The sequence below is a fragment of the Frankia sp. QA3 genome (assembly GCF_000262465.1).
GTDB lineage: Bacteria > Actinomycetota > Actinomycetes > Frankiales > Frankiaceae > Frankia.
In genome coordinates this window covers 4,927,862-4,970,619 of sequence record NZ_CM001489.1, presented here as the reverse complement: position 1 = coordinate 4,970,619, position 42,758 = coordinate 4,927,862, and the positions used below count along the sequence as shown (strand labels likewise).

The 42,758-nt window shown below is 71.0% G+C and carries 30 protein-coding genes, 1 tRNA gene, 1 other RNA gene and 1 pseudogene (1 of these 33 cut by a window edge); 18 read left to right on the top strand and 15 right to left on the bottom strand.

Annotated features, from left to right (window positions below):
* Both FRAQA3DRAFT_RS20385 and ffs read right to left on the bottom strand, forming a co-directional pair.
* On the bottom strand, nucleotides 1-1,883 hold a 1,883-nt coding region (locus FRAQA3DRAFT_RS20385), incomplete at its 3' end, for a DNA polymerase III subunit gamma and tau (protein ID WP_009740944.1).
* A gap of 38 nt (nucleotides 1,884-1,921) precedes the next feature.
* Nucleotides 1,922-2,018, bottom strand: an RNA gene (gene ffs / locus FRAQA3DRAFT_RS31985) — signal recognition particle sRNA small type.
* A gap of 385 nt (nucleotides 2,019-2,403) precedes the next feature.
* On the opposite strand from ffs, the gene FRAQA3DRAFT_RS20380 reads away from it, so the two are divergent.
* A tRNA-Ser gene (locus FRAQA3DRAFT_RS20380) sits at nucleotides 2,404-2,488 on the top strand.
* 90 nt (nucleotides 2,489-2,578) lie between these two features.
* Here FRAQA3DRAFT_RS20380 and FRAQA3DRAFT_RS37485 read toward each other — a convergent pair.
* The 3 genes from FRAQA3DRAFT_RS37485 to FRAQA3DRAFT_RS20365 form a co-directional block, all read right to left on the bottom strand.
* Entirely contained in the window at nucleotides 2,579-2,821 is a 243-nt protein-coding gene (locus FRAQA3DRAFT_RS37485; protein WP_035921255.1) for a tyrosine-type recombinase/integrase, read from the bottom strand.
* A 94-nt stretch (nucleotides 2,822-2,915) separates the two neighbouring features.
* A complete protein-coding gene (locus tag FRAQA3DRAFT_RS20370; protein WP_009740943.1) occupies nucleotides 2,916-3,482 on the bottom strand; it encodes a GNAT family N-acetyltransferase in 567 nt (188 codons plus the stop codon).
* A complete protein-coding gene (locus FRAQA3DRAFT_RS20365) occupies nucleotides 3,479-4,840 on the bottom strand; it encodes a hypothetical protein (protein ID WP_009740942.1) in 1,362 nt (453 codons plus the stop codon). Before FRAQA3DRAFT_RS20365 ends, FRAQA3DRAFT_RS20370 begins: the two co-directional genes overlap by 4 nt.
* Nucleotides 4,841-5,181: 341 nt before the next feature.
* Between FRAQA3DRAFT_RS20365 and FRAQA3DRAFT_RS20360 the strand changes: the two genes are divergently transcribed.
* The 4 genes from FRAQA3DRAFT_RS20360 to FRAQA3DRAFT_RS20345 all read left to right on the top strand — a co-directional run bounded on the left by FRAQA3DRAFT_RS20360 (nucleotide 5,182) and on the right by FRAQA3DRAFT_RS20345 (nucleotide 7,819).
* Nucleotides 5,182-5,712 carry a hypothetical protein gene (locus FRAQA3DRAFT_RS20360; RefSeq protein WP_009740941.1) on the top strand — a complete coding sequence of 177 codons (531 nt, stop codon included), beginning with the start codon at nucleotides 5,182-5,184 and terminating at the stop codon, nucleotides 5,710-5,712.
* Between the two features lie 13 nt (nucleotides 5,713-5,725).
* Nucleotides 5,726-6,580 (top strand): hypothetical protein, encoded by an 855-nt coding sequence (locus FRAQA3DRAFT_RS37480; protein ID WP_009740940.1) that lies wholly within the window; start codon nucleotides 5,726-5,728, stop codon nucleotides 6,578-6,580.
* Between the two features lie 91 nt (nucleotides 6,581-6,671).
* Nucleotides 6,672-7,388 (top strand): DUF433 domain-containing protein, encoded by a 717-nt coding sequence (locus tag FRAQA3DRAFT_RS20350; protein WP_232291681.1) that lies wholly within the window; start codon nucleotides 6,672-6,674, stop codon nucleotides 7,386-7,388.
* Between the two features lie 2 nt (nucleotides 7,389-7,390).
* Nucleotides 7,391-7,819: a hypothetical protein gene (locus FRAQA3DRAFT_RS20345; RefSeq protein WP_009740938.1), complete on the top strand. Its 429-nt coding sequence runs from the start codon at nucleotides 7,391-7,393 to the stop codon at nucleotides 7,817-7,819.
* 71 nt (nucleotides 7,820-7,890) lie between these two features.
* On the opposite strand, the gene FRAQA3DRAFT_RS20340 is transcribed toward FRAQA3DRAFT_RS20345, so the two are convergent.
* Complete coding sequence (locus FRAQA3DRAFT_RS20340; protein WP_009740937.1) at nucleotides 7,891-8,292, bottom strand: hypothetical protein; 402 nt, start codon at nucleotides 8,290-8,292, stop codon at nucleotides 7,891-7,893.
* Nucleotides 8,289-10,853, bottom strand: a complete 2,565-nt coding sequence (locus FRAQA3DRAFT_RS20335; RefSeq protein ID WP_009740936.1) for an AAA family ATPase — start codon at nucleotides 10,851-10,853, stop codon at nucleotides 8,289-8,291. The genes FRAQA3DRAFT_RS20340 and FRAQA3DRAFT_RS20335 overlap by 4 nt, the downstream gene beginning before the upstream one ends.
* Nucleotides 10,854-11,244: 391 nt before the next feature.
* Here FRAQA3DRAFT_RS20335 and FRAQA3DRAFT_RS20330 point away from each other — a divergent pair, with 391 nt between their 5' ends.
* From FRAQA3DRAFT_RS20330 to FRAQA3DRAFT_RS20320, 5 genes and pseudogenes are all read left to right on the top strand, one after another.
* On the top strand, nucleotides 11,245-13,407 hold the full coding sequence (locus FRAQA3DRAFT_RS20330; RefSeq protein WP_009740935.1) for a hypothetical protein: 2,163 nt from the start codon (nucleotides 11,245-11,247) through the stop codon (nucleotides 13,405-13,407).
* Between the two features lie 70 nt (nucleotides 13,408-13,477).
* Nucleotides 13,478-15,169, top strand: coding sequence for a class I SAM-dependent DNA methyltransferase (locus FRAQA3DRAFT_RS20325; protein ID WP_009740934.1), 1,692 nt, complete (start codon nucleotides 13,478-13,480; stop codon nucleotides 15,167-15,169).
* Nucleotides 15,162-15,719: pseudogene (locus FRAQA3DRAFT_RS38860) on the top strand (restriction endonuclease subunit S); the annotation flags it as partial. The gene FRAQA3DRAFT_RS20325 and the pseudogene FRAQA3DRAFT_RS38860, both read left to right, overlap by 8 nt.
* Nucleotides 15,720-15,734: 15 nt before the next feature.
* On the top strand, nucleotides 15,735-16,451 hold the full coding sequence (locus FRAQA3DRAFT_RS37475; RefSeq protein WP_232291680.1) for a restriction endonuclease subunit S: 717 nt from the start codon (nucleotides 15,735-15,737) through the stop codon (nucleotides 16,449-16,451).
* Nucleotides 16,452-16,468: 17 nt separating this feature from the next.
* The gene (locus FRAQA3DRAFT_RS20320) at nucleotides 16,469-19,693 is read left to right on the top strand and encodes a type I restriction endonuclease subunit R (RefSeq protein ID WP_035921252.1); all 3,225 of its coding nucleotides are present in this window, start codon (nucleotides 16,469-16,471) and stop codon (nucleotides 19,691-19,693) included.
* Nucleotides 19,694-19,788: 95 nt separating this feature from the next.
* On the opposite strand, the gene FRAQA3DRAFT_RS20315 is transcribed toward FRAQA3DRAFT_RS20320, so the two are convergent.
* Nucleotides 19,789-20,175 (bottom strand): hypothetical protein, encoded by a 387-nt coding sequence (locus tag FRAQA3DRAFT_RS20315; RefSeq protein ID WP_009740931.1) that lies wholly within the window; start codon nucleotides 20,173-20,175, stop codon nucleotides 19,789-19,791.
* A gap of 374 nt (nucleotides 20,176-20,549) precedes the next feature.
* Between FRAQA3DRAFT_RS20315 and FRAQA3DRAFT_RS20310 the strand changes: the two genes are divergently transcribed.
* Nucleotides 20,550-22,094, top strand: a complete 1,545-nt coding sequence (locus FRAQA3DRAFT_RS20310; protein ID WP_157467522.1) for a dolichyl-phosphate-mannose--protein mannosyltransferase — start codon at nucleotides 20,550-20,552, stop codon at nucleotides 22,092-22,094.
* Between the two features lie 8 nt (nucleotides 22,095-22,102).
* Here the strand turns inward: FRAQA3DRAFT_RS20310 and FRAQA3DRAFT_RS20305 are convergent, their stop codons facing one another.
* Complete coding sequence (locus tag FRAQA3DRAFT_RS20305; RefSeq protein ID WP_009740929.1) at nucleotides 22,103-22,588, bottom strand: MarR family winged helix-turn-helix transcriptional regulator; 486 nt, start codon at nucleotides 22,586-22,588, stop codon at nucleotides 22,103-22,105.
* Between the two features lie 194 nt (nucleotides 22,589-22,782).
* Between FRAQA3DRAFT_RS20305 and FRAQA3DRAFT_RS20300 the strand changes: the two genes are divergently transcribed.
* Nucleotides 22,783-24,636: a DEAD/DEAH box helicase gene (locus FRAQA3DRAFT_RS20300; protein ID WP_009740928.1), complete on the top strand. Its 1,854-nt coding sequence runs from the start codon at nucleotides 22,783-22,785 to the stop codon at nucleotides 24,634-24,636.
* On the top strand, nucleotides 24,636-25,196 hold the full coding sequence (locus FRAQA3DRAFT_RS20295) for a hypothetical protein (protein WP_009740927.1): 561 nt from the start codon (nucleotides 24,636-24,638) through the stop codon (nucleotides 25,194-25,196). Before FRAQA3DRAFT_RS20300 ends, FRAQA3DRAFT_RS20295 begins: the two co-directional genes overlap by 1 nt.
* Nucleotides 25,197-25,217: 21 nt before the next feature.
* Here FRAQA3DRAFT_RS20295 and FRAQA3DRAFT_RS20290 read toward each other — a convergent pair whose 3' ends face one another.
* The 3 genes from FRAQA3DRAFT_RS20290 to FRAQA3DRAFT_RS20280 all read right to left on the bottom strand — a co-directional run bounded on the left by FRAQA3DRAFT_RS20290 (nucleotide 25,218) and on the right by FRAQA3DRAFT_RS20280 (nucleotide 29,180).
* Nucleotides 25,218-26,234 carry an alpha/beta fold hydrolase gene (locus FRAQA3DRAFT_RS20290; RefSeq protein ID WP_157467519.1) on the bottom strand — a complete coding sequence of 339 codons (1,017 nt, stop codon included), beginning with the start codon at nucleotides 26,232-26,234 and terminating at the stop codon, nucleotides 25,218-25,220.
* Between the two features lie 291 nt (nucleotides 26,235-26,525).
* On the bottom strand, nucleotides 26,526-28,199 hold the full coding sequence (locus FRAQA3DRAFT_RS20285; protein WP_009740925.1) for an alpha-amylase family protein: 1,674 nt from the start codon (nucleotides 28,197-28,199) through the stop codon (nucleotides 26,526-26,528).
* Nucleotides 28,200-28,211: 12 nt separating this feature from the next.
* Nucleotides 28,212-29,180 carry a TIGR03885 family FMN-dependent LLM class oxidoreductase gene (locus FRAQA3DRAFT_RS20280; RefSeq protein WP_009740924.1) on the bottom strand — a complete coding sequence of 323 codons (969 nt, stop codon included), beginning with the start codon at nucleotides 29,178-29,180 and terminating at the stop codon, nucleotides 28,212-28,214.
* A 181-nt stretch (nucleotides 29,181-29,361) separates the two neighbouring features.
* Here FRAQA3DRAFT_RS20280 and FRAQA3DRAFT_RS20270 point away from each other — a divergent pair, with 181 nt between their 5' ends.
* Together FRAQA3DRAFT_RS20270 and FRAQA3DRAFT_RS20265 are read left to right on the top strand one after the other, a co-directional pair.
* Nucleotides 29,362-30,537, top strand: a complete 1,176-nt coding sequence (locus FRAQA3DRAFT_RS20270; protein WP_009740923.1) for a serine hydrolase — start codon at nucleotides 29,362-29,364, stop codon at nucleotides 30,535-30,537.
* Between the two features lie 548 nt (nucleotides 30,538-31,085).
* A complete protein-coding gene (locus FRAQA3DRAFT_RS20265; RefSeq protein WP_369809470.1) occupies nucleotides 31,086-32,417 on the top strand; it encodes a helix-turn-helix domain-containing protein in 1,332 nt (443 codons plus the stop codon).
* Here the strand turns inward: FRAQA3DRAFT_RS20265 and FRAQA3DRAFT_RS20260 are convergent.
* Complete coding sequence (locus FRAQA3DRAFT_RS20260) at nucleotides 32,414-33,046, bottom strand: GNAT family N-acetyltransferase (protein ID WP_009740921.1); 633 nt, start codon at nucleotides 33,044-33,046, stop codon at nucleotides 32,414-32,416. The two genes, FRAQA3DRAFT_RS20265 and FRAQA3DRAFT_RS20260, sit on opposite strands and share 4 nt — an antisense overlap.
* A 184-nt stretch (nucleotides 33,047-33,230) precedes the next feature.
* Nucleotides 33,231-36,215: a TIR domain-containing protein gene (locus FRAQA3DRAFT_RS20255; protein ID WP_035921246.1), complete on the bottom strand. Its 2,985-nt coding sequence runs from the start codon at nucleotides 36,213-36,215 to the stop codon at nucleotides 33,231-33,233.
* 450 nt (nucleotides 36,216-36,665) lie between these two features.
* Here FRAQA3DRAFT_RS20255 and FRAQA3DRAFT_RS31710 point away from each other — a divergent pair, with 450 nt between their 5' ends.
* Nucleotides 36,666-37,040, top strand: a complete 375-nt coding sequence (locus tag FRAQA3DRAFT_RS31710; protein ID WP_009740918.1) for a DUF4326 domain-containing protein — start codon at nucleotides 36,666-36,668, stop codon at nucleotides 37,038-37,040.
* A gap of 597 nt (nucleotides 37,041-37,637) precedes the next feature.
* Nucleotides 37,638-39,077 carry a pyridoxal-dependent decarboxylase gene (locus FRAQA3DRAFT_RS20240; RefSeq protein ID WP_009740917.1) on the top strand — a complete coding sequence of 480 codons (1,440 nt, stop codon included), beginning with the start codon at nucleotides 37,638-37,640 and terminating at the stop codon, nucleotides 39,075-39,077.
* Nucleotides 39,078-39,324: 247 nt separating this feature from the next.
* On the opposite strand, the gene FRAQA3DRAFT_RS20235 is transcribed toward FRAQA3DRAFT_RS20240, so the two are convergent.
* On the bottom strand, nucleotides 39,325-39,966 hold the full coding sequence (locus FRAQA3DRAFT_RS20235; protein ID WP_009740916.1) for an NAD(P)-dependent oxidoreductase: 642 nt from the start codon (nucleotides 39,964-39,966) through the stop codon (nucleotides 39,325-39,327).
* 360 nt (nucleotides 39,967-40,326) lie between these two features.
* Between FRAQA3DRAFT_RS20235 and fxsT the strand changes: the two genes are divergently transcribed.
* A protein-coding gene (fxsT, locus tag FRAQA3DRAFT_RS20230) for an FxSxx-COOH system tetratricopeptide repeat protein (protein ID WP_198286938.1) crosses the window boundary here: on the top strand, nucleotides 40,327-42,758 show its 5' portion. The gene runs 202 nt beyond the window's last position; the window shows 2,432 of its 2,634 coding nt (coding positions 1-2,432); its start codon is at nucleotides 40,327-40,329; its stop codon lies beyond the right edge, outside the window.

Here is a 42,758-nt window from a genome sequence, read left to right as displayed (position 1 = left end):
CCGCCCGCGGGCGCGACGCTCACCCGCCAGGTCCCGCCGATCTTCTCCGCCAGCGCGGCGCAGAACAGCTCGGCGTTGTTGCCCTGCCCGAACATCCGTCCCATCGTCGGGCTGGCGAAGGCGAGCACCACCTCGTCACCGCGCACGTCGGCGACGGCGGCGTGATCCTTCAGGATCGCGTGTGTCTTGCGGCTGAGGCGGCCGGCGAGCACGAGGACTTCGTCCCACAGCATCCGCAGGCCCGCGGCGTCGATCCGCCCGCCGCCCTGCCCAGCCACGCCGCCCTGCCCAGCCACGCCGCCCTGCCCAGCCACGCCGCCCTGCCTGGCTCCGGGGCCGCCGCCGGCTCCCTGCGATGGCCCGAAACCGGCGCCTCTCGACGGTGGGGGCCCGTAGCCGGCACCACCGGACGGGGCACCCGCGCCCATCCCGCCGGCCGCCGGGGCCGGACCCCACGAGCCGCCGGCCGGACCCTGGGACGCCGGGCCCTGGGAGGTGGGCGTCGCAGCGGCGCGCACCGGCCGAGCGGGCGCCGGCTCCCGCCCCGGACCCGCCGCATCACCCGGGCCACCCGGGCCACCCGGGCCACCCGGGCCACCCGGGCCACCCGGGCCATCCCGGCCATCCGAGTCACCAGCACCGCCGAACGGCGGATTGCCCGCCACCGCGCCCGGGACGAATCCCGGCACCGGCGCCGGGTGACCGGCGGCCGGCTCGGGACCGGCGAGCACGGAGCGGCGTTCCAGCCGTTCCAGCCGGGTCAGCAGCGCCGCCGGGTCCGCCGAGGCCGCGGGCAGCAGCGCGCGGGCCAGGATCAGTTCGAGCATCAGCCGCGGGCTCGTCGTGCCCCGCATCTCGACCAGGCCGCCGTGCAGCACGTCCGCCGTGCGGGACAGCTCCGCGGGCCCGACCGCGGCGGCCTGCGCGCGCATCCGGTCGATCTGGTCGGGGGAGAAGGACTCCAGCAGCCCGCGGGCGTCGGCGTCCGGGACGGCCGCCATCACGATCAGGTCGCGGAACCGGTCGAGCAGGTCGGTGGCGAACCGCCGCGGGTCGTGCCCGGCGGAGACGACCTTGTCGACGACGGTGAACAGGGCGGCGCCGTCGCGCTGCGCGAGCGCGTCGACGGTCTCGTCGAGCAGGACCCCGTCGGTCACGCCGAGAAGGGCCACCGCGCGGTCGTAGTGCAGGCCGTCGTCGTCCGCCCCGGCGAGCAGCTGGTCGAGGACGGACAGCGAGTCCCGGACCGATCCCGCCCCGGCCCGCACGATCAGCGGCAGCACCGCCGGGTCGACGGTGACGTTCTCCTGCTCGCAGATCGAGGCCAGGTGCGTGCGCAGCACGCCCGGCGGGACGAGCCGGAAGGCGTAGTGGTGGGTGCGGGACCGGATCGTCGGGATGACCTTGTCCGGCTCGGTGGTGGCGAAGACGAACTTCAGGTACGGCGGCGGCTCCTCGACGACCTTCAGCAGGGCGTTGAAGGCCGCGGCCGTCACCATGTGAGCCTCGTCGACCACGAAGACCTTGAAGCGGGCCGACGCGGGGGCGAAGAAGGCCCGCTCGCGCAGATCCCGGGCGTCGTCGACGAGTCCGTGCGAGGCCGCGTCGATCTCGGTGACGTCCATCGAGGCGCCGGTGCGGATGCCGACGCACTCGTCGCACACGCCGCAGGGCTCGGGGGTGGGCCCCTGCTCGCAGTTCAGCGAGGCGGCGAGGATCCGGGCCGAGGACGTCTTGCCGCAGCCCCGCGGCCCGCTGAACAGGTAGGCGTGGTGCAGCCGGCCGGTTCGCAGCGCCTTGCGCAGCGCGTCGGTCACGTGTTCCTGGCCGACGACCTGGGCGAACGTCGCGGGACGGTACCGGTTGTACAACGCTGCGCTCACTGGCCTGCTCCGCGTGCTCGACGAGACGATCGGCGAAACGAGAGGACCCCTCGCACACCCGTCAGAGCCCGCTTACCCTTGCTGCCTTCCGGCCCTGGGGGGGTTCACGAGGGTAACGCCGCACGAGGGGTCTGCCATGCAGTCTAGCCCGCCCGGAACGATCATGAATCCCGAGGTCACCCCTACCGGCCGACCCGACCGCCGCCCCCGCCCGACCACCCGCCTCGAGGCCCCTCCTCATGCTTATCCAGAGGGATGAAGCGGACACGAAACCCCTCTGGGCAAACATGGGGCCAGCCGAGCGGCGGACGGGCGTGGGTGGGCGTCTGCCGGGGGACGCGCGGGGTCTGGACGCCGGCGCGGGCGGCGCGGTCGCGGGAGGACCGGCGGCATCTCCGCGGACGGCTCGGCACGGCCGCGCCCCGAGGGGGCGAGGTGATCCGGGGGCGCGTGGGAGCAAGCCGTGCGCCCGGGCGACCCCGCGTCCACGGATCGGCGACGATCAGATAGTCTCATCGACGGAGGATTCGCCTAGTGGCCTAGGGCGCACGCTTGGAAAGCGTGTTGGGGGCAACCCCTCGCGAGTTCGAATCTCGCATCCTCCGCAGCCGATCTTGACGTCTGGCCAGGGTGTTCGTCGTGACCTGGTCCGGCGGCGCGGACCAGGTCACGATCTTGCGGTCTCAGTTCTGGTCTCACTCACCCTTCTGGGGGCGTTCCGCCGCTTCGGGCACCTTCTCCCAGAGCAGCCGGCCGAGCCTGGTGGCCACGTCCTTGAGGATCGGGTCAGTCAGGTGCTGGTAGCGGCTGCGCAGGTCCGATGACCACCCCATGATCCCCATGACGGCCCGGTCCGGCACGCCCAGTAACAGCAGAGCGGTGGCCGCGGTACGCCGCGCGTCGTGCAGCCGGGCGTCACGCAGGTCGGCGGCCTGCACGAGGGCCTGGCGACTGGATTCCGTGCCAAGGTTTGCGACCGGTCTCGAGACCGCCAACTTCCATGGCGGGAGGTGTGGGTCGCCTGTCGGAACTTCAAAGCCCGGCGGCGGACAAACGCTTCCACTCGGCACAGGTGATCGCGTAGATGTTTCGCGGCTCACCGTCCCGGTCGATGGGCCCCTCGGCGAGCGTGAGGCCAAGCTTCTCGGCGACGCGAATGGAGCCAATGTTCTCCGGATGGATGATCGATATCAGACGTTCGCGGCCTGCCTCGGTGAACGCGAACTCGACGGCGGCCGTCGCACCTTCCGAGGCGATGCCCTCGCCCCACCGGTCCCGCCGTACCGTCCAGGCCACTTCGCACCCCGGCCAGCCAGGTTCTTCGTACAGGCCGACCCGGCCGAGGAACTCTCCGGTTCGACGCTCTTCGATGATCCACATGCCGAAGCCCTGCAGCGCCCAGTGGCCGATCTGGAACGCCGTCATGCCCCACACACTGCTCTCGCGAGACGGAGAGCTCGTGTAGATCGACATGTCCGGGTGGAGCGCCATGGTGAGGTACGGCTCAACGTCATCGAGACGCCAGCCACGCAAGATCAGACGCTCCGTGAGAACCGTCGGGATGGTGACGACATCGGGAGGGCCGAACTTGAGGGTCATTCAAGGGCTCCTGCAGGGGCTACGCGGGAAGGGCCAACCGAGACCTGGTGGACCAGCGCGCCGAGTGCGGACACGTCCGGATCCGATGCCCACGGGTTGAGGTCTCTCATAACTTCGGTCATAGCGGACACGATCGTTGCGGAAAGATGCCCGTCGGGGACTGCTGCGGCGGCCCGGCTCGCCGCGACTGCCGCCGCCGGGTCCGGCCGGTCCTGCAGGAGAACACCGGTGGCCAGGCAGAGGTACGCGTGACCACGTTCCTCATGAGACCGAGGATCAAGGAGATCAACGGCTTGCTGTGCACGGTGTCGAACCTCAGCGCCGTCACCGAGCTCGATCGCGCACACAGCGGCGAACATCGCCGCCGAGCCAGCGGTGAACGGAGACGATCCCGGCCGGGGCGTTGTCGCCGCACCGGCTGCTTCCCTCATCGCCGTCAGTGCGCTCTCCGTCGCGTGGACCCGCCCAAGTCGGGCCTGGCCGCGAGCCTCATACGCCGCCAGCCGGGCCGCAAGGTACGGCGGTGCGGCGCGGCGGGCGCGGCCCGCGATGGTGGCAGCGTCATCCCAGCGATGGGTGTAGTAGGCGATGCTCGATCGCAGCGCGGCGAGAGAACCGATCAGTATGTCGTCATCGATCTGGGCCGCGTAGCGGTCGGACAGGTCAGCGAACCGGCGCGCGTCCCGATAGTGGCCACCGGTAAAGGCGAGCCGGCCCAGGTAGTAGGTGAGCTGGCCGCCGAGGCGCGTCGTGCGAAGGCTGTCGGTCACAGTCAACCGCTGATTGTCGCCGTCGAGCATCGCTTCGACCTGCTTCCACCGCCCCGCGACCTCGGCAATCAGCGTCAGGCGTGGCGTTGTGTCGAAGCTGGCGGCGATATCCGCCATGTCGTCCTCGAGCTCGCCGAGCGTCGGCGCCGCACCGGATGCGTCGATGCGACGGGTGGTCTCGAACGCCAGCGTTGAGAGTGCGGCGAGCTCGACGAACTGTCTGCGATCCGCGTCCGTCGGATTCTCCTCTCCCGCCGCCGGTCTCTCCACCACTGTGGAGTTCCCGGCCGGGAGATGTCCAACGCCTTTGCGCTTGATCTGCAGCGCGGTGTGTTCCATGACCGCGTCCTGCCACAACTGCACCAGCCGGCCGGCGGCGTGTAACTCCCGGTCCAGACCCTCGACCACCTGCCGCGACGGGAGCAGCCACGGACTTCCGTGCTGCTCGCCGCGGCAGGCCGCGGACACGACCATTCGATGCACCTTGATCTTTTCGCCAAGCTTGGTGAAGCTCGCCTTCCATTCGCCGCGCATGCGCGCGAGCTCGGAGACGAATGCCGCCTTCGCTGGCCGCGGCCGGTCCTGCACGACGGCCCCCTCCCGCCTTCGCGAGAGCCTCGCGGGCGAGAGAAACACCTCTCGCGTCCGCGAGCCTCTCGCGGTCTGTCGCCGGTCTGCTGCGCAGTGTGTCATAAGGCGTACCGGCGGATGTGCCGGTCGGCGCCCGGTCCGCGAAAAAAGGGGAACTCATGGCACCCGAGCAGCCCCTCACCGGGCCGCCGCCCGCCGCGGTGGGTGGCCGCCCACCCTCCGGTCCCCGGGGAGGAGCCGCGTGCGGCCGCGCGCAGCGGGGAGGGGGCCGGACCTCGTCTACCCCGCCCCCTCCCCCCCCGACCTGAGTTCCCTTGAACACCCACCAGGAGGACCCCATGCCCGCCACCCTTGCCCCGCCGCGTCTCGGCCGGGACCTGATCCCGCAGAAGCTCTACAAGCGGCTCGTTGCCCGCCTCGAAGTCGACCATCCGGAAGTCGCCGACGACGCCGGTCGGATCGTCGATCAGGCCTTGGCGTTCCTCGCCGCGTGCGGCCCGGCGCTTGATCGAGGTCTACGCCCGTCCCGCGCCGTCGACCTGGGCTGGCACACCTTCCTGCTGTTCACCAAGGACTACTCGCTGTTCTGCCGGAAGGTCGCCGGCACGTACATCCACCACGTCCCCGACGACAAGCCCGCCAGCGCCGGCAAGTGCGCCCCCGAACCGGACGGATGCCATGCCGGCGGGGATCCCGCCGGGCATCCCGGATCGGGGGGCATAGCTCGGACGGTGCGGGCGATCGAACGCCTTGGCTACCAGATTGAACCCGACCTGTGGGCGTCGGCGGCCGACTGCGCCGATGAGGGAAACTGCTCGGCGAGCGGCAAGGACGGCGACGAGAACCAGGGCAGCCGCATCCCCAAGTGACGGAGCTCTATCGATGATCGAATGGGACGATCTACCAGGCGAGGTGCAGGACGCAATCACCGGACAGGCCGGTCCGGTGGTCTCCGCCAGCACCGTGGACAGGGGAGACGGCTGCGACTTCGCCGCGGTCGTCAACACCCCGACAACCAAGATGTTCGTGAAAGGCGTCTACGGGGATGGGGTGCGCAGGAAACGTCTCCGCGCCGAGTACACGAACGGACGGCTCGCCCCGGGCATCGCCCCAACCCCGCGGTTCGTCGTCGACGCCGACGGCTGGCTGTTCGTCGGATTCGACCACGCGACCGGCAGGCCGGCCGACCTGAGCCCCGGGTCGGCCGATCTGCCGGCGGCTGCTGCAGCCGTGGACAGGATCGCTGCGCTTCCCGCATCAGAGCTGCGTCCGCTCGAGCTTCGGTGGTCCGGGGCGGACTGGTGGGATGCGGTCCGGTCGCTGCCCACGGATGTGGTTGACGGCTGGGACGTGGGCGCCGCGGCTACCCTCGCCGCTCCGGCACCCCAGATGGTCGCCGGGGACCGGCTTACCCACATGGACCTGCACGGGGGGCAGTTCCTCATCGACGGCCCGGTGGTGCGGGTTGTGGACTGGGCGCGGCCCGCCGCCGCCGCTCCCTGGGTTGACGCGGCGTTCATGGTGATCCGACTTGTCGGGGCCGGCCACGAACCGGCGGACGCCGAGCGGTGGGCGACCGGCCTCGCCTGCTGGACGGTCACCCCGGACGCCCTGACCGCGTTTGCCTGCTACGTGGCCGGCCTGTGGACGGTCCGGGCCGCCCAAGGGGGAGGCTCGGCGGCCGCGTGGCGGGCCCAGGTAGCCCGCCGGTATGCCGCCAACCGGCAGGGGTGCTGAACCAAGGTTGCCGAAGCCGGCAACGTCCAGGTCGAGGCGGGTGGTCCGATGCCGGCCCAGGAGGCGCGTGCGGATGCCTTCGATCTTGTCCATGAGCCATGATGTCGGGGTGGCCGTCAGGGTGCTGGACCGCGAGGTCTACTCGATGAGCGAGGCAGCTCGCCTGCTCGCGGTGAGCCCGGCACGCCTGAGAGGGTGGATCGACGGCTACACCCGTGGGGAGATCCACTATGACCCGGTGATCCGCCCCGAGCGGACCGGGAACGAGGCGGTCACCTGGGGCGAGTTCGTCGAAGCCGGCTACCTCCGGGAATATCGCGTCAAGGGGATCTCTCTGCAGAAGATGCGGATCGTCGTGCAGCGCCTACGCGAGCGGTTCGGGGTGTCCTACCCCCTCGCCCACGCCAAGCCCTACGTGTTCGGGATGGACGTCGTGCTCGCGGTCCAGGAAGAGGTCGGTCTCGGCAGTTCGCTGTCCATGGTTCGGATCAGCGACGGGCAGTTGGTGCTCGCGCCAAAGGCGCAGCACTTCTTCGAAATGGTCGAGTTCGCACCAGGTGCTGGCGTTGGCGAGGATGAGGCGTTGCGCCTGTTCCCGGACAGCACGTCCCGCCAGGTCGTCCTCGACCCGCTGCGGCAGTTCGGTTCCCCGGTGGTGCGCAGCACTCGCACGGCGAACCTGTACGAGCTGTGGGCTGCCGGCGAGTCCATCGCGGAGATCGCTGAGGCCTATGAGCTACCGGACGCGGACGTCGAGGCCGCGGTGCGCTACGAGAGCCGTCTTCGAGGGCAGGAGATCGCAGCCTGAACATGGACGACGGTGCCGTATTACGGCCGCGCTTCTTCGTGGACGAGAACACCCTCCCGCTGGGCAAGGCGCTTGCCGCGGTGAGGCCTGACGTTCTCCACCCGGGTCACCGGCGTTGCCCGATCAGTCTGGGAGCCCAGGACACCGAATGGCTACCGTACGTCGGCGACAGCGATTTGGTACTGCTCACCCGTGACATGAAGATCCGTCACCGGCTGGCCGAGAAGCGCTTGTTCCTCGCGCATGCCGTGAAAGGAATCTTTCTCACGAAGGCCGGGAGCACGACCAGGTGGGACATGCTGTCCATGGTTGTCCAGCATTGGGAGAAGTTCGAGCCTCTGGCTGACCTTCCCGGCCCGTGGGTCCGGTCCCTGACGCGGGCGGGCCTCGGCGAACTGAAGCTGCCCACGTTGCCGGCCGCCGAGGGCTGACCGACCCGGTCGATCGTCGATCTTCAAGGGGGGTCTCGTTGTTCCGTTCTCCTCGGGTCTGGACCGCTCGCTCAGGATGACTCCGGCTGCGCGGCGGGATCGGGTTCCGGCCGGCGCGAACCCAGAGTGAGGGCGAGTGCGTGCACGTCCTGGTGCCAGCGGCGCAGTTCGGTGGCGGTCGGTGAAAGCTCGTACGGGTGGTGGTGAACCGCGCGGGACAGGGATTCCCAGAGGTATTCCGCAGTGGCGGGAGGCTCGGGGCCCAGCGCGCGAAGGTAGTGGAGACTGAGTAGCTGCGCGCGCATCGGGGTCTGCGCGACGGCCGGGCGTTCACGGGCCCACAGGTCGTCCACGGCGGATTCGAGGGCGAGCCGCAGCAGCCAGGCACAGGCACGCGGCCACAGCCCGGCAATCTCGTCCGGGCGTTCCCGCAGGAGACTGTCGGCGACGTCCAGATAGCGGAAGGTGATCATCGGAGCTCGCTGAGCGTGTTGACGAGAACCCGGGCATCGCGGACCAGGGCTGTGGCATCGCCGTCGCGGGGACCGTGTCCACTGTCCTTGACGACGGCTTTGTAGATGTCCCCGGTCTGCCATTTCCACCTGTTGTTGATGTAGCCGAGAACCTCTGGCGCGCGCTTGGCGTCTTCGAAGATCGCGAGTGCTGCCTTCGAACCGGTGCCCTTCGTCGCCGTGATTGCGTCCTCGACTTCGTGGTGGCGATCTCCGGCGGCAAGGCGCTTTCGGCGGTAGATGTCGATGCACACGGCGTCCACGGCCGACCGGCAGAACCCGGAGACGAGCGCGGACCTGATGTCCTCGGGCAGGTTGGGGGTGTGGGCCAGCGCGCGGGCCTCATCCAGCCAGCGGCTCGCCGGGTCGAGCATCGACTTGATCTCGATGACGGACTGTTCCCCGCGGACGACCTCCAGTTGGCGGGCCGGGAACTCGGGGGTGCTGAACCGGCGGACCGCGTCGGCGAGCCGGTCGTCGTGGCTGAAGACGACGACCTGACGGGTCCTGGCGGTGCGTAGCAGGACGCGGGCGAGCCCGTCGACCTTCGCCGGATCCATGGACTGCACCGGGTCGTCGATGACGACGAACCGGAACGGGCTTTCCGGCACGGTGGCGCGGGGGAGGAAGAGCGCAAGCCCGAGCGCGTGCAGCTCGCCCTGGCTCATCACGCCCAGCGCCTTGCCGCCGGCTCCGTCGACGGTGACATCGAGTTCGGGTCGGCGCTGCGTACCAGTTCCCCGTAGCTTGAGTCGGCCGATCTCGATGTTGCTCTCCTGCCGAAGGTCGGCCCAGATCTCCGCGTGTTGCGTCGCGAACGGCTCGAGCCGTTCGTCCTGCATGTGCTCCAGGAGCCTCCTGATGAAGTCCTCGGCGTTCTTGAGTGCCTTGAGCAGTGGTTGCCGGGCCCGGCTGACGCGGGCGGCGTCGACCCATTCCAGGGTCCGGCGGGCGAGTGGAGACCAGGCGGTCTCGAGCGTCTCCAGCCGCGTCCGGGCCGCGGACCGCAGCGCGCCAAGGGTCGAGAGGAGATTCTGATGGTGGACGACGAGATCGTCGGCGAGTGTTCCGGAGTCGCTTTCGGCACGAAGCCGCTCCCAAGCATCCCAGGCGGCACGCGCCCGCGCGGCGCTGTCCGCCATAGATCCGGGCACCCGGTCCGCGGCGAGTGCCCGCGGTGATTCCTGGATCAGGGCGAGCGCTGAGCCGCGGGCGTGGCCTAGCCGATTGTTGGCGTCGTTGGCGTCCTCGGCGATGGCGTGCAGCCGCTCGGCCTCCTCGGTGGCGGAGGCGCGCCAGGCTTCGTCGAGCGTGCCGACGCGGCACAGCGGGCAGCTGCCGCCGCCGTGCTCCCGGTAGTGGTCGAGCCCGGTGCGCAGCAGACCGGCGACCCGGCGGGCATCAGCGGCGGGAGTTCCGGACGTGGCCTTGACGCGGGCAACGGCGGCCCGCAGGTTCGCTGCCCGTTCGGCGACCTCGGATGGCTCAGGTAGGTCCAGGGCGAGGAGGCGACCCAGTGCCGTCGCCTCATCGTCAAGCTCCATGGCGCCAACGGTGTCAATGGCGCCAACGGTGTTCGCGGTTCGGTCGTTCGCATCGGCGGCAGCCGCGCCACCCGCCGCCACGTATGCCGCGTCGAGATCCCAGAGCCTGGCCACCTTCGAGGCAAGCGAGGTTCGTATCACCGTTGCGCGCTCGTCGGTGGAGGCAGAGAGCTCGGCCAGTAGGTCGGCCATGCCGGCGGCCACCGCCTTCCTCGCCCGGTCGAGTTCGAGGCGCGTCTGTCGTAGCAGGTTGTGGATCTGGCCCAGGTCGCCGAGCTGGAGCATGCGATCGATCGCGTCGAAGTTCTTGGCGTTGCCGTCTGTGATCAGCCCGGTCAGTTCGGAGTAGGCGAGAATGGGCCGGTACTCGCTGAGGGCCTCCTGCCACGGCAACTCCGACAGCGGGCGGGCGGCTTCACCGGGCAGGCGCACGGTGGTCTTCGCGGCGAGCAGGTCCGTGTCGGCAGCCTGCCAGGCACGCGCCACCTTGATCGGCCGACGCGCGCCCTCCGCCGTCAGCTCCACCTCGATGCGGGGCGCTCCCTCACGGTGCAGGTTGAGCCAGCCGTCTTTCCAGATCTTGCCGCGGTCGAGGCGATCGTTCGTTTCGGTGAGGGCCAACTCGACGGCGTCGGCGAAACTCGACTTTCCGGAGCCGTTACGGCCGGTGATCAGGGTGAGGCCTGGGCCGGGGCTTAGGTTGAGCGTCGTCATCGGGCCGACGCCCCGGAAACCGCGGACCGAGATGGACTTCAAGTACATGCCTGGTATCTGTGCGTCGTGGGAACGAGGCCGCCGGGTTGGTTGCGGGCGCGGCGTGGTGATGCCGCCGAGCGCTTCGTTCAGCGCATCGGCGCCGTCGAAGGCCGCGAACACCAGGTCGGCGACCTGTGAGGACTCCTCCGCCTGGTCGAGCTCGTCGAACAGGCGCTCGTACAGGGCGTCTCGGATCGGATCCGTCTCCGTGTCGTCCGTCATTCCTGATTCCCTTCCCGACCGGCTCTGGTCGTTGGACAGGTACCGAAGGCCAGGCTCGGTCGACGCCTGAACAGATGCCGCCTGTTCGCTGCGTTCTGTTCGGGAGGGTCGAGGAACTGACCGATTCGTGACGAGTGCCGCCGCCGTCGAGGTCGCCCGCGGAGCGGGAAACGCGGTGTGCAGGGGCGTCGGCGTGGGTGTCCGGGCCACCCCCCGAGCGGCCCGGACGGAGATCACTGTGGCGGCGATCGATGTCTGAAATCAAACTGTCAGCTGATAACCCGGGTTATCGGTCAGAGTCGAGCGAATTCGTATGATCATCGCTATGCTTGCCTGACGCGACTACGGATCGGGCCGTGGGCTGCACGTTCGAGTGAACGGGGGTGAACACATGCCGGACCTGACCGATGGGGGCACGCTGCTCATCTCGATGCCGGAGATCGCAGACCTCGCCGACGTGCGGCGCGCGGTGGTGACCACCTGGCGGCGCCGGCACGCCGACTTCCCCGCTCGCGTGACGGGCCCAGGACTCGACGCGAGCATCCCGATGTTCCACGCGCCGGACGTCGTGCGCTGGCTCGCTGCGAACCCGCGGCGCGGCAACCGTCAGATCGAGAACGCGGATCTGCGCCTCTACCTGCTGCGCTGCCTGGGGCAGCGGCTGGAAACCCGGACCTTCGTCGCCGCGGCCAGCGCGCTGCTCTGTCTCCGCCACCTTGACGACGACGAACCACTCGTCACGATGGCTACTGCGGCTGCGCCGACCATCGGCGTGGAGAAGGACGATGACCTGCTCGCGTCGCTGCGTGTCCGGGCCGAGCGGGTCGATCCGGATGACCGACTGCTGCTTTCCGAGGTGACGGCGCTCGGACTGCACGCGGGCTGGCTGGCCCCCGCTGTCGACGAGCTGGTCGAGGCGGCCTACAACACCCGCGATGCGTTCGGACGGCTGCTGGGCGCCCGTCACCGCCTCAACGTTCCCGAGCTCTACACCGACTCGGTGGTACCGCGGCTGGCGCACCTGATGGCGGAGCTGTCGGGCGCTCGTGAACAAGCCCGGGAGACCGGAGTGGTGCACGTGGCCGATCCGGCGGCGGGTGCTGGTGACCTGCTGGCCGCCGTCCACGCGGTGATCGATGAGGCGGATGACGTGAAGCTCAGTGGGGTCGAGCCCGACCGGTTCCTCGCCCGGCTGGCCCGCCGCCGATTCACGGTCGCGGGCGTGGCCCGCCGTGACCTGGACATTCGTGCCTCCGCCGCGCGCCGCACGAGCTCCGACGTCGTCGTCACCTGCCTGCCGTTCCGGCCGGCGGAGGATCGCGACGCCGTGGAGGTGCTCGCCGCGGTGCGCCGGATCGCCGACGCGCTGCGCTCACGGCAGACCGCCGTCATCCTCGGGCCGGCCGAGGCGCTGGTGGACCCGCTGCCGGTGCACCGGCCGGCGGTGCGCCGCCGCGACGAGCTGCTGACCACCGGTCTGGTCGAGGCGGTGATCCACCTGCCCGGCGGAATGGTTCCGTTCCGACCGGCCTACCGGACGGCGCTGTGGGTGCTGCGTCGGGAGGAGGACGCGCCGGCGCACGGTCGGGTGCTACTGGCGGACATCTCCGACCGCGAGCTGACCGATGACATCGTCGAGACGCTCGTCCTGGACGTCGCGACCTGGCGCCGCGACGGATTCCGCCCGGATGAGCATCTGCGCACCCTCGCCTCCCAGGCGGCGATCAGCCAGTTGACGATGCGACCAGGGAAGGCGTCGGTGGCTCTGACGGCGCCGCGCCCCACCGGCGAGCCGACCCGGCGGGCCGCCCGGGCGGTCGTGCGCCTCCACGAGATCGATGGTCGGATCGCCTCTCACCGTGAAGCCGTGAGGACGGACGATGCCGTGCCCGGCTTTGGCGGCCTGGTGGCGGAGCGGGAGGACCCGCGCGCCCTCCCCACGGCTTCGATCGCACGGCTGGCCCGCACCACCGCCCCGGGTGGCCCGCTGCTGCGGATCCTGCCGGGTGCACGGGTCGCGCCGGGCGACGTCCGCCCGATGGGGAACCACCCCGTCATCGGCGCGCCGGAACTCACGGGCGCGGCGCGTGTCGGCGGCCGGCGGATCGACCGGATGGTGCTCGCTGACGCCTATCCGCGGGTCGCCCTCACTCAACCTGGCGACATCATCGTGACGACCGGTCCCCGGTTTGGCGCCCATCTCGACGAGAGCGGCTATTCGATCATCGAGTTTCCCGCGCGTGGCCTGCGGCTGACGGACGCCGGGCGCGCCGTGCTCACCCCGCGGGTGCTGGCCGCGTTGCTCGTCGCCGCGGCCCCCACCGGCCGCGCCCCCGGAGCCGTCCGTGGGCCACGCCGACTGGAGGAGCTGTGCATCGCCGCGTTACCCGAGCCGATCGTGCGCCGACTCGACGCCCTGCTCGCCGGCGCCGACGCCCGCCGGGCTCAGCTCCTGCGCGAGGTCGACCTGCTGGACGAACTGCGCCGTACCACCGTCGACGGGTTGGCCGACGGCACACTTACCCTGATCGCCGCGCTGGATGAGAGTCCCTGACCCGCCGGCCTTCGCGATCACCGAGCCACCACGACACCTCATAGATGGCGAACAGCACCCGAGGAGATACATGCCCCCGCGGAAGAAGGCCGCCCCGGCCGGACCCCCGACCATGGCCCAGTTGCGCGAAACGCTGTGGAAGGCGGCCGACAAGCTGCGCGGCTCGATGGACGCCGCCCAGTACAAGGACTTCGTCCTCGGTCTGATCTTCCTGAAGTACGTCTCGGACGCGTTCGTCGAGCGGCGCGAGCAGATCCGCCAGGACGTGCTCGCCGACGGGATTCCGCAATCGCGGGTCGACGAGTTCCTCGACGACCCCGACGAGTACTCCGGGCACGGCGTCTTCTGGGTGCCGAAGCAGGCCCGGTGGGAGTCCATCGCGGCGAACGCGAAGAGCGCCGGCATCGGCGAGCTGCTGAACGCCGCGATGGACGCGGTGATGAAGAAGAACCCCCCGCTCACCGGCGTCCTCCCGAGAATCTTCAACAGCGAGAGCGTCGACCAGCGTCGTCTCGGCGAACTCGTCGACCTGCTCGGCGATGCCCGCTTCACCGGCCACCGAGCGACCCCGCAGCCGGTGTCACCCTCGGCGGAAGAGGACGCGCTGTTCGCCGAGCCCGCACCGGCCGCCCCGGCGGAGGCGGCGACCCGGTCGGCCCGGGACGTGCTGGGGGAGGTGTACGAGTACTTCCTGGAGAAGTTCGCCCGCGCCGAGGGCAAGCGTGGCGGTGAGTTCTACACCCCGGCGAGCGTGGTGAAGCTGCTCGTCGAGGTGCTGGAGCCGTACGAGGGCCGGGTGTACGACCCGTGCTGCGGGTCGGGTGGCATGTTCGTCCAGGCGGAGAAGTTCATCGCCGAGCACCGCGGGCTCACGCACTCCGACGACATCGCCGTCTACGGGCAGGAGTCGAACGAGCGGACCTGGCGGCTGGCGAAGATGAACCTCGCCATCCACGGCATCACTGGCGACCTGAGCTCCCGCTGGGACGACACGTTCCACAACGACCGGCACCCCGACCTGCGGGCCGACTTCATCCTGGCGAACCCGCCGTTCAACATGTCCGACTGGGCGCGCACCGCCGACGACCAGCGCTGGCGTTACGGAACCCCGCCGGCCGGCAACGCGAACTTCGCCTGGATGCAGCACATCATCGCCAAGCTGGGCTCCCGCGGGAGCGCCGGGGTGGTGATGGCGAACGGCTCGATGTCGTCGAAGCAGTCCGGTGAGGGCGAGATCCGCGCCGCTCTCGTCGAGGCCGACCTGATTGCCTGCATGATCGCGCTGCCGCCGCAGTTGTTCCGCACCACCCAGATCCCCGCCTGCCTGTGGTTCTTCGCCAAGGACAAGGGCCCGATGGGCGCCCGCCGCCTCGCCGAACGCCGCGGCGAAACCCTGTTCATCGACGCCCGCAACATGGGCACGATGATCGACCGCACGGAGCGCATCCTCACCGAGGAAGACCTTGCAAAGATCGCCGGCACCTACCACGCCTGGCGAGGCACCGCGTCGGCCCGCGAGAAGAAGCTGACCTACGAGGACGTCCCCGGCTTCTGCTACTCGGCCACCACCGAGGAGATCCGCACCCACGACCACGTCCTCACCCCCGGCCGCTACGTCGGCGCTGCCGAGATCGACACCTCCGGCGACGAACCGATCAACGAGAAGATTGAGCGCCTCACCAAAGAACTCTTCTCCCATTTCGAGGAATCCGCCCGCCTGGAAAAGGAAATTCGCACTCAGATGGAGCGGCTAGATGTCTAAAGTTTCAACCAGAACTGGCGGTCGCGCCGCAACGATGGGCGTGATTCCAGGAAAGTACGCTCTGAGTGTTGGAGATCCGGGCCAAACCCCCCCACCAGGCTTCGTCTGGAGATCCCTTACAAGCTTGGCGCGCCTTGAGAGTGGCCATACACCGAGCCGCCGTGTCTCTGATTACTGGGGTGGAAATATCCCATGGATAGGTATTCGTGATGCGACGGCTAATCATGGAGCTACAATCTATGAAACAAATGAATCAACAAATAGCTTGGGGATTGCGAACTCTTCTGCTCGAGTTCTACCGGCAGGCACCGTGTGTCTTTCGCGTACGGCATCGGTTGGCTATGTCGTAACTATGGGCAAACCTATGGCTACCAGTCAAGATTTTGTGAACTGGGTGTGTGGTCCAGAGTTGAGATCTCGATATCTTAACTACATATTCCTGCTTGAGCAGGAGAGTGTTCGGAGATTTGCCCATGGGACGACCCATCAGACGGTCTACTACCCGGAAGCGAAAGCGTTCCATGTATGTATTCCCCCGGAGACTGAACAAGATCGGATACTTGGGGTGCTCGGGGCGCTGGACGACAAGATCGCGATTAATGGAAGAATTTGCTCGACTGTCCTGGATCTGGCGGACTCTCTGTTCTCTTCGGTCGTCCGGTCGATTTCTTTCGGGTCTGAAAACTTCGGATCTGTCGCCGAAGTGCTCGGCGGTGGAACCCCTGCCACTGGTGAGGCGAGTTACTGGGATGGAGAGATCTGCTGGGCGACACCCTCTGATATCACGGCTCTCGATGCTCCCTATCTTTTTGCAACGATGAGATCGATAACTGAAGATGGTTTGAGGGCGTGCGCTTCGCGTCTTCATGCGGCTGGCTCGATACTCATGACGTCCAGGGCGACTATCGGTGCTTTCGCTGTCAACCAGGTTCCTGTGGCGGTCAACCAGGGGTTTATTGTTGTGGTGCCGCCAAAGCCCGAGCTCCGTTGGTGGCTATTTCACGAAATGAAAAGTCGTGTCGACGAGATGATAGGTATCGCGAACGGATCAACTTTTCTTGAGTTGAGTAGAAAAAATTTCAAGGCGTTGCCGGTTCGACTTCCGGAGCGTCACGTGTACGAGAATTTTAATGCGCGAGTCGATTCGTTGCATCAAAGAGCGAGCGTTGCCAGTGCTGAGTCAACGAAGCTCGCCGAGCTGCGGGATGCGCTCCTGCCGAAGTTGATGTCGGGGGAGATTCGGGTGCGGGATGCGGAGAAGATTGTGGAGGATGTGACGTGACTTTGGGTCGGGGGGCCATGAGCGAGGACGACTGGGAGCAGGTGGCCGTCGAGACGCTGGGGGAGCTCGGGTGGCAGCCGATGAAGGGCGCGCAGCTCGGGCCGCGCAGCGGGGGTGGCGGTGAGCGGAAGGACTGGGCCGAGCCGATTCTCGTCGGGCGGCTTCGGGAGGCGATCAGTCAGATCAACCCGGACTTGCCGGCCAGCGCCGTCGACGAGGCCGTCGCCGTGGTGCTCGCGTCCGAATCGCGGGACGCGATCGCGGAGAACCGGCGGCTGCACGAGTTCATGGCGCGTGGGATGCGGTCTGTCACCGTTATCGACGAGTACGGCGCCGAGACCACCCCGACCATCTGGCTGATCGACTTCCGTGACCCGGAGGTAAACGACTACGTCGTCGCCAGCCAGGTGCGGATCGACGACCGTAACCGCAACGGCATCCGCTGCGACCTCGTCCTCTACCTCAACGGCCTGCCCGTCGCCGTCGTCGAGCTGAAGAACGCCGGCTCCGAGAAGGCCGATCTGCGGGTCGCGCACCAGAAGCTGATGAACTACGTGACCGAATGGCCGCTGGCGTTCCGGGCCACCGTGCTGTTCGCCGTCTCCGACGGCGTGACCGCCCGCTACGGCACCCCGTTCACCCCGTTCAACCACTTTGCGCCGTGGAACGTTGACGACGACGGCGTGCCGGTGCGGCCGGAGGGGAATCCCGGCGGGCAGCGGGAGCTGTCGCGCGAGGTCGATGACATCCGCTACGACGACGCGCAGTCCGTGCTGCTGCATGGCCTGTTCGACCAGCGCCGGTTCCTCGACCTGCTGCGCGGCTACGTCACGTTCGCCAGCGTGGGCGGCTCGGGCCTGCAGAAGCGGATCGCGAAGGCGCACCAGTACTTCGCGGTCAGCCGGGCGGTGGAGAAGACCGTCGAGGCGATCCGCAGCGACGGGAAGGCCGGCGTCGTCTGGCACACCCAGGGCTCCGGCAAGTCGATGGAGATGGAGCTCTACGCCTACCAGGCCAGCGTCGACCCGCGGCTGGCGAACCCGACGATCCTCGTGCTCACCGACCGGATCGACCTCAACGACCAGCTCTACGGGGTCTTCCAGTCCAGCCTGCTGCTCCCGGGCGAACCCGTGCAGATCGACAGCCGCGACCAGCTTCGCGCGGAACTGTCGAGCCGCGCTACCGGCGGCATCCTGTTCACCACCCTGCAGAAGTTCGGCCTGACCAAGGAGGAACGGGAGGCGGAGTCGACGCATCCGCTGCTCTCCAACCGGTTGAACATCATCGTGGTCGTGGACGAGGCGCACCGCAGCCACTACGGCGATCTCGACGGGTTTGCCCTTCGGCTGCGCGAGGCGCTGCCGAAGGCGACCTTCCTCGCGTTCACCGGCACCCCCCTGTCGGAGGCGGATCGCGACACCCGCAAGGTGTTCGGCGACTACATCGACGTCTACGACCTCACCCGGGCCGTCGAGGACGGGGCGACCGTCCGGGTGTTCCACGAAAGCCGGCTCATTCCCCTGGAACTACCGCCGGGCGTTGATCCCGAGGCGATCGACACCCAGGCCGACGAGATCACCGCTGGGTTGGACGAAGCTGAGCAGGAGCGCCTGCGGCGCAACGTCGCGGTGATGAACGCGCTCTACGGCGCGCCGGCCCGGGTGCGGACTCTGGCGAGTGACATCGTCAAACACTGGGAATCGCGCTCCGCCCAGATGCGTCCGTTCATCGACAGTCCCGGCAAGGGGATGATTGTCTGCGCCACCCGGCGGATCTGCGCGGAGCTGTACCGGGAAATCATCGAGCTGCGTCCCGACTGGCATGACGACGCGGTCGATCAGGGAAAGATCAAGGTCGTCTACACGGGGAACAGCGACGACAAGGGCGAGATTTTCAAGCACGTCCGGCGGCCGTCCCAGAACAAGACGATCCAGTCCCGGGTACGCAACGACGACGACCCGCTCGAACTGATCATCGTGCAGTCGATGCTGCTCACCGGGTTCGACGCGCCGCCGCTGCACACGATGTACCTCGACCGGCCGATGCGCGGCGCCGCGCTCATGCAGGCCATCGCCCGGGTCAACCGCACCCACCGCAACAAGCAGGACGGCCTGCTCGTCGCCTACGCCCCGGTCGCCGAACGGCTGCGGGAGGCCCTCGCCGAGTACACCTCCGCCGACCAGGCGCAGCAGCCGCTAGGCCGCGACCTCGACGAGATGATCGGCAAGGTTCGCGACCTGCACGATGTCATCGTCAAGCTCCTCGCCGACCACGACTGGGGGACGGTGCTCGCCGGCGGCAGCCGGACGGCCTACAAGCAGGCCCTGCTCGGCACCGTCGACTACCTGTGCGACCCGTCCCGGCCCGGAAACACGGCGCAGGACGGCCCGCTCCCGCGCCCCGCCCGGTTCCGCGACGCCGCCGCCCGCCTCGAACGGGCCTACGCGCTGTGCTCCGTCCGGGACGAGCTGGACGACCTGCGTCCCGACATCGCGTTCTTCCACGCCGTCCGGGTGTCGATGGCCAAGCTGGACGCCGAGCAGCGCCGCGCCGCCGGCCTGCCCATCCCCGACGAGGTCGAGATCCTGCTGCGCCAGCTCACCGCCGCGACGATCGAGGCCGGCGGCGTCACCGACCTCTACGAAGCGGCCGGCATCGAGCGGCCCGACCTCTCCCACCTGGACGAGGCGTACCTGGAGAGGCTGCGGGCGTCGAAGACCCCGAACCTCGCGATCGAGGCGCTGCGGCGCGCCATCGAGCAGACCATGCGCCAGGTCACCCGGCACAACCTGGTCCGCCAGCGCAGCTTCTCCGACCGGATTGTCGAGCTGATGAACGCCTACCGCAACCAGCATCTGACCGCCGCCGAGATCCTCGCCGAGCTGGCGAAGCTGGCCAAGGAGGTGAACACCGAAAGCGACCGCGGCCGACACTTCACGCCGCCGCTGTCCACCGACGAACTCGCGTTCTACGATGCCGTCGCGCAGAATGCCTCCGCTGTCCAGGAGCTGGGAGACGACAAGCTCGCCGCGATCGCGCGCGACCTGGTCGTCCAGGTCAGAAACTCGGTGGCGACCGACTGGACGAAGCGCGAGGACGTCCGCGCGCGGATTCGCACCATCATCAAGCGCCTGCTCGCCAGGCACGGCTACCCGCCCGACGCGGCGCGGGAGGCGATCGACCTCGTCATCGCCCAGACGGAGACGTTCGCCGAGGACTGGGCCTCCGGCACCGAGCGTTGACCCGCGTACGGATCATCCGACGGCATCCAACTGTCGGGGCGTTACGTCTACGCCGCGCTGGAAGGTGCCCTGTCCGATGGAGCCAGCGGGCCGCGTCAGCCCACGACATGGCCGTCGGTAACCGGCGTGCCGTCATCCTCGTGCACCCACCGCACCGATCCGCCGTCCTCCACCGCGCGCACCCGCCTCAGCGTCTCGGTCGGCGCGCTCGAGAGTGGCTCGGCGAGGACCAGGCGCAGCGCCTCGGCCGGGTCGCTGGTATCCCCGTGCACGACGAAGCCCTGAAACTCGGCCAGGTCGATCCGGGCGACACCCCAGCAGTACGTGCCGAGGTCGACGCGGACAGCCCGCCGGTAGAGCGCGGCCGGCTCGGCCTCGCCGGTGACGTCCTGGCCGTCGGCGTCGTACAGGCGGTAGACGGTGCCGTCCGGCTCGGTCTTCCACCCGGCCGCCGCAGCGACCAGCGCGTCTGTCGTGGCCATCAGAGTCCCCCGTCGGTGGGACAGCGTCGGGCAGTCGGCGCGGATCCCCTCCACCCCGACCGAATGCGTTGTTGGCGGGCACGCTATCCAACGGGCGCGCGGCTCGCCCACTCAACCCGGCTGATCGTGCAGAAGGAGTACTCGCCGCCGGCAAGCGGCATTAGGAACCACGGGTGGGATGGAGGCTCAGGGGAGGCCTGGGGAGGCCTCGCCGTCTGCTTCGTCGGCGAACTACCTACGCTGATCAGGTGACGGCGCCGACAACGGCTAATCCCTTCGCGTCAGGAATCAACCTGGTCAGGTCACGGCGGCAGCGTCCGTCCGGTTCCGGCGGCTCCGCCGCCGATGCGCTGCGGGCACGGCTGTGCCCGCCGATGCCCAACGACCGGGTGCTCGGCTGGGTGGCCGCGCTCGCGGTCACCGCCGTTGCCGCCGTCCTGCGGTTCTGGCAGCTGACCGAGCCGAAGGGCATGTATTTCGACGAGATCTACTACACCAAGGACGCCTGGGGTCTGATGACCGCAGGCTACGAGGTGGACAACAACACCTGCGTCGGTCCCGGCTTCGTGGCGCACCCACCCCTGGGCAAGTGGTTCATGGCGGCCTCCGAGAAGGTCTTCGGCTACACCGACTGCGCCGGCGTCGCCCACGGCAACCCCGAGCTCGGCTGGCGGTTCGCCTCCGCGTTGTTCGGCACCCTGGCCGTGCTGGTGCTCACCCGCACCGCGCGGCGGATGTTCCGGTCCACCCTGCTCGGCTGTTTCGCCGGCCTGGTGTTGACCATGGACGGGCTGGAGTTCGTCCAGAGCCGGATCGGCATCCTCGACATCTTCCTGATGACGGGGATCGTGCTGGCGCTGGCCTGCCTGGTGCTCGACCGCGACCACGGCCGGGCCAGGCTCGCCGCCCGCGTCGCCGCCGCGGGCCCGCCGCCCGGCGGGCCGGGGGACGGGCGCCGCGGCGGCGCGCCGCGACCGGCCGCGCCCCGGGCCGCCGAGATCACCGCCCGCTACGGGCCGAGAGTGGGGTTGCGGCCCTGGCGGATCGCCGCCGGCCTGTGCCTCGGCGCGTCCCTGGGCGTGAAATGGAGCGCGCTCTACACGCTGATCGGCTTCGCCGCGCTGGCCCTGGCCTGGGATGTCGGCGCCCGGCGCACCGCCGGTGTGCGGAGGCCGGTACGTGGCGCGCTGCGCCGCGACCTGCCGGCCTGGTCCGGCTGCTACGTCCTCCTGCCGATCGTGACGTTCCTGGCCACCTGGACGGGCTGGTTCGTCACCGACGGCGGCTACAACCGGCACAGGTACGGCGACGGACTCCTCGCCGCCTGGCACGGCTGGTGGGACTACCAGCAGGCCATCCTCGACTTCCACGAACATCTCGACGCCCACCACGTGGCGCAGTCCACCCCCCTGAGCTGGCTGGTGCTCGGCCGGCCGGTGGCCTACGACTACCAGGGCCTCAAGTTCGGCGAGCAGGGCTGCCGAGCCGCCGGCGGCTGCGCCCGCGAGGTGCTGGCCCTCGGCAATCCGGCGGTGTGGTGGGTCGGGACGGCCGCGCTGGTCGCGATGCTCGCGCTCTGGGTCAGCCGGCGCGACTGGCGGGCCGCCCTCGTGCTCGTCGGTTTCGGCTCGTCGTTCCTGCCATGGCTGGCGTTCCCCAACCGCACGATGTTCTTCTTCTACGCCCTGCCGCTGCTGCCGTTCCTGGTCCTCGGGATCACCGCGGCCGCCGGCCTGGCCCTCGGCCCCCGTGCGGCGTCGGATACCCGTCGCCTGGTGGGGGCGCTGTCCGTCGGCGTCTACCTGATCGTCGTCGTGCTGATGTTCGCCTACTTCTACCCGATCCTCGCCGCCCAGGTGATCCCGCTGGACGCCTGGCGCGCCCGCATGTGGTTCCCCGGCTGGGTCGTCGCCGGGTAGGACGCCGCTCAGGGCGTGGAGCGCAGCTGGCGGACCTCGGCGATCGCGCCGAGCCGGAACACCTCGATGAACCGCAGGAGGGTGCGCAGCTCGTCGTCGTCGAAGGCGGCCAGGTCCTCGCGGGTCCGGGCGGTCAACCCGGCGTAGTAGGCATTGATCCGGTCGAGGCCCTGGTCGGTCGGTTCGATGAGGATCCGTCGCCGACTCAGCGGGTCCGGAACCCGGCGCACACAGCCGGCTGCGGCGAGTCGGTCGATCATGCGCGACGCGGAGCCGGGCGTCAGGCCCACGCGCTCGGCCAGGGCGCCGGCCGTGGTCGGACCATCCTGCTGCAACGCGTGCAGGCAGTGGAAGTCCGTGACGACTACCCCCATCCGGGCGGCAATCAGGCTGTTGATCTGGATGAGGTGGGTGATCCAGTCCGGTAGAGCTTCGATGACCTGCGTCGCCAGCGACTGGCTGGTTTCGGAGGATCCCTGTTCGTTCACGGTCATTGACGTTGCCCGATCGGCTGAGTAGATTGCATCGCGCAACAGTTGTGTCACGCAACAGTTGTGTAGCGCAACGCTTGTGTAGCGCATCTTAATCGTACGAGTACGTACCGCTCCTGGCCGAGCGGCATCTCACGGCTGCACACGCACTCGGCCCAGAGCGCATCCGATGTCCTGACAACCGTCTGAGGTGCTCGATGACTGAGCTGTCGGGTCGGCTGCAAGCCACCTTCGTCCCCGCGGAGGACGCGATCGCCTGGTGGGGTGTGGCCGAGTTGGACGACGCCGTTCGTGAACACGGGCTGCCGATGGGCCGCCCCGGTGTCTGTCGCCTGGCCGTGGCCGACCGCGACGGGGTACGGCCGGCGAGCGTGCCCGTACGCTTCGCCGATCTGGACGCCGCCCGGCAGGGGCTGCTCATGCTCGACCCGCGTGCGCGGGTCGGCGCCTCCCTACGGGCATGGCGCGACGCCGCGCGCCTGCTGGACGCCGACGACGAGGCGTTCGGGTGGTTGGGGGCGCGGATGCCGCCGGCCGCCCATGCGGTGCTCAACGCCGACGGCACCGCCATCACCGCCGCACCCACGCTGCTGGCCCAGTTCCGTCAGGCGGTGGCCACCCGGATCGCGCTGCGCAGCACGGGCATCGCCACCGAGCTGCGGCCCTACCAGGTGCACGGGGTGGCCTGGCTCAGCGCGCGACCCGGGCTCGGGCACGGCGGAATCCTGGCCGACGAGATGGGCCTCGGCAAGACGGTGCAGGCGATCTGCATGCTGGCCACCCGCCGGTCGGCCGCGCCGCACCTGGTGATCTGCCCGACCTCACTGATCGGCAACTGGCGGCGCGAGCTGGCGCGGTTCGCGCCCGCCACCCCGGTCGTCGGTTATCACGGCGCGAGCCGGGCGTTGCCGCAGTCCTACTCGCCCGGCACCGTCGTTGTCACGAGCTACCCGGTGCTGCGTAAGGACGAGCCGCTGGCCAACACGGCTTGGGACGTCGTGATCCTGGACGAAGCACAGCAGATCAAGAACCCGGAGGCCCTCGCCAGCAGGGCCGCCGCACAGCTGTCCGCGGCCGTGCGGATCGCGATGACCGGCACACCGGTGGAGAACCGGCTCGAAGAGCTGTGGTCCGTCCTCAACGTGACCAACCCCGGCCTGCTTGGCACCCGTGGCCGGTTCCGGCAACGGTTCGTCGCGCCGATCGAGCAACGCCGTTCCGCGACCGCTGCGGCCGCGCTCAACCGGATGGTCGGACCGCACCTGCTGCGCCGCACCAAGGCCGAGGTCGCCGCCGATCTGCCGCCGAAGCAGTACTCCACGATCGTCTGCACGATGACCGACGAGCAGGCCCGGCTCTACCGTGAAGCCGTCGGCAAGGCGTTCGCCGCGGGCCTCGGCGACGGCATCGAGCGCAGCGGCCGGGTGCTCGCCCTGCTCACCGCGCTCAAGCAGATCTGCAACCACCCCGCCCAGTACCTGCACGAGGACACCGCTCAACCCGGCAGGTCCGGCAAGTTCGACCGGGCCACCGAGATGCTGACCGAGGTCGTCGAGCAGGACGACCGTGTGCTCGTGTTCACCCAGTACCGGGCGATGGGCGAGCTGCTGTCGAAGCACTTCGGTACGGCGCTCGGCGTCGGCCCGATCCCATTCCTGCACGGTGGCCTCTCCACGCAGCGCCGCGACCAGCTCGTCCACGCGTTCCAGGAGGACGACGACGCGCCACCCGTGCTGCTGTTGAGCCTTCGCGCCGCCGGCTTCGGGCTCAACCTGACCCGCGCCTCCCACGTCATGCACTACGACCGCTGGTGGAACCCGGCGGTGGAGGAGCAGGCCACCGACCGGGCGCACCGGATCGGTCAGCTGCGGACGCTCAACGTCCACACCCTCGTCACCGGCGGCACGATCGAGGACCACATCGCGCAGATGCACGAGAACAAGCGGGGCGTCGCCGAGATCGTCTCCGGGGACACCCAGGCCGCGCTGGCCAGACTGTCCGACGACGACCTCCACGCGGTGCTGGCGCTCGACCCGGGGGCCTTCGCGTGATGCCGGCGGAGTTCGGCGCCACGCCGTGGGGCAGGGCCTGGGTCCGCACGATCGAGTCGACGTCGACGGCCGGGCCCAACGCGCTGCTGCCCAGGGCGCGGACACTCGCGCGGAACACCACCACCGTGGTGGCTGCCGGCACCGGCCACGTCGAAGCCGACGTCGCCGTGTCCGGGGAGGTGTGCCGGGTGCGGATCGACCTGCCGGTCTGGCCCGACGAGACGCAGGCCGAGGCGGCGCGTCTGGTCGCCAAGGCCATGGCCGAGCATCGTGGGATGGCCGCCGGGGACCTGCCCGACATGCTCGAGGCGGACTTCAGACGCCACGCGATCAGCATCGCTGTACGCCTGGAAGAGCAGCACAGCGGCTGCACCTGTCGGGCGCGCCCACGACCATGCGTGCACATCCTCGCCACGATCTACGCGCTGGCTCAACTCGTCGACGAGCGTCCGGCGCTGGCGGTCGAGCTGCGATCCGCCACCGCGAAGGTCACCGTCGCCGCGGATCCGGACTGGGTCGTGCTGTCCGATCTCGATCCGGCCGGCTTCTACGGAGACTGACCGCCGCGGGTCGCCCGGGGATCAGGCAGCGCTGTCAGCACCCGGTCCGCGGCCGGCGGGCGGCGTAGGCGTCGAGGTCCGGTGCGTCCGGGCGCGCGCGCTCGCTCGTCCGGCCGTGGGGGTGCGCAGCGTCGGTTTCGTCCGGGGCCGGCATGCCCGCCGGGCCGGCCGGGCGCGGGCGATCAGCTCGCGGATGCGGGTGCTGACCTCGTGCGGACGTTCCAGGATGACCGCGTGTCCGGCGCCCTGCTCGACCGAGAGCTCGGCCTTGGGCAGGGCCTCGGCCAGCGTCCGGCTGTGCTCCAGCGGGGTCATGACGTCGGCGTCCCCGACGAGCAGCAGGGTGGGGACATCGCGCAGCACACCGGCGGCCGCCAGCCGATCGTGGTCGAGCAGGGTGGGCAGGAAGGCGCCGACCACGGGAATCGGGGTGCTCGCGATCATCTCCTCGAGGGAGTCGACCACCGGCTCCGGCACCTGGGTCGCGCCGAACCCGAGCCGCCGGGTCAGCGCCCGCGACAGGGTGCTGCCCCGCCATCGGATCCGTTCCAGCAGTGACGGGGCGTGCTGCATCCCGACGGCCACTCCGGGCAGGACCCTGCGCGCCGCCGCGGTGACGGTGGCCGGCAACCCGAATGCCAGGCGGGTCAGTTCGCCCGCGCTCGTGGACAGCAGGGCCACCGCGATGATCCGGTCGCCGAACAGCTCCGGGTGCGTCTCGGCCAGCCCGAGGATGGTCATCCCGCCCATTGAGTGACCGATCAGCACGACCGGGCCGGTCGGCACCCGGTCGTCGAGGACCCGGTGCAGGTCGTCGGCGAGCTGCGCGATGGTGCAGTGCTCGACGTCGGACGGGCCGGACCGGCCGTGCGCGCGCTGGTCGTAGCAGACCGTGCGCCCCAGATCGGCCAGGTCCCGGCGCTGGAAGCGCCAGGCGTCCGCGGTCATGCAGAAACCATGCACGAAGACCAGGGTCAGCGCGGCGTCGCGCGGCCCGGCCTCGGTGACGTGCAGCCGTACCCCGTCGGACGCGGTCACCGTCGTCTCCCGCGTGGCGGGCGGATCGGCCCGCGGGGGCCTCGTCGCCCGCCGCGCTCGCTCTGAACGCCGCGCCCCGGGGCGCTGTGGGCGCCGCTTCCCGGCCGGCTCGACGGCGCCCCGCTCGCTCCGAGCCACCAGACCCACCCTCGCCACCTCCTCGCCACCTGCTCATGACGTCCATGCCCTTTAAAAGGTGGATTAACGTGTCATCTCAGGTAGGTGAGGAAGCGAAGAAGCGAGCAAGCCGCCCGATCCGCGGGTCGGCCGCGGACCGGGCGGTGTCGGCGTTCAGCCCTCGGTGCGTAGCCAGTGGGCGGCGTAGGCGTCGAGGTCCAGGCGCAGGCTCCCGTCGTCGTCCACGGTCCGGACGGTGCCGGCCTGCTTGCCGAGCAGCTCGACGAACCGGGTGCCGGCGTCGACGTCCGACAGCTTGAGGGTGACGCTTGCCGGCGAGTCGGCGAAGTTGTGCAGGGTGAGGACGGCCCGTCCGTCGTGCTCCGCCCAGTGCGCCAGCACGGACGCGTTGTCGTGGTCGACGGTCGAGCAGGCGCCCCAGGCCAGTTCGGGGCACTGCCGGTAGCGGCGGATCAGCGCCGCCACCCAGGAGAACAGCGACGCGGGGTCGTGGCGCTGGGCCGCCACGTTGACCTTGGCCGGGCCGTACTCCCCCTGGACGACGGGGGCCGGCAGGCGGTCCGAGGCCGCGTCCGGGTCCACGGTCGAGAAGCCGCCGTTGCGGCCGTCGGACCACTGCATCGGGACCCGGACCGCCTCCCGGCCGGGGATGTCGAGGTTCTCGCCCATCCCGATCTCCTCGCCGTAGAACAGCGTCGGCGTGCCGGGCAGGGCGAACAGCAGGCTGTAGACCATGCGGAGGCGGGCGGGGTCGCCGTCGAGCATCGGGGGCAGGCGCCGGCGCAGACCTCGGCCGTAGAGCTGCATCTCCTCGCGCGGGCCGAAGGCGGCGAAGACCTCCTGGCGTTCGTCGTCGCCGAGTTTGTCGAGGGTGAGCTCGTCGTGGTTGCGGACGAAGGTCGCCCAGTGACCGTCCTTCGGCGCGGGCGGCCGGTCGCGCAGCGCCCCGAGCAGCGGCGTCGCGTCCTGGCGGGCCAGTGCCAGGTAGAGCTGCTGCATGCCGGGGAAGTCGAAGCACATCGTGAGCTCGTCGCCGTCCTCGTCGCCGAAGAACCGGCGGGTGGCGTCGTAGGGCAGGTTGACCTCGCCGAGCAGGATCACCTCCCCGTCGCGGCGGGAGACGAAGGCGCGCAGGTCGCGCAGGTACTCGTGCGGGTCGGGCAGCTCCGCCGCGTCGGCGGCGCCGTCGGTCTCCAGCAGGAACGGCACCGCGTCCACCCGGAAGCCGGACAGGCCGAGCTCGATCCAGAAGCCCATGATCCGCGCGATCTCGTCTCGCACCGCGGGGTTCGCCACGTCCAGGTCGGGCTGGTGCTTGTAGAAACGGTGCAGGTAGTACTGGCCGGCGGCATCGTCGTACTGCCAGACGCTGTCCTCCTGGTCGGGGAAGACGACGCCGGACGGGCCGTCGGGCGGGGGCTCGTCCCGCCAGACGTAGTAGCCGCGGTACGGGGACTCCCGGCTGCTGCGTGCGCTGACGAACCAGGGGTGCTGGTCGGAGGTGTGGTTGACGACCAGGTCGGCGATCACCCGGATGCCCCGGTCGCGGGCCACCCGGAGGAACTCCACCAGGTCGCCGTGGGTGCCCAGCCGGGGGTCGACGCCGTAGAAGTCGGTGATGTCGTAGCCGTCGTCACGGTCGGGTGTCGGGTAGAAGGGCATCAGCCAGATACAGGTGACCCCGAGTTCGTGCAGATAGTCGATCCGCTGGGTGAGGCCGCGGAAGTCGCCGCAGCCGTCGCCGTTGCCGTCGGCGAAGGTCTCCACGTCCAGGCAGTAGATGACGGCGTTCTTCCACCACAGGTCGGCGGTCCGGCTCAGTCGCATCGTCGCCCCGCCTCAGCCGGCGCTGGCCCGCAGCGCGGGGAGCACCCGGGTGCCGAAGACGTCGATGAACTCGTCCTGGCTCTGCCCGACGTGATGCAGGAAGATCTCGTCGAAGCCGAGCTCGGCGTACTCCGCCAGCCACGCCGCGTGCTGGTCCGGATCGGCCGACACCCGCACCGTCCGCGCGACCGCCTCGGGCGTGACGTGCTCGGACGCGCCGTCGAAGAGGTCGACGTGGTCGAAGTCCCAGCACAGCGGCGGTGGGAAGACGTTGCTGCGCCACTGGTCGTGGGCGATCTTGCGCGCCGTCCGCTCGTCGGCGGCGTAGCTCAGGTGCACCTGCAGCCGCGCCGGGCCCCGCCCACCGGCGTCGCGGTAGGCGGCGAGCACCGCGCGCAGCGTCTCGACGTCGGAGTTGACCGTGATCAGGCCGTCGGCCCAGCCCGCGCACCAGGCGGCGGTCCGCGGGGTCACCGCGGCTGCGACCAGCGGCGGCGGGGTGGCTGGCCGGGTCCACAGCCGGGCCCGGTCCACCCGCACCAGACCGTCGTGGCTGACCTCCTCCCCGGCCAGCAGCGCCCGGATGATGTCGACGCACTCCCGCAGGCGGGCGTTGCGGACGTCCTTGCGAGGCCACCCGTCCCCGGTGATGTGCTCGTTGCTCGCCTCACCGGAGCCGAGCGCGACGAAGAACCGGTCCGGGAACATGCTGGCGACGGTGGCGATCGCCTGTGCGCTGATCGCCGGGTGATATCGCTGGCCCGGTGCGTGGACGACGCCGAAGGGCAGCCTGGTCGCCTGCATCGCCGCGCCGAGCCAGGTCCAGGCGAAACCGGATTCACCCTGGCGGGAACTCCACGGCGAGAAGTGGTCGGACGACATGGCCGCGGCGAATCCGGCCTGCTCCGCCTTGGCGACGGCTTCGAGTAGCCCGCCCGGTGGGATCTGCTCATGTGACGCGTGGATGCCGTATACGGTCATTTCGCGGTGCTGCCCCGCGGCCGGCGGTCTATTCCGTTCGACGGAATCCTGTTGCCGTCGGCGGGCGAGCTGGTCTTCGGGTGCCTCGTGGCGGGCATCCCGTCCGCCTCGACCACGACCTCCCTCGCAAAGTTGTCGGACCCCCGCCGTAGCCTCGCGGCGAGCCTGGCGAGGAGGGCGGATGACACGGCATGAGGGTGGCGTGGCGGCAGAGGCTGCCGGCGCGGGCTTCGAGCGGGTCTGGCGGGTGCCGGACGGGCAGGTGGCGTCCGGGCGGATCCCGGGGTACGTCGGCGCGCTCCGCATCGGTGGGCGGGTCGAGGTGCGTGCGGGTGGGCGGATGGCGCTCGGGCCCGCGAGCGCGCCGATGGCGGCGGACACGCGGTTCCGGCTCGCCTCGCTGACCAAGCTGACGGCGGGGGTGCTCGCGCTCGGCCTCGAGCACGACGGTGTGCTCGGCCTCGACGACCCGGTCGCCCGCTGGCTGCCGGAGGCGGCGGCCCCGCGGGTGCTGGTGGCGCCGGACGCGCCGCTCGACCGCACCGTCGAGGTGCGCCGGCCGATCACCGTCCGGCACCTGCTGACCCTGACCTCCGGCTGGGGTGCGGTGCTGGCGCAGACCCCGCTACAGGCGGAGATGCGGCGGCGGGGAGTCTTCCCCGGTCCCCTGACGCCGGCGATGTCCGCGGACGAGTTCGTCGCCAGGGTCGCCGGGCTTCCGCTGGCGTTCCAGCCGGGCGAGGGCTGGCTGTACGACACGGGCATCGACCTGCTCGGCGTGCTGCTCGCCCGGTGCGCCGGGCGGCCGCTGTCCGAGCTGGTCGCCGAGCGGATCACCGACCCGCTCGGCATGGCGTCCACCGGGTTCTGGGAGCCGGACCCGGGTCGGCTCGCCACGGCCTACCGGCCCGGGCCCGACGGGCTGGAGGTGCTGGACGCGGCCGACGGCGAGTTCGCCCACCCGCCGGTCTTCGAGGAGCTCAGCTCCGGGCTGGTGTCCACCGCGCCCGACGTCCTGCGGTTCCTGTGCGCGCTCGCGGACGGCGGCGCTCCGGTGCTGCCGGCCGGCGCGGTGGCGCGGATGACCGCTGACGCGCTCACCGACGCCCAGCGCGACCAGGCGCGGCCGATCGTCGGCCCCGGCGGGTCGTGGGGCCTGGGGACCGGCGTGGAGGTCGAGGCCACCCAGCCGTGGATGGCGCCCGGGCGCTGGGGCTGGGACGGCGGGACGGGAACCACCGGTCATGTCGATCCGGCCCGTGGCGCCGTCGGCGTCCTGCTCACCCAGCGGGCGATGACCGGCCCGCTGGACGGCTTCGGTGCGTTCTGGACGGAGGTCGCCGCAGCCACCCGATGACGCCGCCGGGCGCGTCGCGTCGTACAGCAGGACGGTCGCCTCCAGCGCGGCCAGGATCAGCCTGACCGAGCCGGGGAGCGGGAGCAGCGGCAGCAGAAGCGTCAGGAGCCGGATGAGACGATGCACCCGCCGCCCGCGGGGCGGGTGGCCGCCCGCGTTCCGGATCCACGCGGTTCTTCTCGACAATGGCCTGGACATGGCACCTCCGGCGGTAATCTCCAGCCCTTTTCGCGGGCCCTTCGATTGCTATCACCGGGGGTGATCGGTCGAATGTGCGTTGCGTGGTCGTGCGCGCGCAGGCCGGTGCGCCGCAGATTTTTGCGCGCGTGGCGCACATTCCGATGGCGGCCCGATTCCCGAGTCGCCGCCGGCCCGGCTATCATCTGCCCCGGCCGGTGGGAAATGGGCGAGCGGGTCCGGCGGGAAACGCGGGGGTGGCCGTGGGCGGACAGCATCCGGCCAGGTGCGGGCGGGACATCCGGTCGCGGCTGGCAAAGGCCGGCGTCGGTGTGCCGGAGACGGCGGACGCCGTTCATCGTCACTGCGGGGTGAGCCGGTTGCGGGCATACCGGCTGGCATACGGCTGGACGCAGCAGGAACTCGTGCGGCGGATCCGCGAGCACGAGGCCGGGGCCGGGCGGGGCGAACCGCCGCTCGGGCATCAGCGGATATCGAGGTGGGAGCGCGGCGAACGGCCGTCCCCTCGATATCTCGACGCGCTGTGCGCCGTTCTGCGCACGCGTCCGGACCGGCTCGGTTTCGGGCTGGACGGCTCCGCCGCCGGCATCCTCCCCGCTCCGGAGGCGTTGTGGTCCGCCGTTCCGGTTCCCGACTCCGGCGGATCGGCCGCGGCCGTGCTGGCGCAGGCGGGGGAGCTTCGGGGTGCCCTCGACCGGACGCTGTGGGTCGAGGTGGCGGCCGAGCAGGTCGATCGTCTCGACGAGATCGTGCGTGATCACGGATTCCGGTATCGCACGGAGCCGACGATCGGGATGATCGGCGACCTGTCCGTCGACCTCGCCGAGGTCGGCCGGCTGCTGGGCCGGCGCCAGCCGCTGTACCAGCAGCGCAGGCTGCGGGGCGTTACCGCGAAGCTGGCCGGCATCATCGCCCTGTCGTTCTCCGACCTGGGCGACCGGGCCGAGATGCGCGGCTGGTTCGAGACGGCGCACCGCAACGCGAGCGAGCACGGCGCCGCGGAGCTGCTCGCCTGGGTGGTGGCGAAACGGGCCAAGGCCGAGCTGGAGAACGGCGCGTCCGCGCGGCTCGTGCTCACGATCGCCGCGCGGGCGGAGGCGCTTGCAGGCCGCAGTCCGAGCGCCGGGAAGCTGATCGCCGTCGCGATGCAGGCCCGAGCCTTCGGCGTGCAGAAGAAGCTGACCGACGTCCTACGGCGGGCCCGGGATGCGCTGGACCTGTTCGGCCGACTCGACCTGGAGGCCACCAGCAGCAGCGTGCTGGCGATGAGCGAGCAGCAGCTCCACCTCTACATCGCCGACGCGCTGCTCGCCGCCGGCGACTGGCGCCGCAGCCTGCCGCACTTCGACCGCGCGCTGCGCCTGTTCCCGCCGGGGGAGCCCCTCGACCCGGTGCTCACCCGGATCAACCAGGCCGGTGCGCTGATCCTCGGCGCCCAGATCGACACCGGCTGCGAGCAGATCGCCCGGGAACTGACCGGCATCGCCGAGCACTGGCGCAGCCCGCTCGTGCTGCGCTGGGCCGTCGACGCGCTGCGGCGCGTGCCCGAGCGGCACCGCGGCCAGTCCGCCGTGCGCGACCTGCGGGAGCTGATCGGAACCCTCGCGCCGACGGGGCCGATCGGGCCGATGGCGGCGATCGAGCCGGACCACCGCGGCGTCCTGCTGGATCCCGCCGGCTAGCCCACGGGACGGGCACTGACGGACCGGTGCGCGGCGGGGCTGTCGCGCTCCCTGGGTAAGGACCGGTCGGCGGTCGCGGTCCGCGCGTCCCACTCCTGCCGGCTGATCGCGTAGACGTTGCTGGCCCGCCACGGGCCGACGTCGGCGATCCCGCGAAAGGTCATCCCGAGCCGGCGGGCGATCGCGTTCATGCCGGCGTTGTCCCGGTGCGTCGCGGTGATCAGCTCGTCCACCTTGAGCCGTTCGAAGCCGAACTCCAGCGACGCCCGGACCGCCTCCGTGCCGAGCCCGTGCCCCCAGTGGTCCCGGCGGATGGACACGGCGACCTCGATCCCCGGCCAACCGTCCGCGAAATAGGCGCCGGCCCGGCCGAGGAACTCCCCGCTGCCCCGTTCCTCGACCGCCCACATTCCGTGACCGTGGATCGTCCACATGCCCATGAGATGGGTGACGAGGCGTTCCGTGCCGGCCAACCCGACCGGGCCGTCGAGATAACGCATCGTCTCCGGATCGGCGTTCATCGCGGCGTAGGGGTGCAGATCCTCGGGGCGCCAGCCGCGCAGGATCAACCGGGAGGTGATCACGGTTGGAATCTCGATGCGGGTGGGCACCCCGTACGTCAACGTCATGTAAATGATGGTCCGCTGACGGGCACCGGTCGGGAAGCACCCGGTGCGACCGATTCGCCGCGCCCCGTCGCCAAGTTTGTCCGGTATGTGATGGAACGGTGCCGGCGGGGAGCCGAAAGAGGGAGGTCTCGGTCCCGAGACCGGCCAGGTCCGTTGCCGGCGCGGGGGATCGCGAATCGGCGGGTCATTGCGCGCAGGTGGGGTGGTAGGGGACGCCGGGCAGGTAGAACTGCCAGGACGATGCGTCCAGCCCACCCCCGGCCTCAGCGCAGGCATCGGTGACCACCTGTTGCCGGGAGGCCTTCACGGTGGACAGTCGCCACAGCCGGAGCATCCCGTCGTTGCCGCCCGAGGCCAGCAGGCGCCCGTCCGGGGAGAAGGCCAGCGAGAACACCGGGTGGGTGTGCCCCATCAGCGGTTGCCCGACGGGGGGCAGGCTGGACGTCGGCAGGTCGTGGGCATCGCCGTCCCTTCCAGCGCTGTCTCTTTCTGCTTTTTCCCTCCGGACTGCGTACTTCTCGTCGTCGTTCGAACAGGCGTCGACATCCGGGCGGCCGATGAGGCCCACGGCGTCGCCGGTGGTGGGGCGGAGCCGGCCGGCGGTGCGGGTGTCCCACAGGCGCACGCCGCGGCCGGAGCCGACCGCGAGGATGCCGCCGTCGGGCGAGAACCTGACGGCCCGCGCCTCCCCGGGGCCGGCGGGCAGCCAGCCGAGCAGGCGACGGCCGCCGGACCCGCCGACCGCCCACAGGCTGACCCCGCCGATCTCCTCGCCGACCGCCTCGATCCGGACCGCGGGGGATCGGTCGACGCAGGTGTCGACCGCGCCGGGAGCGGGGCCGGGCCGGTCGGCTGGCCGCGGCCGCAGCGGATCGCCGACGTCCCAGGTCAGTCGGGTGCGGTCGAAGCCGGTCGCGATCAGCCGCCGCCCGTCCGCCGAGAACGTCACCTCGGTGACGAGGCTGCGCAGGCCCGCGAGCGGCGGCCCGACGCGGTGGGGCTGGCCGTCGTCCTTCGCCACCGACCACAGCAGCACCGAGGCATCCGCGCCGCCGGTGGCCAGCAGGCGCCCGTCCGGGGAGAACGCCACGGCGGTGACCGGGTTCCCGTTGGCCAGCGCCATCCGACTGCTGGCGAGGGTCTGGAGGCGTTCCTGGCTGGCGGCGTCCGGATGCACCGCCCAGGCGGCGATGGACAGCCGCAGCGCGCGGATCCGGTCCGTCGCGCGCACGTCGTCCGCCCTGGTCAGCAGGGCCTGGGCGATCACCGCCCGCTGGGCGCGCTCGGCGGCGTGCTGCGCCCGCCGGGCGGACGCGCCCTGCCAGCCGGCGGTCGCGGCGCCGGCGAGCGTCACCGCGAGCAGGGCGGCCAGCACCGCGATCGTCCGGCGCCGGCGCTTGCGTTCCCGGCGGCGCGTCGCCTCCACGCGACGGTTGCACTCGGTGAGGAACCGCCGGCCGGCGTTGTTGAGGTTCACGACCGGCCTGCCGCCCGCGCGGAAGCGGTCGTAGGACCCCCACAAGGTGGTCGTTGCGGCGGTGAGCCGGTCGACGTCCCACAGGGGGCCGCCACGGGCCCATTCGGCGGCGGCCCGTTCGACCTGCCCCTCGCTGAGCAGCGCAGCCTCCCGCTCGCGGATCGCCGAGTCCAGCGGCTGCCAGACGGTGAGCAGCGCCTCGTGGACGACGCCGACGCCGGGGCCGCCGAGGCTGTCGCTGGCCGTCGACAGCAGCCGCTGCTCGACGAAGACGCCGAACGCGGTGCGCATGGCCTCCGACGGCAGCTCCGCCACCTCGATGCGGCGCCGGGTGCGCCGGCCCCCCTCGTCCAGGGTGGCGAGCTCGGCCATGCCGGCGAGGATCTCCTCCCGGGGCAGGCCGGCGGCGGACATCGCCTCGTCGAGCACGGCGTCCGCACGGCGCGCGAGCGCCCCGCGCACCCCGCCGAGCTCCTCGTAGCGCTGCGCGGACAGGCGCCCGCCGCGGGTCTGGTTGCGGGCCAGCTCGTGCAGGGTGAAGGCAAGCAGCGGCAGCGCCTCGCCGCCGTCGGTGTCGGCGACCATCTGGCTGACCAACTCCGGCTCCACCGACAGCCCGGCGACCCGGGCCGGCTCGGTGATCACGATGCTGAGCATGTCGCGCGCGAGCGGCCGCAGCGGGAAGGCGTGCAGGTGGGCGCCGTGCAGCTCGCGCAGGGCAAACAACTGGTCCTGGAACTCCGAACGCACCGCGATGACGACCCGGATGGGGCCGTCGAGCCCGCGGGACAGCACCTCGGCGAACCGGGTCCGCTCGGCGGAGCCCGCGCGGGTGAAAAGCTCCTCGCCCTGATCGATGACGAGCAGCAGCCGGTCCCGCGGCGGGCGGTAGCCCGCGGTCAGCAGTTCCTCGGCGAGCCCGGTCAGGGCCAGGTCGTCGGAGGCAAGCCGCCGGTGGACCTCGGCCGGGTCCCAGCGCAGCCCGCTGCGGCTCGCCGTCTGCGTCAGGGCCAGCGCCAGCTTGCGGGTCGGGTCGCGGCCCGGCAGGAACGGGTCGGCGACCTCCCAGCCGGGCTCGCCGCCCAGCCGCGCCGTCAACCCCGCCGTGACCAGCGACGACTTGCCGCACCCGGACCCGCCGACGACGAGCAGCAGCCGCCGGTCGCTCAGCGCGCGCAGCCGGTGGGCCAGCCGTCGCAGCTCGTCGTCGCGCCCGTAGAAGACCCGGGCCATGTCCCGGGTGAACGGCCGCAGGCCCGGGAACGGCGAGCGGTCCCACGCCCAGCCCCGGCCACCGGCGGCGTCCACCCGCCGCAGCGGGCCGTCCAGGTCGCCGATCCAGCCGCCGTTGTCGACGACGGCGACGTGCTGGCGGTCGTCGAGCAGCGGCGAGGTCACCCCCGGCTGCGCCCGCAGCGGCAGCAGCAGGCTCCCGACCTCGTGGGCGATCCCGATTTCGTAGGCGCACCAGGGGGAGGTGTTGTAGGCCTCGGTCACGACACAGATGACGGCGTCCGCGGCCCGCAGCTCCTGGTGCAGGCGCTCCTTCCAGACGTCGCCCGGCCGGATTCCCGTTCGGATGTCGCGGGCCAGGAATGCCCGATGGCCGAGGTCGGCCAGCATGCGGTAGATCCGGTCGGCCAACTCCGCGTCGGAGCTGGCGTGGCTGACGAAGACGCGCGCCACTCTCATCCCCAGTAATCGCCGCGCACATTGCCGTGCAAACGCGGTAGGGCGTCGATACTACCGCCCCGGAGTACCGCGCCGCCGGTACAAATACGGGTTTTCGGCGGCGACCACCGACCCGTCCCGCGGAAAGCCCGAGGAATCAGGAGACCGCCGTGCGGCAGCTTTTATTTACGCCCCGATGAACAGTTGATGGATCGCAGGAAAAGAAAGGATGGCCAACTGTCGGAGTGGTGAGCTACCCGGCGCCGAGCCGGCCCCCGCCATCCCCGCCATCCCCGCCATGCCTGCCATGCCTGCCGGCCCCGCCATGCCTGCCGCCCCCGTCGCCCCGGCCATACCCGCCGCCCCGGCTAACGCCGCCGCGCGCATCCGGTTGCGCACGCCCTGCGGGGGGATGACGGCCTCGGTGCCGCCCGGGCGGCCCGGCGCCGCCCCGGTCGATCGGAGGGCGCGATGACCGTGGCCCGGACCCACATGCGGCTGTCTCGCGCGCCCGGGTGGCGCAAGCCCGAGGGCGTCGTCGTGGTCGCCCGGCCGACCCGGTGGGGGAACCCGTTCGACCAGCGGGCGCTCGGCCGGGCCGAGGCCGTCGCGCGGTACACCGAGTGGATCACCGGGAGCGGGCCCGACGTGTGCCACGACCGGGCGGGGCGGCGGTACTCGCGCTCAGAGCGGCTGGCCGAGCTGCCGACGCTCGCCGGGCGGCGGTTGGCCTGCTGGTGCCCGCAGGGTGAACCGTGTCACGCCGACGTTCTCGCGGCCCTGGTCGCCGAACGGGTGGGCCGCAGCGCGGCGGGTGCTGGCTGGGGCGGTTGCGGCGTGCGGTGAGCCGGCGGTCACGCGGCGGTGGCCGTTGCCTGATCTCACGACGTCACCGCACCTGGGCACGGCCCGGGCCACCCGCTGCCCACCCACGTCCGCGCGCGCCGCGAAATCGCCGCCGAGGCGGCACTTCGCACGAAGATTGCCCCGTCATAGGGCACCTGTCCATGCCCCGCACGGGGGACGCGGCCGGTAATCCGGCGGTCCGGCCGCACACCCGGGTGCCGTTCATGGCATGCTCTGAAACCGACGGCAGGAGCATGCGCCGACTGGTCCCGTTCAGGTCGATCGGCGAGGCTTCTCCCCGGTGACGGTCCGCAGTCGCGGATATCGCCGGTTTTGCCGTCGGTGTTGACTTGGGTCCTTATCGTGGAGGTTCGTTGTGAAGCGTGTCGGAGCGATTGTTCTGCTGGTTGCGCTCGTGGGTGGCGGCTTCCTCTTCCGTCGGCAGCGCGGCAAGCAGGACGCGTAGGGCCGCGCCACGTCGGCGCGGCCGGCGGGAATCCATCACCATCTCCGACGATGCGTGGCAATCGGTGCCGCCGGGGTTGGTTGTGAGCGGATCGCCGTTTCGGTGGTCGCCTGTCGAGGAACGGTCCGTACGTGCACCAGTTTGACGCCGAGACGGCCGATCTACTGCGGGCGATATTCGACTTCGCCGGGATCCGCCTCGGATTCGATCCGGTCCCCCTGGATGGTCCGGTGACACCGGCGGAACTGTCCGCCAGGGCTGGCCGGACGATCACGGTGGACGGGATCGGCGGTCGCCGGGCCCTGGAGACCTTCGACGAGGTGCTGTCGCGCGCCTGTGTCTCGGCGGACCATCCGCGCAACCTTGCCTTCATCCCCGCCGCCCCGACCCGGTCGTCGGTGCTGTTCGACCTGGTGGTCGGTGCGTCGTCCATCTACGCGGGAAGCTGGATGGAGGGGGCGGGCGCGGTCCACGCCGAGAACGAGGCGCTGCGCTGGCTGGCCGACCTCGCGGGTTTCCCCGCCGCGGCTGGCGGGGTGTTCGTGCCCGGTGGCACGGTCGGCAACCTGTCCGCGCTCGTCGCTGCGCGCCATGCCGTCCGGGCGAGGCTGGCCGCCGCCGGCCGGCCGATGCCGGCGCGCTGGCGCTTCGTCTGCGGTGCGGAGGCTCATTCGTCGCTGTACCAGGCGGCGACGGTGCTCGACGCGGACGTCGTGGCCGTACCGACGGGGGAGGAGGGCCGGCTCACCGGCCCGCTGCTCGCCGCCGCGCTCGACGACCTCGCCGGACAGCGCGACTCCGCCGGACAGCGCGACTCCGCCGGACAGAGTGACTCCGTCGGACAAGGCGACTCCGTCGGGCACGACGGGGTCTTCGCCGTCGTGGCGACCGCGGGGACGACCCAGTTCGGCATCGTCGACGACCTGCGGGGCGTGGTCGACGTCTGTCGCGACCGCGGCCTGTGGGTGCACGCGGACGGCGCCTACGGCCTGGCGGCGCTCGCCGCGCCCTCGGTCCGGCCGCTGTTCGACGGGATCGCCGACGTGGACTCGTTCATCGTCGATCCGCACAAGTGGCTGTTCGCTCCGTTCGACGCCTGCGCGCTGATCTACCGCGATCCCGCGCTGGCCCGGGCGGCGCACGGCCCGCAGCGGGCCGGCTACCTCGACGTGCTCGACTCGGCCGCCAACTGGAATCCGTCCGACTACGCCATCGGGCTGTCCCGGCGCGCCCGCGGCCTGCCGTTCTGGTTCTCCCTGGCGACGCACGGCACCCGGGCCTACGCCGAGGCCGTCGAGACCACGCTCGCCACGACGCGGGCGGCGGCGGCGCAGATCGCGGCGCGGCCCGAGCTGGAACTCGTCCGCCCGGCGGAGCTGTCCGTGGTCGTGTTCCGCCGGCTCGGCTGGGGGGGCGCCGACTACCACCGGTGGAGCGACCGCCTGCTCCGAGAGGGGCTCGCCTTCGTGCCGCCCACCCGGCACGACGGGGAGACCGTCGCCCGCTTCGCCATCGTCAATCCGCGTACCACCCCGGCCGACATCGAGGCCATCCTCGACACGATGACCTGACCGCGCCATCACGGTTTCGTCGCCGAAAACCGGGGCTCGTTCTCCGCGCTCCCCTGGTGCGCGCGCTCACCGGGGGAACTGGGCGGCGCGAGTCCTTTCGACCCGCGCCGCCCAGGCGCGGCGACCGACGGGCAGCCGTCGCCTCCAACCGCCCGGCATCGTCGGCGGTCCGGCGTCGGCGGCGGTGAGCCCGCCGGTGCCGCGCATTACCCGTGGCTTCGCCCGGGCTGCATTTCAGGCGGGATTATCAGTTGCCCACCGTGAAACGACGGTTGCGGTTACGCGGCTTCTCGACCTCGTCGATGACGGCGATCGCGAAGTCCTCATAGGAGATGCCGATCTCGCCCTGAGCGTCCACCACGGGCCGGTCGTTGCCGGTGCGGTAGGCGCCCCGACGCTGCCCCTGGCCCAGGTTGCGCGGCGGCGGGGCGATGGCTGCCCAGCGCACGTTGCGGGCACCCCGGTACACGTCGAGTGCGTCCGCCTGGTCGAGCGCGTCCTTGCGCTCGGCGGCGGGGAAGTCCGGGCTGTCCACGAGCCGCTGGCCGTTGTCGTTCTCCAGGGTCCCGCCGCTGGAGACGTGCAGGACGGCCGGAGCCTGCTCGCCGATACGGGGCAGGACGTCGACGAGGGTACGCGCGGCGTTCGCGTGCACCGGACGGTCGACACCACCCACCGCCACGACGATGGCGTCCGCCTCCTGCGCCAGGCGCTGGACGGAGTCGCGCGACGTGACGTCGCCCTCCACGCCGTTGGCCTTGCGCGGAAGCTTCTTCACGCGGGCCGCGTCCACCTCGACCGCGGTGACCTCGTGTCCCCGTCGAATTGCTTCGTCGGTGATGCGGCGCCCGATCTGACCACCGGCACCAAAAATGACGATCCTCGCCATGCCATTGCCTCCGACTCACCGGTCGTGCAACTGATGGATAGTCGTGCGTCTGCTGAATGACGTCCGCCGCCTCGTCGCGCCGGCGCCATGGTCAGTAAGTGAATTACTGTCCGCGCTGACTATTTCACGCTCCGCAGTGGCCGCAAGTTGACGTCGACCGGGGGAGCCCGGCGCTCGCCCGAAGCGGGTGGGTGAAAAGGGAACGCGCCGCGCCGCGCGCCCAGGGCGCCCCGACGGGGCGAACGGCGCCCTCGGGACGGGTGCCGCCAGAAGGGCCCGGGGGCTCAATGGTGAGTCCGGCCGGGTCTTCGGAGCGATTGTCTGATTCCGTACGGCGATGGCCTGGTGCGGTGGGTTGGGGTGGACACTGTCCGCGTGACCGGCGGGGGTGCCGCGCAGGGCGGCTGGGATTTCTTCGTGTCGTACACGCAGGCGGATCGGGCGTGGGCGGAATGGGTGGCGTGGGAGCTGGAGGCGGCCGGGTTCGCGGTGGTGCTCCAGGCGTGGGACATGCTGGCGGGGGATCACTGGCCGCTGCGGGTGGACGAGGCGGTGCGCGGTTCGGCGCACACGGTGGCGGTGATGTCGGGGGACTATCTGACCTCGGAGTGGGCGACGGTGGAACGGCTGGCGGCGTTGCGGGCCGATCCCCTGGGCCGGGGGCGCAGACTGCTGCCGGTGCGGGTCGCGGATGTGCGGGACGACGGTCTGTCCGGGTCGGTGGTCGACATCGACCTGTTCGGGGTGAGCGAGCAGGTCGCGCGGGAACGGCTGGTGTCCGCGGCCAGGCTGGTGTGCACGGGCGGGCGGGGCAGGCCGGCGTCGAGGCCGGGATTTCCGCCCGCCGCCGCGGGTCGGCGGCCGGGCGGCGCGCGGTTCCCGGATGCTCCGCCCCAGGTGCGAAGGATGCCGTGGCCACGGAACCCGAACTTCGTCGGACGGGCCGCGGAGCTGGCACTGCTGCGGGACCGGCTGACCGGCGGGGCGGGGGCGGTACCCGTCCTCCCGCAGGCGCTGCACGGCCTGGGCGGGGTCGGCAAGACGCAGCTGGCGGTGGAGTACGCCTACCGGTATGCCCGCTGCTACGACCTGGTGTGGTGGTTGGACGCAGAAAAGCCGGGCCTGCTGCTGGCGGGTCTGGGCGAGCTGGCCGGGATGCTGGGTGGGGACGCGGGCGGGTCGGTGGAGCAGTCGGCGGGCCGCGCGGTGGAGCTGCTGCGCCGGGCGGAGGCGTACCCGGCGTGGCTGGTGATCGTGGACAACGCGGCCGGCCCCGACGTGCTCGGCGCGCTGGAGGTGGCGAACGGGCTGCTGGCGGCCGCCGGTGGGGACGGGCACGTGCTGGTGACCTCGCGGGACGGCCGCTGGTCGTCGCTGGCGGCGCCGGTGGAAATCGACGTGCTGCCGCCGCCGGAAGCGGCGGGCCTGCTGCGTCGGCGCGTCCCGGGGTTGGCGACGGCGCAGGCCGATCGACTGGCCGACGTGGTGGACGGGCTGCCGTTGGCGTTGGAGCAGGCCGGTGCCTGGCTGGCCGAGACCGGCATGCCGGCCGCCGAGTACGAACGGTTGTTGCACAGCCGGGTACGGGAGCTGATGGCGCAGGGGGCGCCGGCGGGACGAGTGCCCGTCGCCGCCACGTGGACGGTGACCCTGCACGACCTCGGTGATCCGGCGGCTGTGACGCTGGCCCGCCTGTGGGCGCGGTTCGGCCCGGAGCCGATACCGGTGGACCTGATCGGCCCCCACGTCGCCGATCTGCTTCCCGGGGAGCTCGCCGCGGTGGCCGCCGACCCGGTCGCCCTGGCGGCGGTGCGGGGCCGGCTGGTACGCCTCGCCGTGGTGCGCGTGGTCGGGGACGCGGTGGTGATGCACCGGCTGGTGCAGGCCGTGCTGCGCGACGACACCCCCGAGGGGGAACGGGCCGGCTTCCAGGCGGCCGCGCACCGACTGCTCGCCGCCGCGCACCCGGACGAGCGGACCACCCCGGCGGGTTGGGCGCGCTACGCCCGGCTGTACCCGCACGTGCTCGCGACCGGCCTGGTCGACGCCGACGACGGCGAGTCGCGGAACATGGTGATCTGGACGGTTTGGTACCTGCGGCAGGTCGGCGACTACCCGGGCAGCCTCGCCCTGGCCCGACGCACCCACGAACAGTGGATCGCAGTTCTCGGCAAGGACCACTCGGACACGTTGACCGCCGCCGCCGGCCTTGCCGGCACGCTGCGGGCGGTGGGTGACTATCCGGCGGCTCGCCGGCTGGAAGAAGATGTGCTGGCCCGACGGCGGGAGATCCTCGGTGAGGACCATCCGGACACGTTGAGCGCCGCGGCGAATCTTGCCGGCACGCTGTGGGCGGTGGGTGACTATCCGGCGGCTCGCCGGCTGCAGGAAGATGTGCTGGCCCGACGGCGGGAGATCCTCGGTGAGGACCATCCGGACACGTTGACCGTCGCCGCCGATCTCGCCGGCACGCTGCGGGCGACGGGTGACTATCCGGCGGCCCGTCGGCTGCAAGAAGATGTGCTGGTTCGAAGCCGGGAGACCCTCGGTGAGGACCATCCGAACACGTTGACCGTCGCCGCCGATCTCGCCGGCACGCTGCGGGCGACGGGTGACTATCCGGCGGCCCGTCGGCTGCAGGAAGATGTGCTGGTTCGAAGCCGGGAGACCCTCGGTGAGGACCATCCGAACACGTTGACCGTCGCCGCGAATCTTGCTGTCACGCTGCGGGCGACGGGTGACTATCCGGCGGCCCGTCGGCTGCAAGAAGATGTGCTGGTTCGAAGCCGGGA

Excerpts from the sequence above, each read along its gene's own strand:
- FRAQA3DRAFT_RS20325 (WP_009740934.1), top strand. The coding sequence starts at position 13,478 with ATGCCCCCGCGGAAGAAGGCCGCCCCGGCCGGACCCCCGACCATGGCC.
- FRAQA3DRAFT_RS37480 (WP_009740940.1), top strand. The coding sequence starts at position 5,726 with ATGATCGAATGGGACGATCTACCAGGCGAGGTGCAGGACGCAATCACC.
- FRAQA3DRAFT_RS20360 (WP_009740941.1), top strand. The coding sequence starts at position 5,182 with ATGCCCGCCACCCTTGCCCCGCCGCGTCTCGGCCGGGACCTGATCCCG.
- FRAQA3DRAFT_RS20340 (WP_009740937.1), bottom strand. The coding sequence starts at position 8,292 with ATGATCACCTTCCGCTATCTGGACGTCGCCGACAGTCTCCTGCGGGAA.
- FRAQA3DRAFT_RS20295 (WP_009740927.1), top strand. The coding sequence starts at position 24,636 with ATGCCGGCGGAGTTCGGCGCCACGCCGTGGGGCAGGGCCTGGGTCCGC.
- FRAQA3DRAFT_RS20335 (WP_009740936.1), bottom strand. The coding sequence starts at position 10,853 with ATGACGGACGACACGGAGACGGATCCGATCCGAGACGCCCTGTACGAG.
- FRAQA3DRAFT_RS20305 (WP_009740929.1), bottom strand. The coding sequence starts at position 22,588 with ATGACCGTGAACGAACAGGGATCCTCCGAAACCAGCCAGTCGCTGGCG.
- FRAQA3DRAFT_RS20280 (WP_009740924.1), bottom strand. The coding sequence starts at position 29,180 with ATGACCGTATACGGCATCCACGCGTCACATGAGCAGATCCCACCGGGC.
- FRAQA3DRAFT_RS20345 (WP_009740938.1), top strand. The coding sequence starts at position 7,391 with ATGGACGACGGTGCCGTATTACGGCCGCGCTTCTTCGTGGACGAGAAC.
- FRAQA3DRAFT_RS31710 (WP_009740918.1), top strand. The coding sequence starts at position 36,666 with ATGACCGTGGCCCGGACCCACATGCGGCTGTCTCGCGCGCCCGGGTGG.
- FRAQA3DRAFT_RS20310 (WP_157467522.1), top strand. The coding sequence starts at position 20,550 with ATGCCCAACGACCGGGTGCTCGGCTGGGTGGCCGCGCTCGCGGTCACC.
- FRAQA3DRAFT_RS20350 (WP_232291681.1), top strand. The coding sequence starts at position 6,672 with ATGAGCCATGATGTCGGGGTGGCCGTCAGGGTGCTGGACCGCGAGGTC.
- FRAQA3DRAFT_RS20255 (WP_035921246.1), bottom strand. The coding sequence starts at position 36,215 with ATGAGAGTGGCGCGCGTCTTCGTCAGCCACGCCAGCTCCGACGCGGAG.
- FRAQA3DRAFT_RS20315 (WP_009740931.1), bottom strand. The coding sequence starts at position 20,175 with ATGGCCACGACAGACGCGCTGGTCGCTGCGGCGGCCGGGTGGAAGACC.
- FRAQA3DRAFT_RS20235 (WP_009740916.1), bottom strand. The coding sequence starts at position 39,966 with ATGGCGAGGATCGTCATTTTTGGTGCCGGTGGTCAGATCGGGCGCCGC.
- FRAQA3DRAFT_RS20300 (WP_009740928.1), top strand. The coding sequence starts at position 22,783 with ATGACTGAGCTGTCGGGTCGGCTGCAAGCCACCTTCGTCCCCGCGGAG.
- FRAQA3DRAFT_RS20370 (WP_009740943.1), bottom strand. The coding sequence starts at position 3,482 with ATGACCCTCAAGTTCGGCCCTCCCGATGTCGTCACCATCCCGACGGTT.
- FRAQA3DRAFT_RS20285 (WP_009740925.1), bottom strand. The coding sequence starts at position 28,199 with ATGCGACTGAGCCGGACCGCCGACCTGTGGTGGAAGAACGCCGTCATC.
- FRAQA3DRAFT_RS20330 (WP_009740935.1), top strand. The coding sequence starts at position 11,245 with ATGCCGGACCTGACCGATGGGGGCACGCTGCTCATCTCGATGCCGGAG.
- FRAQA3DRAFT_RS20260 (WP_009740921.1), bottom strand. The coding sequence starts at position 33,046 with ATGACGTTGACGTACGGGGTGCCCACCCGCATCGAGATTCCAACCGTG.
- FRAQA3DRAFT_RS20320 (WP_035921252.1), top strand. The coding sequence starts at position 16,469 with ATGAGCGAGGACGACTGGGAGCAGGTGGCCGTCGAGACGCTGGGGGAG.
- FRAQA3DRAFT_RS20270 (WP_009740923.1), top strand. The coding sequence starts at position 29,362 with ATGACACGGCATGAGGGTGGCGTGGCGGCAGAGGCTGCCGGCGCGGGC.